The sequence below is a fragment of the Bacillus cereus group sp. BfR-BA-01330 genome (assembly GCF_022663885.1).
Taxonomy (GTDB): domain Bacteria; phylum Bacillota; class Bacilli; order Bacillales; family Bacillaceae_G; genus Bacillus_A; species Bacillus_A cereus.
In genome coordinates this window covers 229590-287260 of record NZ_JAKUGK010000002.1, presented here as the reverse complement: position 1 = coordinate 287260, position 57671 = coordinate 229590, and the positions used below count along the sequence as shown (strand labels likewise).

Sequence of the window (57671 nt, the reverse complement as noted above, 5' to 3'; positions counted from 1 at the left end):
TATGGACGATTGCAATAGGAACTGGTATTGCATGGCTATTTGGCCTTGTTGATACAAGTCAAATCGGAAATAGTTCATTCTCATTCGCTAATTACGGCGATGTGTTTGGAGCTATGTCATTTGGCAAACTTTCTTCCTTACCGTTTTGGATTGCAACATTCTCCTTAAGCATGGTGCTTATTTTTGAGAACATGGGACTTCTGCACGGTTTATTAGAAGATGACCGTAAATTCCCACGTGCTTACCAAGCCAATGCAATTTCAGCAATGACATGTGGTCTATTTGGCACAAGCCCTACCGTATCAACAGTAGAGAGTGCCGCAGGTATTACTGCAGGCGGAAAGACAGGTCTGACGTCTATCGTTACGGGGTTGTTATTCTTTGCATCATTGTTTGCACTTCCGTTTGTCAAACTAATTCCTGATAGTGCCATTGCACCAATCTTAATTATTATTGGCGGCCTGATGATTACAAGCATTCAGCAAATTCCTCTGAACGATTTTTCAGAAGGATTTCCAGCGTTCTTAATTATCGTCATGATCCCGCTCACATATAGTATCGCTGATGGCATTGCGTTCGGATTTATTGCTTACCCTATCTTAAAAGTTGCTCTTGGAAAGCGTAAAGAAGTCGCACCATCTATGTATATCATTACATGCTTATTCTTAGCTATGTTTGTATTACATGCTATTGGTTGAAAAAAAACACCGAGGAAATCCTCGGTGTTTTTTTACTTAAACCATCCTTTTTTATAAAACCAGGCCATCATTCCGCCGCCAATTAATGCCATTAGAAGAAGACAAATAAAATAACTATATTGTCCACCAAGCTCTGGCATATGCGTAAAGTTCATTCCATATACTCCCGCAATAAATGTTAATGGCATGAAAATAGTCGAGAATACAGTTAATGTTTTCATAATGTTATTCATATGATGTGAGTTTAATGAAAAATAACTATCCCGAATATCCGCCGTTAACTCTCGACTTGCCTCAATCATTTCCGTAAGTTTAAGTAAATGATCATGTATATCTTTAAAATAAATCTCATGATCACTTATACCGTAAAAACGAGTGGAATTCAAAATACGATACAATAAATCACGCATTGGAATAATTGTACGTCTTAACTTAGATAAATCTGCCCTAATATCAAATACTTCTTCTAGTACGGCTCCTGCTGTCTCACCTGTTAAATTATCATCAATCGCATTTAAATGATCTTCAATGTAATATACAGGTGCGAAATAATCATCTACAATTTGATCAGTGATCGTATGTGCTACATGTAAAGGTCCTTTCTTAATCCGCCTCTTCTCACCAAGTGTTTTCCATACTCTTTCAATTGCATTATTATGAGAAAAATGGAAAGAAACAATATAGCGATCACTAACAAACAAATCAATTTCATGTGGTTCTAGCCCATCTTCTCCAAACGCGTGAAGAACTAAAAAGTTATATCCATCATAAAAATCAACTTTTGGCCTCTGTACGTATTCTAGACAGTCTTCAATTGCAAGGGGATGGAACTTAAAATGGTCTTGCAGAATATATGTATACTCTTCTTTCGTTGGCTTATATAAATCTAGCCAATACCATACAATATGGTCTTTCTTTGTTTCTTCTAGAGAAACATCATATAATACTTCATCTGTTTTTGTTACTGCACAAATTCTAATCATAATTTCACCCATTATTATTATAAACAAAAAATAGTAAAAAAAGCCAAGGAGAAATCTCCTCAGCTTTTTTTATTACTTCGTTACGATACCGTGTACTAAAGTTGGTGCATCTACGTGTTCTTTAGAGATCTTCATGTTCTCATAAATTTTCGCTTTTACATCTTCAACATTTTCGCGGTTTGCGTAAATTGTAACGAGAGATTCACCTTGCTTCACGCTATCGCCTACTTTTTTGCGCAGCATTAGACCAACTGCTAAATCAATTTCAGACTCTTTCGTTGCACGTCCTGCTCCTAAAAGCATTGCTGCTGTTCCGATTTCGTCTGCAACGATTTCTGATACATATCCGTCTTCTTTCGCTTCCACTTCAATTTTAAATTGTGCTTGTGGCAATTTAGAAGGGTCATCAACAACAGATGCGTCACCGCCTTGCGCTGATAAGAACGTTTTAAATGATTCTAGCGCTTTTCCGTTGTTCATTACTTCAATTAGCTTTTCACGTGCATCTTCTAAAGATGAAGCTTGTCCAGCAAGGTACACCATTTGACTTCCAAGTGTTAAACATAGCTCTTCTAAATCTTTCGGCCCTTTACCTTGTAATGTATCAATTGCTTCTTGAACTTCTAATGCGTTACCGATAGCTTCACCGAGTGGTTGACTCATATCAGAAATAACTGCCATCGTATTACGACCAACGTTATTACCGATACGTACCATTGCTTCTGCTAAACGTTTTGCATCTTCATCCGTTTTCATAAATGCACCTGCTCCAGTTTTTACATCAAGAACAATTGCATCTGCACCAGCAGCAATTTTTTTACTCATAATCGAACTTGCAATAAGCGGAATTGAGTTTACTGTTGCTGTTACATCACGAAGTGCATATAGCTTTTTATCAGCAGGTGTTAAGTTACCACTTTGGCCGATAACAGCGATTTTGTTTTCATTTACAAGACGCATGAATTCATCGTTTTCAATTTCCACATGGAATCCTGGAACTGCTTCTAATTTATCAATTGTACCACCAGTATGTCCTAAACCGCGTCCAGACATTTTCGCTACTGGTACATCTAAAGCAGCTACTAATGGACCTAATACAAGTGTCGTTGTATCACCAACACCACCTGTTGAATGCTTATCTACTTTTACACCTTCAATAGCCGATAAGTCGATTGTATCACCGCTATTTACCATTGCCATCGTTAAATCAGCACGCTCTTGATCGTTCATATCTTGGAAGAAAATTGCCATTGCAAGTGAACTTACTTGATAATCAGGAATATCACCATTCGTATATCCTTCAACAATAAAGTTAATTTCTTCTGTCGTTAATGCATGTCCGTCACGTTTTTTTGCAATTAGGTCCACCATTCTCATTGTGAAGTCACCCCTTCATTTGTTTTACGATTGCTTTTACTAATGCTAAGAAGTTAGCTTTAACACGTTCTGTCGTTTCAATTACTTCATCATGGTGAAGTGGTTGATCTAAAATACCAGCTGCCATATTTGAAATACAAGAAATACCTAATACTTTCATACCAGCGTGACGCGCTACAATTACTTCAGGTACTGTTGACATACCAACTGCATCTCCGCCAAGTGTACGAAGCATACGAATTTCAGCAGGTGTTTCATATACAGGACCTGTCATTCCTACGTATACACCTTCTTGTACTTTAATATTTAAGTCTGCTGCAACTTGTTTCGCCATTTCGCGAAGTTCTACTGTATATGATGTAGACATATCAGGGAAACGTACGCCCATTTCAGAATCATTCGGTCCGATTAATGGATTCGTACCCATGAAGTTAATGTGGTCTGAAATTAACATAAGATCGCCTGGCTCAAATGATGTATTTACACCACCAGCTGCGTTTGTTACAACTACTGTTTCTACACCTAGTTCTTTCATAACACGAACTGGGAATGTTACTTTTTGCATGTCGTATCCTTCATAGAAGTGGAAACGTCCTTGCATTGCTACTACTGTTACACCTTGAAGTGTACCAAATACTAGTTGACCTGCATGGCCTTCTACAGTTGATACTGGGAATTCAGGGATTTCACTGTAAGGTACTGTTACTGCATTCTCAATTTCGTCTGCTAATACACCTAGTCCTGATCCAAGGATTAGTCCTACTTGTGGTGTCTCTTGAAATTTCTCTTTTAAGTATGAAGCTGATTTTGTAATAAGTTCACGATTCATTTGTTTATCCCCCTATTTCTTTAGCTCGTTTAAGAAGCTTGTTCCGTATTCTGGCATTTTCACACCGAAGTTTTCTGCTACTGTTGCACCAATATCAGCAAATGTTTGACGAAGTGGTAACTCTTGTCCGCCTTCTTTCATGCTTGGGCTATATGCTAATAATGGTACATATTCACGTGTATGGTCAGTACCAGGGTGAATTGGATCATTACCGTGGTCTGCTGTAATTAATAATAGATCATCTTCTTTTAGTTTTGCGAATACTTCTGGAAGACGTGCATCATATTCTTGCAGAGCTTCTCCGTATCCTTGTGGATCACGGCGGTGGCCGAATAATGCATCAAAGTCAACTAAGTTTAAGAAGCTAAGACCTGTAAAGTCCATATTTAATGTATCTACAAGCTTATCCATTCCATCCATGTTAGACTTCGTACGAAGTGATTCAGTTACCCCTTCACCATCATAAATATCAGAGATTTTACCAATAGCAATTACATCGTAGTCACTATCTTTTAATTCGTTCATTACTGTACGGCCGAATGGTTTTAATGCATAGTCATGACGATTTGGTGTACGTGTAAAGTTTCCAGGTTCACCAACGAATGGACGAGCAATAACACGACCTACCATGTATTTCTCATCTAATGTTAATTCACGTGCAATTTTACAGATTTTATATAACTCATCAAGTGGCACTACTTCTTCGTGTGCTGCAATTTGCAATACGCTATCAGCAGAAGTATAAACGATTAAAGAGCCTGTTTCCATTTGCTCTTGACCAAGTTCATCAAGAATCTCAGTTCCAGAAGCTGGCTTATTACCGATAATTTTACGGCCTGTTTTTTCTTCTAATTCATCAAGTAATTCTTTCGGAAATCCTTCTGGGAACACTTGGAATGGTGTATCAATGTAAAGGCCCATGATTTCCCAGTGACCTGTCATTGTATCTTTACCAGTAGATTTCTCTTGCATTTTTGTGTAATATCCAAGTGGTTTCTCTACTTTAGAGATACCTTTCATTTCTCGAATGTTACCAAGACCTAATTTCACCATGTTAGGCATTTGTAACCCATTCATATGTTCAGCAATGTGACCAATTGTGTCAGATCCTAGATCACCAAATTGCTCAGCATCTGGTGCTTCACCGATTCCCACAGAGTCCATTACGACTAGGAATATACGTTTATATTTATTCATAACTGCGACCTCCTATAAGTTCAGTTCTACTTCTTGTAGTATGTTCAAAACGCTATAAAGTGAAACTGTTATCCAAAAGAATTCTCATTGTCAAACAGTACTTCTTTAAATCATTTTCTAACCTATTTCGTTTACTTGAAACGATTCAAAAACATTTCTAGTTTTTTCTAAGTCAGATGTCAGACATCTGATACTGATATCATAACATGTTTACGCTTTCTTTTTAATACATTTTCGTAGAATTTCTCATTTTCTTCACACTTCTATTGTAATCCATTCTGCAACGAAGTGCTAATTTTTTTATGATTTATTTCTTCATATTAAAAATAAAAAGTAGCTCTAAAGAGCTACTTTTTATTTTACTTCTATTGTTTCTTCTTTATGTTCATGCAATTCGCCTTTTCTTACATGTACTTTCACTTTGTAAGCACCGTTCTCTTTGAAAGTATGTTTCGTTTCATACTCTCCTTTATTCCCTTCTTTCGCTGGAATAAATTCGTGTTTTTCAACACCATCTTTCCAAATCTCTAGTTGTACTTCAGCACCAGTTAATGCTTCTTCTCTTTGCTTTAAATGAACTTTCATTGTAGATTCAGCATTTGCCTTTATGTCTCCAGCCATAAGATGGATCATTGTGTCACTTTTATGATCTCCATGTCCTGCACTGTGATCACTATTTTCTTTTTTCGCATCTTCTACTTTCGCATTTCCTACAGCAACTTTCACTTCTGGCATAACGTGCATTTCACGTGCATTTGTGTGAGCAATAATATGGTATACTCCATCCGTTTCGAATGTTTTCTCTACTGCATAAACACCTTTTCCTTTATGCTTACCATCTAACATCTCGTGCTTTTCGTCGCCATCTTTCCAAATTTCAAACTTTACATCATCGGCATCCGTTACTTTTTCTTTCCCTTGTGTAACAAGTGCTTGTACTTCTGTTTTTTCACCTGGTTTAATTTCTTTCGGATTTGTTTGGACTGCTACTTTTACAGCTTCAAGTTTCTGTTCTTTTTTCGGTTCTTCTTTGTTTGTATTACAGCCAGCCAACGCTAGCATCGCGATAAATAAAGTTATAATCAGTTTTTTCATCATCATTTCCTCCTTTATACTTTATTTAGTATAGAGGAAATACATTGTAATATTCCAGTCTTCTGCTGAAAACAATATACGAAATGTTTGTGAAGTTTCTGTGAAACTGTCTTTCCCTCTTAATCTATGAAAAAAAGAGCATAGTAACTATGCTCTCGGATGAAACTGTTTATATACATCTTTTAATCTAGTTTTTGAAACGTGCGTATAGATTTGCGTCGTTGAAATATCTGCATGTCCAAGCATTTCTTGTACAGCACGTAAATCTGCTCCATTTTCTAATAAGTGCGTAGCAAACGAATGACGCAACGTATGAGGTGTAAGCTCTTTTTCAATGTTTGCTTCTTTCGCTAATCGTTTTAATATTTTCCAAAATCCTTGTCTTGATAATCGATTACCATGATGGTTTAAAAAGAGTGCATCTACTACTTTTTTCCCCATTAATTCTCTTCTTCCTTTTTCAATATACTTTTGAATCGCTTCCGTTGCTAAACTTCCTAGTGGAATAATTCTTTCTTTATTCCCTTTCCCTATGCAACGAACAAATCCCATCGTTAAATGTACATCTTCCAAATTGAGTGCAATCAATTCTGAAACACGAAGTCCTGTCGCATACAGTAACTCTAGCATCGCCTTATCACGAATACCAAAAGCACTTGTCATTTTTGGTGTTTGAAGTAACGCCTCTACTTCATCAACTGATAATACTTTTGGTAATTTCCGTTCCCCTTGTGGCGTTTCAATATGTACGGATGGGTCGTGTTCTACCGCTCGTTCACGAAGTAAAAATTGGTGGAACGAACGAATTGATGCGATATGACGCGCCAATGTTTTCGAAGATTTTCCGTTCTCTTTTAAATACTGCAAAAAGTTAACAATGTGTAAACGGGTCACTTCATGAAAAGTTTTCGTCTGTTCCACATTTTGCAAATACTTTACGTAGCTTTTTAAATCCCGTTCATACGATACTACTGTATTCTTTGCTAATCCTTTTTCGACAACCATATAATGAATAAAATCTTTTAATTGATCTTCCACTCTACACTACTCCCCATTTTCATAGAAAAACATCATTCTATTTACGAAAGCATCCTTTGCCGGTTCTTCATTCCCTGATACTTTTTCTACAGTCTCTTCTTTAGGTTTTTCATAACGATGATAGCTTTCATATTCTTCATTTATCCATAGTATAGCGAAATAAAACAAAATCGTACAACTTGTAAATAATAAAAATACTTTTATTCCATCAAAAGTTAATTTTAAAGCTCGGCGCATTGTAAATTCCTCCAAAATATAAGTTATTACAACATATGCCAAGCTTTCACCAATTTATACCTTATTCAAATAAAAAACCTCTTCCTAGATAAATAGGAAAAGGTTATTTTTCATCCGTTTCATTTTCTTGACAATTTTTACAAATCCCATGGAATGTTAAACGATGATCTTTCACCTTAAAGCTCCAGTCTCGTTCTACTTTCCTTTCCACTTCACCAAGTAAATCTTCTTGTATTTCTTGTACAGCACCACATTGTGTACAAATCAAATGATGGTGGAAACGCTGCGCACCTTCTTGGCGTAAGTCATAGCGTGAAACACCGTCTCCGAAGTTAATCTTATCGACAACTTTTAACTCAGATAATAGTTCTAAAGTTCGATAGACGGTTGCTAATCCGATCTCTGGCGACTTTTCTTTTACAAGGAGGTAAACATCTTCTGCGCTTAAATGATCTTCTTCATTTTCTAGCAGCACACGAACTGTTGCTTCACGTTGCGGTGTTAATTTGTAGCTCGCTGCATGTAATTGCTTCTTAATTCGTTCAATTCTTTCTTCCATTCGGTACTACTCCCTCCTCGCCACTCTTACACCATTATATCAGAAGAAGGGCTTCTGTCAAAAGAAAAAACAATAAAAACAAATTGATAATTATTCTCAAAAAGTATTTATTTTTTATTAATAGCCTCAACGACTTCTTTCATTAAAACTGGTGATGCGTAAGCCTCCACACTAGAAGCAAGTGCTAACACCACTCCAATTACGAGAAAGAAGCATGTATAACGGATTAATAATGGTAATAGTGGCTCGGTTATTTTTCTAATAAATTGATGCCTAATCATCCGTAAAGAAAAACTTGCAGCAATGGTTGTCATAACGAGAAAGACTGGAATGATAATTAAATTTTGTGGCAAAACAGATACAAATGCTAATAATAGTCCATTCCATCCATGCTGACTTACTAAAAAACCAACTGTAAATCCAACGACAACTCCTTTTACAAATAATAAAATAAAAATAAGTGGTAATCCAATAATTGAAATTCCTAAAATCCAAATAAATCCGATGTATTTTAATTGCGAAAAGTAACTTTCTCGAAACATTTCGCCCGCAATGGCAAATTCTCCTTTAGAGACTTGTCCAAAAAAACGTTGTAAATAAAATGATAAATCTTGTTTTTGATTGATTTGTAAACTATTCACGAGAATGGCTCCGAATATTACTCCCATCAATAATAAAACAGCGTTAAATATATATAATGAAGAGTTTTCCTGTATGTGAGACATTACACGGTCTTGCCAATTTTTTCGCCACATTTTTCTTCCCTCCGTTCACACTCTTATTAAAAATGTATGAAAGAAAGAAAAAAGTATGACGAATTAACATTGAAATTCCGCTCTACTTTGCTAAACTAAAAAGTAGAGAATAGGAGGGATTTCTCTTGAAACCATTATTATTAGATTTTCCAACATTATTTCAAACTGAACGCTTGCAAGTTCGTAAACCATTTCCAGGTGATGGTGCAGAAGTATATGAAGCAATCCAAGCTTCTCTAGAAGACTTAGTACCGTGGATACCAATTAACGCTGAAACAGAAGAGAGTGCTGAAGAAATTGTTCGCGAAGCTCACGGACAGTTTTTACTTCGTGAAACACTTGATTTTCACTTATACGATAAAGTATCTGGTACATTCATCGGAGCAATTACACTAAAGCCTGAAAACTGGGATATTCCAAAGTTTTCACTTCACTTCTGGCTACATAGTGCCTATACAAAACAAGGCTATATGACCGAAGCTGTTAAAGGTGCAATTCAGTTCGCCTTTGATAAACTAGGCGCTAGAAGAATTGAAATTCGTACTGATGCAACAAATATAAATGCATGTAGCTTAGCAGAACGTCTAGAATTCATTCTAGAAGGGACAATGGAAAATGACTTCCTAGCACCAGATGGTAGCTTACGTGATGCACGTGTATATGCAAAAATCAATTAAAAAACACTCGCCTTTGGCGAGTGTTTATTTTTGTAGTTGTAAATATTGTACTGCAAACATCGTCTTCGCATCATGAATACGAAGATCTTTCATAAGAGTAATCGCTTCTTCTAACGATACTTCCATTAATTCCACAAACTCATCTTCATCTAACTCAGCTTTATTTTCTTTTCTTGTCAAACCTGTCGCTTTATATACATATAAAATTTCATCTGCGAATCCTGGAGATGTATAGAAAGAAGTAATGAGCTCCATATTTTCACATACATATCCTGTTTCCTCTTCTAATTCACGAACTGCTGTTACCTCAGGTTTTTCACCAGGTTCTAACTTGCCAGCCGGAATTTCTATAATCGCCTTTTCAAGTGCTTTACGATACTGCTCAACAAGCACAATTTTCCCCTCATCAGTAATAGCAATAATAGCAACTGCACCAGGGTGATTTACAATTTCACGTTTACTCATTGCTCCATTTGGTAATACTACATCATCAACACGAACTTTTATAACTCTACCATCAAAAATTGGCTCAGTTTTTACTGTTCTCTCTGCAAGATTACTCATACTACTTCATCTCCCTGTTCTATTTCCTATTCTTTCCTCATACATTTTACCACATTGAAAGGAGCGTGATAGAAATGAAAGTTTATATTTTACCAAATCGCGTCACTTTAGTCGGAAAAGCATGGCAAATTCGCCATAAGCTAAAGCAATATAGCAAAGAGTATACAACTGTACAAGAGTGGATTACAGCAAATAAAGTGAAACATTAATCATGCTTTTACGGGCAGTTAATGCGAAGCGGAAAGTAAACGTTTGTCAACCTCTTTTCCCTCTCGTACAATAAAGGTAAGGAGGTTGACCTATGAAAAAACGTCAATTAGGAAACTCAGATTTGTTTGTTACAGAAATGGGCCTTGGCTGTATGTCTCTCGGTACATCTGAAACAGAAGCTATGCATATTATCGATGAAGCAATCGATTTAGGAATTAATTTTTTTGATACAGCAGATTTATATGATTACGGATTAAATGAAGAATTTGTTGGAAAAGCCTTGAAGGGAAGAAGAGACCAAATTGTACTTACAACGAAGGTTGGAAATCGTTGGACAGAAGAAAAAAATGGCTGGTCTTGGGATCCTTCTAAAGCTTACATAAAGACTGAAGTAAAGGAAAGTTTACGTAGACTTCAAACTGATTATATTGACCTTTACCAACTTCATGGCGGAACAATTGAAGATCCAATAGATGAAACAATTGAAGCTTTTGAAGAATTGAAAAAGGAAGGTATTATTCGCCATTACGGTATTTCTTCTATACGCCCAAATGTCGTTCGTGAATATGCAAAACGCTCAAACATCGTTAGTGTACTAATGGAATATAACCTTTTAAATCGTCGTCCAGAAGAATGGTTCCCCCTTCTAAATGAACACCAAATTAGCGTCATTGCCCGCGGGCCACTTGCAAAAGGAATTTTAACTGACAATAATGCAAGAAAGATAGAAAGAGTAAAGGAAAAGGATTATCTCTCTTATTCTTACGATGAATTACATGCAACTCTAGCAAGTGTAAAAGAAATGATTGGAGCACGCTCTTTAACAGGAACAGCTATTCAATATTGCTTACATAATAAGACTGTTGCAGCTGTTATACCTGGTGCAAGCTCTCTTCAACAATTACAGGAAAATATACGAGCTAGTCAACAGTTACCTTTAACGAAAGAAGAATATATACAACTTCAAAAGATTGTTAAATATGACACATATGCTTTGCATCGTTAAAAATATCGAATTACCGATAAAACAGAAGACTGTCTCCAGTATTAGGAGACAGTCTTTTTTATAACGTATCATATTTATCAGGATTCGTTCCTACATGTAAATCACGATTCAACGTGTTAATTTGACGTATCTCTTCTTCAGTTAGTGCAAAATCAGAAATAGTAAAGTTTTCTTTAATACGAGATGGTGTAACAGATTTAGGAATTGTAACAATCCCGCTTTGAATATCCCACCTTAATATAACTTGTGCAGGTGTTTTTTCATATTTGTTAGCAATAGCCTGAATGATTGGATGCTGGAATACTTCTCCGCCCCTCATTAACGGACTCCATGCTTCCATTTGAATTTGCTCATCTTGACAATAATTTCGCAACTCAAATTGCGTCAACATCGGATGAAGTTCCACTTGGTTTACCATCGGCTTCACTTTGCAATTTGGTAATAATAGTTCTAAATGATGTTTATGAAAATTAGAAACACCAATCGCACGCACTTTACCTTCTTCATACAATTTCTCTAAAGCTCGGTACGTATCAACATACTTCCCTCTTACCGGCCAATGTATTAAATATAAATCTACATAGTCCATTTGTAATTTTTTCAAACTCTTTTCAAACGCCTCGAGTGTCTCCTCATATCCTTGATCGTCGTTCCATACTTTTGTTGTAATAAATATATCTTCTCTTGGAATTCCTGATTCACGTATCGCCTCTCCGACACCGCTTTCATTTTCATATACAGTTGCTGTATCAATCGAACGGTATCCAACTTCTAACGCTGTTTTTACTGCTTGCTTTACTTCGTCTCCTTCTTTCGCTTTATATACGCCTAGACCAATCATCGGCATTTTCACGCCATTATGAAGTGTAGTTGTTGGAATATGCACAGTCGTCTCCCTTTCATTGTTACATTTTTTATAAGCCACAATTTTATTTCAACAAGATTCATCCCAAAAGTCAAAACATACGTACAGTTTACATAACACTTTTATATAGCTAAAAAATAGCGTGAACTCATTCATTCACGTTATTTTTTCTCCATTCTTTCGCTTTTTCATCCACATTGCGCACAAACTCATTTTTTCCTTCCGTATATAACGCGCCATCATATGTATACTTTTCGGCTAATTCTTTCTTTAAGGTTGCATATGCCTCTGCTTCTTCACAATGAGCCATCATATAATCACGAAATGCTAAATGCCTTACTATCTCTGGATTTCCTTTTTCAAACACGTGTAAATGATACGAGCGTTTTTCTTCAGTTCCATGAATAAAATATCGGCGTCTTGAAATACCATTTTCCCCTTTTACGATGTAACCAAGCTCTATAAATCGTTCATTCCACCCATCTACTCTTTCGATATTTTCTACTTCCATGATCATATCAATAATAGGTTTAGCTGCCAGTCCGGGAACTGACGTACTTCCAATATGATAAATTTTTACCGTTTCTGGCATCGCTGATTTTAATCTTTTAGCCTCCATTTGAAATTTTTCACTCCAATGGTTTTCATGTGGAACAACGACAATTTTTCTCATTCTAACTCCCCTTTTCTTACAAGCTCGTCAAAAAATGATCAGTGGTATTTCACTGATCATTTTTTTATTATTTAAAGTCTTTCCAAGTAAGGTTACTTTCACTTAGCAGTTCTTCAAATGATTTATTCTTTTCACGTTCTTTTTGTTCTTGGCGCTTTCTTTCCAGTTCAGCTGCCTCTTTTTCCTCTTCCCTCACTTGCAACTCTTTCTTCTTACTCTTTAATTGTTGCATGAGTGAATCATTTAATTGATCGCCTAATGTAAGTGTTTCTTTCTTTGGTTGATTCACTTGTGATTGTCTTTGCATTTGTCTTTGTTTCTTTTTCTTCATGCTACTCACCTTTTACTTTTTTCTCCATTATAGTAGATACACAATGAAATCGACAATAAAAAAGGGTCTTTACTCTATTATTCACTTTTTGTAAATATGTTAATTTTTCGAAAAGACTAAATTTTTATGTAGCTATAATCCTATGAATCTATTAAAATTATGTCGTATGATGTCAGATTATAAAAAAGGAGAATTATATTATGTGGAAAAAAATTATTCCTGCCGTTGCTGTTTTAAGCACCATTACTTTTTCAAGCGTATTTGCCGCTCCCCCATCTCAGAATCCAGCTGAACAAAACCGCTACATAGACGTACAAATGCTTGGTATTAATGATCTCCATGGACAACTAGATACTGTTAAAAAAATCAATAATAAAGAAGCTGGTGGCGCTGATTACTTAGCTACTTATTTAAAAGAACATAAAAAACAAAACCCTAATACACTTCTCGTACATGCTGGTGATATCGTCGGAGCTAGTCCACCAGTTTCAGCATTATTACAAGATGAACCGACGATTGAATTTTTAAATGACTTAAAATTTGATGTCGGTACAATCGGGAACCATGAATTTGATGAAGGCATTGATGAAATGAAACGCCTCATTTACGGTGGATATCATGAAAAAACAGGAAATTTCAAAGGGGCTAACTTCCCCTATGTAGCTGCTAATTTCTATAACAAATCAACTGGCCGCTTATTTTTACCACCATTTACCGTAAAAATGGTAGATGGTGTTCCTGTAGGATTCATTGGGGTTGTTACAACTGATACACCAAATGTCGTTATGCCTACGATGCTTAACAATGTACAAATTACTGATGAAGTAGAAGCAATTAATAAATCAACACAACAATTAAAACGCCTCGGCGTTAAATCTATCGTCGTTCTTGCTCATGTCGGTGGAACAACCGATGAGTCTGGGGTAACAAATGGCGATCTTACTCGAATTGCAAATGAAACAGACCCAGAAGTTGATGTTATTTTCGGTGGACATAGTCATACGTATGTAAATGGTACAGTAAATAATAAACTAATTGTCCAAGCAAATTCATACGGAATGGCTTTCTCAGACGTCGATGTAACAATTGATCGTAAAACAAAGGATATTGTAAAGAAAAAAGCTGAAGTTATTACAACGTATCATGAAGGTGTAGAACCTGATAAACAAGTAAAGAAAAAACTAGATCAATATAAAGAAAAAATCGCACCACTTGTAAATGAAGTGGTCGGAAAATCTACAGCACCTATCGACCGTAAACAAAATGATGCTGGTGAGTCCACTCTTGGAAATTTAGTTGCCGATGCTCAGCGTCAAACGATGCAAACTCAAATCTCCCTCATGAATCCTGGTGGCATTCGTAATGACTTAGATGCTGGTGATATTACGTGGGGTGAGTTATACGGCATTCAACCTTTTGGAAATCAATTGATTAAAGTAGATTTAACAGGTCAAGACATTCGCGATATTTTAAATCAGCAATGGCAAAAAGGAACAACAAGAATGCTTCAAATTTCAGGTATTCAATATACGTGGGATGCAAATAAACCAAACGGTGAAAAAGTTACAAATATACGTTTAACAAACGGAGAAGAATTATCTCCATCTACAACGTATAGCGTAGTTGCAAATGCCTTCTTAGCTTCTGGCGGTGATGGATTCGTATCATTTAAAAATGGTAAAAATGCAGAAACTGGGCCAAACGACTTTGAAGCGTTAGTCAATTACGTAAAACAATTAAAAGAACCAATTCAGCCAGTTATTGATGGAAGAATTCAAAAAGTAAATTAAGTGTTTCTCTAATAATAAATTTCATTTTTCACGTATAAAGGATTTGTACTGATCCTCTATTTTATACGTAATATACATCATAAAAAGGATACTCGTTCTTCTAATGAACACAGTATCCTTTTCTTTAGTTATCAAAATGTGATGTTTTGTCAACTTCATATTGCTGTAAAAATTGTTGCAACGCCTCTTCTACAAGTTTAGATTTTTGAATTCCTTTCGATTCTGATATAAGGTCCAATCTTGCTAATATTTCTGTATTAATAGAAAAGGTCCGTCTCTTTTTCTCTGTACTTTTACTCACAATTGGTGCAATTACTTCTTCTCTTTTTCTTAATAACTCATAAATGCTTTGTAATTGCTCATAAATTAATAATTGATAATCTGTTTTCTCATATTGAAGGGCGGTCGCTTCTTGGAGTTGTAAGTGACGTGGTTCTTCTCCATCTCCTACAAAAATACGTTTCTTCTGCTCTCCATCATATTCGTATCCAATCAATCTTAATTTCTTCGATAATGTATACGGGCTTATTTCAAGACGTTTTGCTATAATAGCGATGGATTCACGTCTATTTAAACCATCTATAATTTCTCCAATCGTCACAATTTCCCTCCTCCCGTGTTGAAATGACACTAGTATGGTATGTTACAATGATTTTCTAACAGTATATGCAAAATGAATAGCCTGTGCGATTCATACGATTTCACAAAAGGAGGTTTTCAATATGCTTTTTCGTAGCTACACCCCTCAGTTCTATAACGAAAACAAACAACTCATTCCTAATAGTATCGCTACGATAGAAAGCGTTATGATTAATAATCGAAAACAAACTCTCCTTATGCGTGGACAAAACGTAGAGCAACCTATTTTATTATGCTGTCACGGCGGACCTGGGATGGCACAAATCGGATTTATTCGCCATTTTCAAAAAGAATTAGAGAAGCAATTTATTGTTATTAATTGGGATCAGCGCGGAGCTGGTAAATCCTTTTCAATGAAAGATTTCGGAGCAAATTTCACAATCGAACAATTCGTTTCCGATGCAAAAGAAGTGATTCAATATGTACTTAAAAAGTTCAACAAACAAAAACTATTTCTCGCTGGTCATTCTTGGGGAAGTATTATTGGGCTTAACATAGCACATCAATATCCAAAGTATATCGAGGCTTACATCGGTATTGGGCAAATTGTACATATGAAACAAAATGAAGAATTGCTATATCAACATTTAATTCATTCTGCAAAAAAACATGATCATAAAAAAGCATTAGCTTCCCTTTTAAAATTAGGCAAACCACCATTTTTAGATACGAGACGTCTCATTATTCAAAGAAAGTGGCTTGGCACATTTGGAGGCGCAATCCAAAACGGATCTTCCTTTTCTTTCATACGAAAAGGTTTCTTTTCTCCCGAATATACGCTATTAGATTGGTTCAAGTTTCTCGCAGGAAATTTAAAATCTGGCATTTTATGGGAAGAAATGCTGACAATCGATTTCTTTTCTTCTATCTCAAGTTTATCTATTCCAGTTTATTTTTGTTCTGGTCGCTATGATTATCAAACTCCTTATGCACTCGTTCAGGAATATTGCGATATTATTGAAGCGCCTATAAAAAAGATGATTTGGTTCCCAAATTCAGCACATTCTCCTGATTTAGAAGAACCAGAATTATTCGCTAATTCTTTACAATCAATTAAACAAGAGCTAGCTTTTCAGCATTAGTAACAAAAGGCTCTTTTACATTTCATAGAAAACATTTTATAATAATATGTCGCAAGTATGTATAAACATAGCAAAATGTTTCATATTTACTTGTCTTAACAGAATAAAAATTTAGGGAGATTACATTTATTATGAACGCTGTACTCGTCGCAGTAGCAATTATGCTATTGCTTAGTTTGTTACGTGTCCAGGTCATTGTCGCCATCATTGTTGGAGCTTTAACAGGCGGACTTATCGGCGGACTCGGTATTTCAGAAACGATTAACACTTTTACAACTGGTCTTGGAAACAGTGCTCCAATCGCTTTAAGTTATGCAATGCTTGGTGGTTTCGCTATTTCCCTTTCCAAAACAGGACTTCCAGATGCTATGATTCAAACTGCATTAAAATGGATTGGCAATGAACAAGACACGAAAAAACAAGTTTATTCTAAAATACTTATTTTATTCATTATTTTAACGATGGCTTGTTTCTCACAAAATGTGATTCCTGTTCACATTGCTTTCATCCCCATCTTAATTCCAGCACTTTTAAAAGTATTAAATGAGCTGAGAGTGGATCGCAGACTTGTCACATGTATTATTACATTTGGATTGATTACTCCTTATATGTGGATCCCTGCAGGGTTCGGAAAAATTTATCATGACGTATTGCAAACCAACGCTGCGCAAAGCGGCCTTACATTTGATGTCACACTTATTCCAAAAGCAATGACTATTCCAGCAATTGGTATGATTATTGGATTATGTGTAGCGGTATTCATTACGTACCGAAAACCTCGTACGTATGAAACAGAACAAATTCATACTACCGAAAATGAAATCGTTCCCTATACAAAACGTAGCATTACTTTCGGGTTATTATCTATCATTGCTACATTAACTGTTCAATTAACAACAGAATCAATGATTTTCGGTGCTTTAGCAGGTATTATCGTCTTATCAGTTAGTGGCAGTCTACCACTTAAAGAAGCAGATGCGATATTAACAAGCGGAATGCGTATGATGTCCTTTATTGGCTTTGTTATGATTGCTGCCGCTGGATTCGGCGCTGTTCTTCGAAAAACAGGACATGTTGAATCTCTGGTGCAAACGAGTGCACATATAATTGGAAATAACAAACCACTCGCTGCATTTCTTATGCTCGTTATTGGACTTCTCGTTACGATGGGAATTGGTTCATCCTTTTCAACCATCCCTATCTTAACAACCATTTTTGTACCTCTTTGCATTCAGCTTGGATTTAGTCCAATGGCCACAATTGCAATTATCGGTACAGCCGGAGCACTAGGTGACGCAGGATCTCCAGCATCGGATAGTACCCTTGGACCAACATCCGGTTTAAATGCTGATGGTCAGCACCATCATATATGGGATACATGTGTACCCACTTTTCTACATTACAATATACCGTTACTTATATTTGGCTTTATTGCCGCAATTACATTATAAAAAGGTGCGTATAAAACGCACCTTTTACTTTTTTATTTTTCCTTTTAATTGTTGAAAAGCTACTTTTCCGTTATCTTTGACATAGCTTTCAATTGTCGGTAGTGATGGACCTATCCATTCACACTCTATACTCCCATTCGGTCCAACAATTTTTAATTTATCTGGTATATGTATATTTAGAAATCTCGCTGACCGAATTAACTCAATAGCAATCTGATCACTTGAGGCTACAATTCCATCTATATACGGATTGTTTTGCAATAATGTAATAAATTGTTTATTTGTATACCCTTGTACACATTCTTCTCGATAAGAGATTCCTTCATCCCAAACAGCGTCTAAAAACCCTGCTATATGATCTTCCATTTCTTCACTTTCTTCTCCCTCACCGAAATATGCAAGAAAGTGACACCCTTTCTCTTTTAATAAAGAAACAGCTCTCTGTCCACTTTCATAATAATTTCCATGTGATTGTTGCTCATCGATCACAACAAACGGAAATGGAATTTCTCCTACACTTTTAAAAACTGCTCTCGTCAAAATAACACCTGCAATGTTATTTTGCTTCAGCATATGTATGTATCTATCTTTATTCTCTATATTACAAATAATGATTTGATAGCCTTCTTTATATGCTATTTCCTCAATACAATGTAGCAAAGTGATGTTTGATTGGTTACATAAATTATCTACAAGTAATGCAATTATCGTTGAACTCTCTTTAAATAGTGGCTTCGCTGCACTGTTTGGCCTATAACGTAATTCTTCAATTGCTTCCTTTACTTGTTTTACTGTGTCCTCATGAACGTATCCTTTTTCATTAATAACTCGTGAAACGGTTGCGACTGAAACACCTGCCAATTTTGCAACATCACGTATAGTTGCCACATCGTCACCCCTTAATATGGTAATAGATTACAATTTTACGGTAACCTAAATTACACTATCCGTCAAGATTAATAACTCACATTTCTGAAAATTGTTACATCATTTCACTAAACGATACTCCAACTGAATTTCATGTAAAATTGGGATATTATCATATCCCATACGTGGAATTTCTTTCTTTATTTTTCGTGCCTCCTCTACCGCATTCACATATAAATTAGTCATTACAAAATTACGTTTTTGGTAAAATCGTAACGCATTCATATTATCATTTGTTGTAATAAGCCAAACCTGTCTGCACCGTTCTTCTTCTGCAACTTGTAATACACAATCCACAAGTTTCGTCCCTATTCCTTTTCTTTCTTCAAAGCTATCTAGCGATACAATTTCGCATATATTTCCGGTCACTTCATACGTTATAATTCCGATTATTCTGTCATCTGAGAGCGCAACAAATCCTGGCAACTCTTCTAACTGATGTCCCTTACCACGTGAAACCATCAATGAACTTCCCCAGTTCTCACACATGAACATTCGGATTGTTTCTTTCATCGCTGGCGTAATTTTTTGTATATGCAGCATTTCCTATTTCTCCCCTTTTATATCATTGTGATACAATATAAGTGTATCACATGTAACGGTATTTGGAGGATGAGGTAAAGTATGAAACGTTTTTTTGCAGCATTGTTTACTATACTAGGTGCAATAACTGCCCTTGGGATTTTCTTTACAAATAAAGTGATGTACTTAAAGAAAAAAACAGAGGAAGAAGTACTCGAAAGAGAAACGAAAAAACATTTTCGTATAGAGGATTTTGATGCTCTTCATAAAGAAGAAATTCATATCCCTTCACAATTCGGATACGACCTTCACGGATATTACATTCCTGCTGGTCATTCCACCAATAAGTTTATGGTTTTTTGCCACGGTGTAACTGTAAATAAAATAAACTCTGTAAAATATGCAAACTTATTCTTAAAAAGGGGATATAACGTCCTCATTTACGATCATCGTCGTCATGGTAAAACTGGTGGAAAAACAACAAGCTATGGATACTATGAAAAACATGATTTAAAATCCGTAGTTGACTGGCTAAAAAACCGTTTTGGCACCAATATTACACTTGGTATTCATGGTGAATCTATGGGAGCTGCAACACTTCTTCAATACGCAGGACTTGTAGAAGATGGTGCTGATTTCTATATTGCAGATTGTCCTTTCTCTGATTTTCACGGACAATTACAGCACCGTTTAAAGGTTGAATTCCATTTACCAAAATGGCCTTTATTACCTTTAGCAAACGCATTTTTGAAAGTTCGTGACGGTTATACAATTCGTGAAGTTTCACCAATCGACTGTATAAAAAACATTAACAATCCCGTTCTCTTTATTCATAGTAAAGATGACGACTATATTTTAGCTGATATGACAAAAGCGTTATATGAAGCGAAAGAAAATAATAAGCAGCTTTATATTGCAGAACACGGTGCACACGCTTGCTCTTATAACGAAAATAAAGAAGAGTACGAAGCAGCCGTCGATCAATTTTTAAACACATATGTGAAAGAAACAAAAAACAGGCTTGCATAAGCCTGTTTTTTATTGCGCTAAAACGTCTGTAACTTGTTCCATATTTTCAGAAATCCATTGCATTGCATCATCTAACGTTGGGAATTCTGTCGTTTGAAATGTTACTTCATCTTGAAGTAACCAAACATCCTTTGCCTCTTGCCCTACACCTGCAATGGACCAATGTAACAAACTATATGGATGATTATCATTCAAAAATGATGCCCACGTGCGCTCATTTGCAATGTTTCGTAATGTATGTAATTGTTTATCCATCTCTCGTCACCTTACTCTAGTCAGTTATGAAAACTATTATAACACTCTCTTCTTTCTCAAACAAAGTGCTCTTTTTATATTGTCAAGCACTTCCCTTGATTATATGATGAAATTAAGCGTTTGGGAAGGAGGGATAACGTTGGCAAAAGTACAAATTAAAGTAAATGATAATGGCTCTTTTCGCGTTACAGGGGACGTGGAATTAGTCGACTCACAAGGGAATGTATTCCCAGCAAAACCGGCATTTTCTTTATGCCGTTGTGGTTTATCAAAAAATATGCCTTATTGCGACGCTTCGCATAAAGGTAAATTCGAATCTGTTGTTAGAGCACCAGAGGCAGAATAATTTTACATGTGACATGCACATTTTTTTGTGCATGTTTTTTCTTTTTAGCAACTCTGTTATATCCCTTCTCCTTACAACATTTCTAATACTTTTATTTCCATTCCAGCCTGCATATATTTTCACACAATTCTTCACATTCGAATATTTTTTACTAGCCTTTTATTTTTTTTGTGCTATAATTTGAGCAAACAGCATCCTTCGGGGTCGGGTGAAATTCCCAACCGGCGGTGATGAAGTGAAAACTTCTAAGTCCGTGACCCGTTTTCAACTCGAAAACGGTGGATCTAGTGAAACTCTAGGGCCGACAGTATAGTCTGGATGGGAGAAGGATATGTTTCTAGTTTTTTATATAGTGAATACACTTTTATTTCAGTATGCATATTTTTAAAGATTCATTTTGATTCTTTATATATGTTTAATTTTCTATACTTATTTTTTATACTGAAATAAAAAGAGACAACTAGCGTTTAAAAATTCGATATTTTGCTAGGTTTTTTCCTTATGCAGAAATATCAATTATCGTTAGGTTTCTTTCCTATGCTTTCGTATTCAAACTATATTTCTAGAAATCACGTCTCCCAAACCCCAAGGATATTAAATCCTTGGGGTTTTTTGATTTTTTTAGGAGAGGTGAAGAAAATGACAGATCAAGAATATATGAGGATTGCCCTGCAGTTAGCAGAAGGGACATCAGGACAAACAAGTCCAAATCCTATGGTTGGTGCTGTTGTTGTAAAAGATGGAAACATCGTTGGTATGGGGGCTCATTTACGAGCTGGTGAAGAACACGCAGAAGTTCATGCCCTTCAAATGGCTGGTCAGAACGCCAAAGACGCTACCGTTTATGTAACACTGGAACCGTGTAGCCACTTTGGAAAAACACCACCTTGTTGTGAATTGCTCATCGAAAAAGGAGTTAAGCGTGTTGTAATTGCTACTCTCGATTGTAATCCGCTCGTTTCTGGTAACGGAAAAAGAAGATTAGAGGAAGCTAGAATTGAAGTAACGACCGGTGTTCTTGAAGCAGAAGCAGTTTTATTAAATCGCTACTTTTTTCACTACATGAAAACGAAGCGCCCTTTTGTAACAATCAAAACAGCGATGAGCTTAGATGGAAAAACAGCAACTGTAACTGGTGAAAGTAAGTGGATTACAGGTGAAGAAGCACGTGCTGATGTTCACCAATATCGCCATACACATGATGCAATTCTTGTTGGAGTGAATACAGTTATAGCTGATAATCCTCATTTAACAACAAGAATTCCAAATGGTGGGAAACATCCTATTCGCGTTGTTTTAGATACCCATTTACGAACGCCACCATCTTCTCATGTTATAACAGATGGTTTAGCACCGACATGGATTATTGTCGGTAAGGATGTAAAGGAAGAGAAGATATCTTCTTATGAATCTAAAAATATAGCTATATTCCAAATGGAAACGAAACATATAGAAATCGAGGACCTTCTTTCCTTTCTTGGAGAGAAACAAATTCTTTCTCTATTCGTTGAAGGTGGCCAATCGATTCATGCAAGTTTCTTAAAAACAAACAATTTTAATGAAATTGTAACCTATATAAGCCCGAAATTAATTGGTGGGAAAGATGCTCCTACTTTATTTGGAGGAAATGGTTTTTCAAAATTACAAAATGCGCTTTCCTTGAAAATTCAAGAGATGAAACAAATTGGTGATGATATAAAAATCGTTGCGAATGCCCGAAACGAGGTGACGAAATGTTTACAGGAATTGTAGAAGAATTAGGAACGATAGCAAACATGCAACAAAGCGGAGAAGCGATGAAATTAACGATTCATGCAAAGAAAATTTTATCAGATGTTCACTTAGGTGATAGTATCGCGGTTAACGGTATTTGCTTAACTGTAACAAGCTTTACAACTACTTCATTTACAGTTGATGCAATGCCTGAAACGATGCAGTCGACATCACTTCGCATGCTTAAACCGCACTCTAAAGTAAATTTAGAGCGAGCAATGGCTGCAAACGGACGATTCGGTGGACATTTCGTTTCAGGACATATTGATGGAATCGGAACGATTTTAAATAAAAAACAACATTACAATGCCGTCTATTACAAAATAGCAATTTCTGATGAACTACTGCGCTATTGTTTGCAGAAAGGGTCCATTGCTGTTGATGGAACGAGTTTAACGATATTTGATATAGACGAATCTTCCATAACGATTTCACTCATCCCGCACACAGTAAGCGAATCTGTCATTGGAGCAAAAAATGCCGGAGATATCGTAAACATTGAGTGTGACATGATTGGTAAATATATTGAACGCTTTATTACTAAACCTACAAAACGAGTAGGTTCAATGACCGAAAGCTTTTTACAAGAAAACGGATTTCTATAAGGGGGAAGCACAATGTTTCATCGTATTGAAGAAGCTCTAGAAGATTTAAAAAAAGGTAAAGTCGTTATCGTATGTGATGATGAAAACCGAGAAAATGAAGGCGATTTTATTGCTTTAGCAGAGTACATTACACCAGAAACAATAAATTTTATGATTACACATGGCCGTGGTCTCGTTTGTGTACCGATTACGGAAGGATACGCAGAACGTCTACAATTAGAACCAATGGTATCTCATAATACAGATTCACATCATACTGCGTTTACAGTGAGCATTGACCATGTCTCTACAACAACAGGGATTAGCGCTCACGAACGTGCAACTACGATACAAGAATTGTTAAACCCCGCATCAAAAGGTGCTGATTTCAATCGACCTGGACATATCTTTCCATTAATTGCGAAAGAAGGCGGTGTCCTGCGTCGTGCAGGTCATACAGAAGCTGCTGTTGATTTAGCAAAGCTATGCGGTGCCGAACCAGCTGGAGTTATTTGCGAGATTATAAATGAGGACGGCACGATGGCACGTGTACCTGATTTAATAGAATGCGCAAAACAATTTGATATAAAAATGATTACAATAGAAGATTTAATTGCTTACCGCCGCCATCATGAAACACTTGTGACGAGAGAAGTGGAAATTACATTACCTACAGATTTCGGTACTTTCCACGCAATTGGCTATTCTAACTCATTAGATACGAAAGAACATATCGCACTTGTAAAAGGTGATATTTCAACAGGTGAACCGGTACTTGTACGTGTTCATTCTGAATGCTTAACAGGAGATGTATTCGGTTCACATCGCTGCGATTGCGGACCACAACTCCATGCAGCACTTGCTCAAATTGAGCGTGAAGGAAAAGGTGTTCTTCTTTATATGAGGCAAGAAGGAAGAGGCATTGGGCTTCTTAATAAGCTTCGTGCTTATAAATTACAAGAAGAAGGATTCGATACTGTAGAAGCAAATGAAAAACTCGGCTTCCCTGCTGATCTTCGTGATTACGGTATCGGTGCTCAAATATTAAAAGATTTAGGTTTACAGAGTTTACGATTATTAACGAATAACCCAAGAAAAATTGCTGGCTTACAAGGTTACGATTTAGAAGTAGTCGAGCGTGTACCGTTGCAAATGCCAGCAAAAGAAGAGAATAAATCGTATTTACAAACGAAAGTAAACAAATTAGGACACTTACTAAACTTATAATTAAAGGAGAGATTTATTATGGTATTCGAAGGTCATTTAGTTGGTACAGGATTAAAAGTTGGAGTTGTTGTTGGACGTTTTAACGAATTTATTACAAGTAAGTTACTTGGCGGCGCTTTAGACGGATTAAAGCGTCACGGTGTAGAAGAAAATGATATTGATGTTGCTTGGGTTCCTGGTGCATTTGAAATTCCTTTAATCGCTAAAAAGATGGCTAGTAGCGGAAAGTATGATGCTGTTATTACATTAGGTACTGTAATCCGAGGTGCTACAACTCACTACGATTACGTTTGTAATGAAGTAGCAAAAGGTGTTGCGTCTTTATCACTACAAATGGACATCCCAGTTATTTTCGGCGTATTAACGACAGAAACAATTGAACAAGCGATTGAACGCGCAGGTACGAAAGCTGGTAATAAAGGATATGAATCAGCTGTTGCTGCAATTGAAATGGCTCACTTATCAAAACAATGGGCATAAAAAAAGAGGCTACGGCCTCTTTTTATTTTTTCACCTTTTTTTGTACATCTTTTATTAATTCATTCATCGTTTTTCCTTCTGTTTTTATATGAAGAGCTTGTGCTGTTCTCCATACATTCTCTCTTTTTTTCGCTTCTTCTATAATAGTAATTTCTTTTCTAACTTCCTTTAAATCTTTTCCTTCCGTTTTCAATCCAAAATGTTCAGCTTTCGTTCGAAAGTGTTGTTCGATTCTTTGTTGCATCTCTTTTTGTTCAGGATTTTCAGCAGCCTTAACTGGATCAGAACTTATTGCTTTTATTAAAATTAAACAAGTCATAATCGCTAATATGTATTTGTACATGTAAAATCCTCCAACCCAATATAAATTACATATTTACTATGTACAACTAGGGCTTGGAAAATTCGTTCACAAAAATTCTTTTTTTCGTTCAAAAACCAATAGTAACAGGCGTTCACAACTATTTATTACATTTTATTTACAAAAAAAGCAAACCCTTTTACAAGTTTGCTTTTTCATCTATCTTATAATGCACACTCTTCAATCTCAAATCCTAAATCTGCAATCATACCCCAGTCTGCAGTCGGCTCTTGTCCAGCTGTCGTTAAGTAGTCCCCGACAAAAATAGAATTTGCTGCAAATAAACCGATTGGCTGTACAGAACGTAAATTGATTTCACGTCCTCCTGAAATACGAATTTCTTTTGTCGGGTTTACAAAACGCATCATTGCCAGTACTTTTAAACATTCTACTGGCGTTAACTCTTTTTGCCCTTCAAGAGGTGTCCCCTTTACAGCAACAAGGAAATTACAAGGGATAGAATCTGCATCTATACGTTGTAATTCAAATGCAATTTCAGCACGCTCTTCAATTGTTTCTCCCATGCCAAAAATCGCTCCAGAGCATGGGGAAATGCCCGCTTGTTTTGCTTTTTGAACTGTATCAACACGATCATCATACGTATGAGTTGAACAAATACTATCGTAATTATTTGCATGTGTATTTAAGTTGTGGTTATAACGGTGCACGCCTGCTTCCGCTAAACGTCCTGCTTGATCTTCATTTAAGAAACCTAAACAACAACAAATCTTCAAGTCTGTCGTTTCACGAATTTCCTTAACTGCTCCAATTACGTGATTTACCTCTTTATCCGTCGGACGACGACCAGACGCTACAATACAATATGTACCTGCTTTACGGCGTATTGCTTCATGTGCCCCTTCTACAATCTTCTCCTGCGTTAACCATGCATATTTATCAATCGGTGCTTCTGAAATAATAGACTGTGAGCAATATCCACAATCTTCAGGACATAATCCAGATTTCGTATTAATAATCATATTCAATTTTACTTTCTTACCAAAGTGATGATGGCGAATAATGTAAGCCGCATTCATAATTTCTAAAACTTCTGTATCATCAGCTTCTAATATCGCTATTGCATCTTCTTTTGTAATCATCTTCTCTTCCACTACGTCGTATGCAAGTTTTTTCCAATCCCTTTTTGTTTGTACTTGTTTCATTTCATCTCTTCCCCTCTTTTGTTATATGTATAAATAAAGCATGATACGTTGCCATTATCCCTTCATTTCCCGTGAAGTCTCTTTCGTATATGCGTAGCATCGCACGAAAGAGTGAGGGACTTTGACAATATGATCCTTCATTGCTATTAGTTGCTCCTACTTTTCGAATAGAATGCAGAAACTCCTTAACTTCTGTAAAACTCTCTATGTAACATGTTTCAGAAACATGCACATCCCCTGTTTCTATCTTACATATATGAAGCAACTGATCTTTTGAATAAAAACGTTGACCAATCGATGTTTCATTTTTTATATTTCTTTCTTCTTTCGCACGTTGGAACGAAGCATGCAATTCTTTAAATGTTTCATGTCCAAACGTTGAAAAGAGTAATATCCCATCTATAGACAAATGTTGAAATAAATTTCTTAACACTTGTTGTAAATTATTTAACCATTGAAATGTAGCATTTGAAATAATGACATCATATGATTCTTCTAATCGTAATCGCTCAATATCTTCACAGTGAAACGTTACATTTTTTACATTTTGTCTAGTTTGCGCAATCGCAATCATACTTTCAGCAAAATCAACTGCTGTAATATGTGATTTCGGAAATAACTTTGATAATTGCTCTGTTACATACCCCGTCCCGCATCCTAGTTCTAAAATACGTATTGATGCCGTTTCACTATATCGTTCCTTTAAGATTGAAAGTAATGAATGTGCCATCTTTTTTTGTACATTTGCATATCGATCGTAAGATACGGCTGCCCCATTAAACCGTTTTTGTAGTAACGTTTTGTTGATCATGTCGTATCCCCTCTACAAATTGAATTATCTCATTTGCGCAATATTCAAAATTCGTCACACATAATGCATGCCCTGCTTCAATTACTACTTTCAGCTCGCTGCTGCTATTCTCCGTCATACTACGTGCCGCAGACAATGGGCATATTACATCCTGTTCTCCGTGAATAAGTAGTATAGGTACTTTAATTTCTTTTAGTTCTTCTCTCATATCTGTTTCTATTAAATAATCTAAACCTAGTTGTAAAGACTGAATAGAATCACCTTTAAAACGGTCTACAATGTCTTCAAAGTTTTTATTCTCTTTTAGCTCATCTTTCGTAAACATATTTTCATAAAACCGCTTGAGCGTATCTTCTTTCCTTCTCGCCAAATTCCTTTTCAGCCGTTCTACATGCAAAGCATTCCATCCGTTACTGTAATCGCTCGTATTTGTAAATTTAGCAGTACCACCAATTAATACGATGCCTTTTGCCTGAATCTTTTTATAAGCTTCAACTGCTGCTAACGCTCCTAGTGACCATCCAACCAATATTACGTTGTCATTATGCGCTACATCTATAATTCGTTCCGCAAATTCACTTCGTTCTTTCACATTACGCCAATCTATGCATTGAACAGAATATCCTTTAAAATACGGAAGTACTAAATCCCAAATATTCTCTTCCATTCCCCATCCGGGGATAAAAATAATCTTTAGCTCATTCATACGAAAAGCTCCTCTTCTTTCGCAATGTGGATAATTCGGTCAATAGCCCATTTTAAATCAGCTATTGTATGTTGCGATGTAACTGCAAAGCGAATTCGAGAACTATGAACCGGCACAGTTGGCGGACGAATTGCAATAGCCGCAATCCCTGCCTCTTGCAACCTTTTACTAAACCGTAAAGCATGTTCATTTGAACCGACTACAATCGGTACAATATGAGTTGAACTATTTCCAATATCAAAACCAGCATCCCTTAATTTAGTTCTGAAGTATTCTCCGTTTGCTATAAGGTTCTCTCTTCTTTCGTTATCTTCTTTTACAATTTCAATTGCTTTTTGCACTGCTCCTAACGTACTTGGTGGTAAGGCTGTAGTAAAAATAAAGCTTCTCATCATATTTTGTAAATACTCTATATAAATTTCATCACCTGTCAAATACGCACCATAACACCCTAAAGCCTTGCTAAACGTCCCCATATGTATATCAATTTTTTGAGAAAGATTTTTTTCTATATGAGATAACCCAGCTCCGCCGATTCCATATATTCCACTCGCATGTGCTTCATCGACTATAATGATTGCCCCGTATTTCTCTTTCAGCTGTACTAAATCTCTCAAATACGCAGTATCACCGTCCATACTAAAAACGGTATCTGTTACGATTAATTTCCTTTTTTCAGGCGAAGCCATTTTCAACAACTTCTCTAAATGATCCAAATCATTATGACGATACCTTTTATGCTCTGCCCCGCTTAATATGATTCCATCAACAATACTTGCGTGATTTAACTTATCACTAAAAACAATATCGTGCCGAGAGGCTAAAGAAGATATGGCACCTATATTTGCCGTATACCCACTATTTACAATTAAAGCTCTTTCAGTACCTTTCCAGTCACATATGCTTCTCTCAACCTCTTCATATAATAGATGATTTCCTACAACGAGACGAGAGGCAGTCGCTCCAGTTCCATATCTTTTTGTACAGGCAATAGCAGCTTCTTTTAACCTTTCATCTCCAGCTAACCCTAAATAATTATTTGACGCTAAATTTAACATCCTTTTTTTATCTCGAATAAGCCAAGTCTCTTCTGCCTTCTCTGTTACATGCAAATCACGATACTGCCCTTGCTCATGTAATTGTTGTAATTTAGATTGAAGGTGCGCCCGCCACGTTTGATTCATTTTGGATAAACTCCTCTAATTTTGAAATCATAATATGTTCTTTTGCAGATTCTAATACTTCTTCTTTCGTAAACTCACCTGCAAAGAATGGCAATAATCCTAAAACTGGTACCCCGCTCAGCTCTTCAATCATCTCTTTATTTTCTTGCACTCTTTCCATTTCACATTCTTTGCAACCTGATAAAATGACACCCGCTACGGTTAAACCATGCGCCTTTGCGTAAGCAATCGTTAACACTGTATGATTTACTGTTCCTAATGTAGGACGAGCTACTACAATAAGAGGCAACTGTAATTCTTTTGCAAAATCAATTACTAAAGCATCTTCTGTATATGGGACAGCAAGCCCACCTGCTCCTTCTACAAATAAGCTATTAAACTCTTTTAATAGTTCATTATAGTAATCAGTAATTTCTTTTAACTTTACTACTCTTCCAGCTCTTTTCATGGCAAGTCTCGGAGCAAGTGGTTCTTCAATAGAATAAGGGCAAATTTCATTTTCTGGTGTCGGTACACCTGATAATGATTTTAACCTTGCCGCATCTCCCTCAGGGTTTGATGCAACATGCCCACTTTGTAACGGTTTATATACCCCTACGTTATATCCTAATTCTCTAAATACACCTGCTATAGCACCTGCAACTACTGTTTTTCCAACTTCAGTATCAGTTGCTGTTATGAAAAAACCACTCATTATTCTCCCTCCGTAACATCTGAGATTGCCTTATATAAAATGCGTAACATATCATCAATCTCTTCAAAAGTAGAAGCAAGTGGTGGCATAAATACAATCGTGTTACCTAGCGGTCGTAAAATCATACCCAGCTCTCTTGAGCGTTTACATACTTGAACACCGACTCTTTCTGTCCAGTCAAACGCTTCTTTCGTTTTCTTATTCTTCACAAGCTCAATACCAACCATTAATCCGCACTGACGAATATCACCTACATGTTTATACGCAAAGAGCTTTTCTAATTGCGCTGTCACATAATCCGTTTTACGTGCCACTTCTTCTATTAAATTTGTTTTTTCATATAGTTCTAGATTCGCGATTGCTACGGCACACCCTAACGGATTACCTGTGTAGCTATGTCCATGGAAAAATGTTTTTTGTTCTTCATATTCTCCTAAGAAGGCATTATATATTTCATCTGTCGTTACCGTAACTGCAATTGGTAAATATCCACCTGTTAAACCTTTCCCAGCAGTTAAAATGTCTGGCGTCACATTTTCATGTTCACACGCAAACATTTTCCCTGTACGCCCAAATCCAGTCGCTACCTCATCTGTAATAAATAATACATTGTACTTTGTACATAAATCGCGCAGTCCTTTTAAATATCCTTTTGGCATTGTAATCATTCCGCCAGCACCTTGCATTAATGGCTCTACAATGATGGCAGCTACTTCTTCATGCTTTTCTTTCAACAATTCTTCCATTTCTTCTAAATGGATTTTTACAATTTCCTCCTTATTATTTCCGTAAGGAGAACGATATGTATATGGATACGGCATTTTAATCGCATCAAATAAGAGCGAACTATACACTTGGTGAAACAAGTCTATTGCTCCTACTGAAACAGCTCCAATTGTATCACCGTGATATGCTTCTTTTAATGTAACGAATCTTTGTTTCTTTGGTTTCCCTTTATGCTGCCAATATTGGAAAGCCATCTTAATTGCAATTTCAACAGCGGTAGAGCCTGAATCAGAATAGAATACCTTCTTCAATCCATCTGGTACAACCTCAATAATTTTTTCTGCTAATAAAATAGATGGAACGTTAGCAAGTCCTAGCATAGTAGAATGAGCAATTTTATTTAATTGCTCACGAATTGCTTCATCTAATTCCGGTACTTGATGTCCGTGAACATTTAACCATATAGATGAAACACCATCCCAATATTCATTACCATTTACATCGTATAGTTTTCTTCCCTCTCCACGTTCAATAATGACAGGATCTTCTTCTAAATAATCTTTCATTTGTGTAAATGGGTGCCATACGTAAGCTTTATTTTTCTCTGCTAATTCTTCATATGTATAAGATGATTTTTCAATCGTTCTACTATTTATTGTCACAATTGTCACCCCTAATGTTAACTTGTTTATAAATATAGTTAACATTAAATCCGAATGACTGTCAATTATTTTAAAATCAAATAGTTCTTAAAAAAGAACAACTTATCATACGATAAGTTGTTCTACTTTCCATGCTGTATCTTTCCAATTTCTAAAATAATTTCTTCATCTTTTTTTCCCTCTGTATTAATTCCAAGCTGCTTCGCATGCTCAATTAATAAATCATGACGCTGCTCAAATCTAGCCTTATTTACTTCTTTCGTAATTTCTTCTTTTGTTTTTCCATCACTAGAAACCCCTAGTTTCGTAGCTGCTTTCTCCATCGACTTCTTCTCTTCCGCTTCTTTCGCTTTCTTCACTTCTGACTGCTGTACTTGCTTTTGCTTCGCTTGCTCTGATTCAGCTGCAAAAGCTGTGTAAATGCCAGCACTTCCGCCAATGACTAGTAAGGTGGTAAAAAGAATTATTTTTTTCTTCACTCTTTCCTCCCCTTTCAAATTCATTATAACGCACATTTTTTAGTGTTAAAACCTATCTCCTTTATTTCCCTAAAAAAATATCACATATTTTTATTGACATGTATGATGAATATATGATAAAAATTTAACTAACATCATATGAATCGGCGTTGATAGGATTTAGTAGTATTTCGATTTCTGATTTCAGAGAGCTGGTGGTCGGTGCGAACCAGTACAGAGCGAATTATGAATTACCCCCTGGAGCTTCTTTTACGAAACGTGAGGAGTAGTGAAAGACGGTTATAGACCGTTATGTCTAAAGAGTGGTGAAACGACACTGTTTCACAATTTAGGGTGGTACCGCGAATTTTTCGTCCCTGCATATATTGCAGGGGCGTTTTTTATTTTATAAGCGCATATCATATGACCCTTTATTTTGTGACGCATTCATTTCACAAGCTAGGGTGGTACCGCGATTTCTTCGTCCCTGCATAATTATATGCAGGGACGTTTTTTTATCCAATCATTTCCGTATCATATAGAAGGACTAACAATTACCGATAATTTGTCACAAAATTCTAAATTTTAGAAGGAAATATACAATATTGGCGAATTTTATATAAAAAAGAGCTATTTTACATTACTTAGGAGGGGAAAACAATGGTTTCAAAAATTGAGTCTGTTCTTTTAACAATTTTTATCTTTTTCTGTATTGGTTTTAGTGTTATTCAATTAGAAGTTTCACCACACATTCCAATTTTATTTGGTATCGTTCTTTTATTAGCATTTGGATTCCTAAAGAGAATCTCTTGGTCTACTATGGAGAAAGGGATGATTAGTAGTATTTCAGCTGGTATTCCATCTATATTTATTTTCTTACTTGTAGGCGTATTAATTAGCGTTTGGATCGCAGCTGGAACTATTCCGACTTTAATGGTATACGGCTTCCAGCTTGTATCTCCAAAAATTTTCGTTCCAACTGTTTTTGTTGTTTGTGCAATTGTTGGAACGAGTATCGGTAGTGCTTTTACAACTGCTGCAACTGTAGGACTTGCTTTTATGGGAATGGGTACTGCCCTTGGATACGATCCAGCTCTTATTGCTGGTGCAATTATTTCTGGTGCATTCTTCGGAGATAAAATGTCTCCTTTATCTGATACAACAAACTTAGCGCCTGCTGTAACGGGTGTAGATTTATTTGAACATATTCGTAACATGCTTTGGACAACAGTTCCAGCTTTCATTATTGCTTTTATCGCATTTTTCATTTTAGGAAGCGGATCTGGTGGAAACGTTGATTTCTCAGCATTTATTAACACACTAGAAAAAAATGCAACGATTTCTATCGTTACACTGATTCCTATTTTATTACTGTTCCTATTCGCATTTAAAAAGGTACCCGCAGTTCCAACATTACTTGCAGGAATTGTGGTAGGAATTATTATTCTCTTTATTTTTAAACCTAGCACTTCTTTAGCTGATTTAATTAAAATTATGCAAGACGGTTACGTTTCTAAAACTGGTATCAAAGATATTGATAGCTTATTATCTCGCGGTGGCCTGCAAAGTATGATGATGTCAATTGCTCTTATTTTCCTAGCTCTTTGTATGGGAGGATTATTACAAGGAATGGGTATTATAGCGCAGCTGATGAATATTATCTCTAGCTTCGTAAAAACTAGTACACGCTTAATTATTTCTACTGCTTCAACTGCAATTGGTGTAAACTTCTTACTTGGTGAGCAGTACTTATCCATCGTTTTAACAGGACAAGCATTTGCTAATAAATACGATGAAGTCGGTTTAGAACGTCGTAATTTATCACGAGTATTAGAAGATGCTGGTACAGTAATTAATCCACTCGTACCATGGGGTGTAAGTGGCGTATTCTTAACAAACGTTCTTAGCGTTCCAACATTCGATTACCTGCCATACGCAATCTTCTGTTTAGCATGTCCAGTCGTAACCATTATTGTCGGTTTTACTGGATTCGGTCTTTCATGGAAAAAAGAAAAAGCAGTACCAGTTTCATAATATAACAAAAAGGATTACCAAATCGGTAATCCTTTTTATATTTCTTGACTATCTATTCGCTTTCTTTCTTCTAAATAACAGAAGTAATCCCGCTCCAACAAACGCAAGACCAGCTCCAATTGTAGAAGCAATACTTGCACCTGTTTTCGGTAAATCACGTTCATCTTTTTCAGCTTCTTTATTTTCACTTACAGTTGTTGTTTCTTTTGTATTTTGATCATCTGTTGTAGTTTGTCCAGATCCAGTATTGTTTCCATCTTGCTTTGGTTCATTACCATTATTACCTTCTTCTGTTGGCGGTGTTGTTGGGTTTTCTCCATCACCTTTTGGTGGTGTCGTCGGATTTTCTCCACCACCTGTTGGCGGTGTTGTTGGGTTTCCTTCACCAGTTTCTTTATCATCATTTTTCTTCGTTATATCAATTGCATATTTCGCAAATTCATTTTCAGATGGTCCAACATATGAAATCTTTCCATCTTTCTTTATATACTTTTGTGCATTTGGTGAAGAATCAAATGTTGTATTTAATTTATCTGCAACAATCGGTTTAAATGTCCAATTTTGATCAGCTGCTGGATCAATATCTTTTATTTTTTGCATATACTTCACAATGATTTGACGTGTTTCATCTTGTGATTGGTATACAACTTCCCCTTTACTTACACCTGGGAACGTTTGGCTACTTCCACGATAGTTATTTGTAGCGACGATGAACTCTTGCTTGTCAGCTACTGGCTTACCTTCATATGTCATATTTACAATACGATTCGTATTTGCATTTACAACTTTTCCATCTTTATCGTATTTCGCCGGTTGTGTTACATCAATTTCGTATTTTAAGCCATCTAAAATATCAAAGTTATATGTAGGATACCCTATATTTACTAACGGCTGTTCTTCTGTTTTCTTTGGATCAATTTGATTAAACTGACCTGCAGACATTTCAAGCCATTCTTTCACTTGTGCCCCATTTACTTTTACAGCATATAACGTATTTGGATATACATATAAATCTGCAACGTTTTTAATCGCTAACGTTCCAGCTGGAATATCCGTATAATATGTAGCACCGTTTCGGCCACCTGCTTTAAATGGTGCGCCTGCAGATAAAACCGGAATATTTTTAATCTTTTCGTACTCTGGTTTTTTAAGTTCTTGTTCTACATACCATTTTTGCGCATTTGTCACAATTTGTACGGAAGGATCATCTTGTACTAATGAAAAATAACTATTAATTGGTGCTTTCGTTTTACCTACAGGTGTATTTACATAGTCGATTGTCGCTTGATGCTCATCTTTAATTTCATTAACTAATTTTTGATCAGATTCTACTAATGGGGTACCTTTACTATTAGCAATCGGGCGAAGTTGTGGCTTAGATTGATCTTTTTGTACTTCCCATTTTCCGTTTACCTTTTTCAATTGCATATCAATAATACCTAAGTTACTTCCAAAGACACCAGGCATTACAACTGGAACACCATTAAATACATCCTTCACTTCAGTATGTGAATGTCCCATTAATACTGCATCTACGCCAGGAACTTCTGTCGCTAAATAAAACGATGAATTTTCCATTCCTTCGTTGTATCCACTCTTATCAACACCTGAATGCGCTAGTGCAACTATAATATCCGCACCTTGCGCCTTCATTTCCGGAACTAATTTTTTCGCTGTTTGCACAATATCTTTTGCCTTTACTTTTCCTTCTAAATTCGCTTTATCCCAATTCATAATTTGTGGTGGAACAAATCCCATTACACCAATCTTCACTATTTGTTTTTGGCCTGCTTCATCCACTACTTCTTTCTCTAAAATATGATATGGTTTATCAAAGTAATGCTCGTCATTCTCATCATTACCATCATGGTCATCTATATAGACATTCGAGTTAATAACCGGGAAATCCGTTTTTTCAATCACTTTATTTAAATAATCTAAACCGTAGTTAAATTCATGATTCCCAAGAGAGATGACGTCATACTTCATTAAATTCATTACACGATATAATGGATGTGTATAACTAGGATCCACAGGATTCTTCGGATCTTTTATTTTATTTGCTACATAATCTCCAAGCGGTGTCCCTTGTAATGCATCTCCATCATCAAATAGGACAGAGTTTTTCGCTTCTTCACGTGCTTTATTAACGAGTGTTGCCGTTTGTACGAGACCTACTTTATTATCTGTTTTCGTTTGATAATAATCGTAATTCATTAAGTTAACGTGAATATCTGATGTTTCTAGAATTCGTAAGTTAACTGTACTCTCCCCAGCGTTCTCATCTGCATGAGCTGTTGTTGGCATTACTTGCGGTGCTATAACACCAATCGCAAGAGTTGCTCCAGCTAGCATTTTTTTTGACTTTTTCACAAAAAATCCCCCTTATACAATTACCAGAAATAATGAAATGAATCCCTATCTGTCTCTAACCACATACCTTTTTTCTTCTATTAGAGACACAATTTTCATTTCACCCTGCGCTAACGAGTAGTCCCCTTAAACGCTCGATTGATGAAGACTAACAATTAATAGGAAATAAAGCTCCCACTAATTAAAATTTCACCTTATCTGACATTATCATATATAAAGTTCTTTCCTATCGTCAATATTTTTTGACAAACTTCAACAAATTTTCTGTAAAGTTATTATAAACTTTTCATAAACATATAATATGCCCTTACATTGCTAATACTGCTGAATATGATACAATTACCAATTACAAGGAGGATGAATTTATGAAAAAAGTCATCTTAACAATTGTTTGTCTCCTCCTTCTGATCATTTCTTATTCTTATTTTGAAAAGAACGACGAGACAAAACAAAATGAACCCGAAGAAAAAACAGAAAAAACATCTACTCCAAGTTGGATTGATAAGCAAACAAACGATTCCTTTTATCATCTCGTACTAGGTGATTCGCTCGCCAAAGGATATGGATCAACACAAGGTGGATTTGCTGAATTAGCCTCTAAACAAATAGAAGCACAAATTCATAAACCAATTACTGTAGAAAACCTTGGGATAAACGGTCTTACAACAGATCGTCTCGCTAAAAAAGTTCAATCAGAAGATGTAAAGCAAAAAATTAGAGCAGCAAATATCATTACCATTAATATTGGAGGAAATAATTTATTTCGCTTAAATCGTGATGTCGGTGTTATAGACGGTATTAAAATGTTAAATAAAGAAAAAGCTCATTTTGAAGCGGATGTAAAAAATATTGTAAAGACAGTCCGAGATCAAAATCCGGATGCTTTACTCATTCTTTCTGAACTCTATAACCCATTACAACTCGATGACTCCATCGCAAGTTATGCAGATATGTTTTTAGACGGCTGGAATGAATCCGTTTATTCCATTGCAAAAGTGAATCAACCATCTATCGTTTTGCCAATTCGTAAATTAATATCGAATGATAAAAAAGAATTGCTCTTTGACCAAGTACACCCAAATGATAAAGGCTATACGATTATTGCCGATTCATTTACAAAAAAAGTGTTGGCCTACAAATATTAAAATTCCCATGAAACAATTCTATTTTTATAACATGTCTTTTTTGTTACAATGAGAGTGGAAGGGGGCCTTTATATGGAATCACGCGAGTGGGAACGTATTGTTGATCATCTTCTTTCGCTAGTGCCTCTTTTTTATCGCAAATTTATGCTTCCTGGAGAATTTTCTTCTCAAAGACATATGCCGCCATCACATACACAAGTATTACTGCTTTTGCATGAAAACGGCACATTAGCAGTTTCCGAAATCGGCAAGCGGCTAGCGATTTCACGGCCTAACATGACACCTCTATTAAACAAACTTATTCAAGAAGAACTAATAGAGCGTCATTATAGCGAAAAAGATCGACGGGTCATTTTAATTTCCCTAACAGCTGAAGGGAAATTATTAGTAAATCAGTATCAGCAATTCATTTTAGACAAACTAAAAGAAAATTTCCAAACATTATCTGAGGAAGAGCGCGAAAAGCTCATTCATTCTCTTCAAACCATTCAAAATTTAATTTTGAAAACAAACGTATAAAGCTGCTTCTAAATAGAAGCAGCTTTATGATTCGTAATAATTACCATAGTACACATTGGAATATGGCCATGTTGTTAAATATGGTTTTTTTTCCTGTGTAGGCTGTTGTTGTGGTATTTGTGGTATTTGTGATAATTGCTGTAATTGTTGTTGCCGATATAATTCGTATTGTCTACTCGTATCATAAACCGGATAATAATTTACATATGGATATACTTGAGGTACGTAATAATAATACATTATCCTCTCCTCCTTTTTCTTAAACATATTCAAAGGAGAAAATGGATGTGACATTGTTTATAATTGTACAAGTGGTTCTCTCACTCGTTTCTTCCTTTTCTTCAAGCGTAACTTACGGTTCTTTTCGTATAAATAATGCACAACGAAATACGAAATGAGACCAAACACAACTCCTAAAATCGTCATTCCAATTAATACATACACTTCACTTTGTAATAAGCTCTTTAATATCGTAAAAATGTGACTTGAAAACAAGTCCGATATCGTAAATGGTTCATGATGAATTTTCTGTACATGAAATGGATAAATCATTTTTCCTAGCGCATACGCAAGCGGAAATAAAAATACTGGGAGAAACGATATTTTCCCAATAATATTGCCAATAACTGCCGCAGGAAAAGATCCCTTTGCTAACCTGACGATTGGATAAAATATTACATATACGAGCGATGCCGTATAAATGACTAACATTTCTAAGCCGAATCCTATAGCAAACCCTAACGATACTTTCTTTGCGCCTTCTGGCGATCGAAGTAACTTATAATATTGAAACTTTAATATTCTCCACATCCGCTGAAAAAACGAATATGTTTTCTTAGTTGTTTTCACCCTCATCATCTCTTTAACTATATTTTTATATGTAGTATGTCCTTACACACTCTGAAAAACAAATTTAGTTTTCTCTTTTATTATAAATGATATCGAAATGGTTAACTAAATATACATATGACATTTTAATATAAAAAAACCTCCCTTTTAGGAAGGCTCTTCTACATTTTTAAATAAACTCACTAATAACGCTTTTTGAGCATGCAATCGATTACCAGCTTGCTCAAAGACGATAGACTGCGGTCCATCTATAATTTTTCCTGTTACTTCTTCTTCACGATGGGCAGGTAAACAGTGTAAGAAACGATATGTTTGCTTCGCATGCTTAACAAGTTCGTTATTGATTTGGTAAGGTTGAAATAAAGAATATTTCTCTTCTTCGCCCTCTTGCCCCATGCTCATCCAAACGTCAGTATAAATGAAATCTGCTTCATTCACCGCTAATTCAGGATTATGCAAAACTTCAATCTCAGCTCCTGTTTCCTTGGCAATCGCTAACGCTTTTTTTACAATCTCTTCATTCGGTTCATATCCTACAGGCGTTGCAACAGTCATATGCATTCCGACTTTTGCACTCGCTAACAACAATGAATGACATACATTATTTCCGTCACCTACGTAAGCCAATTTTATTCCTTTAAATGTATTTGTTTCTTCATATATCGTCATGAGGTCTGCCAATGCTTGACAAGGATGATGATCATCCGTTAAACCGTTAATAACAGGAATACTTGATTCTTTTGCAAGCTCTTCTACATCCGCGTGCGAGAATGTACGTATCATAATCCCGTCAATATACTGCGATAATACTTTCGCAGTATCTGAAACAGTTTCTCCTCTTCCCATTTGCATCTCTTTTCCACTTAAAAACATACCATGTCCCCCGAGTTGTACCATTCCCGCTTCAAAAGATACACGAGTACGAGTTGAATGCTTATCAAAAATAAGCCCTAATATTTTGCCTTGTAATAAAGGCTCTTGCTTATTCTTTTTTAAATATATAGCGAACTCAATTAAAGAAATAATTTCTTCTTTCGTTAATTCTTCTAGTGTTAAAAGATCTTTCGTATTTAATTTCGGTACTTGTACAGTTGACATGAAACTTCCCCCTTATATGATTGATACGTTTTTTGTACAAACTACTTTTTTTATTATATATACTGCCTGTTCTAACTCTTCATTCGTGACAATGAGTGGCGGTAATAGTCTTATAACATTAGGGCCTGCTTGTAATACGAGAAGCCCTTCGTTTTCTAGTTGTTCTATAAAACTTGCAACTTCATGCTTACACTCAATCCCAATCATAAGCCCCTTACCACGTATATTTTGAATACATTCGACATGCTGTAATTCCTCTTGCAACTTCTCTAATACGTACTCGCCCTTTTCTTGTACTTCTTTTAAAAACGATGGTTTTTTACTCACTTGCAATACTTCTTTCGCTGCAGCCATCGCGATGTAATTCCCGCCAAAAGTTGAACCGTGTGATCCTGCAGTAAACGACGTTCCGAGCTCTTTCCGGCCAATCATCGCTCCGACAGGAACCCCATTCCCAAGTGCCTTTGCAACGGTAACGATATCAGGCTCTATTCGCACTTGTTCATAAGCGAATAGTGTTCCAGTTCTTCCTATCCCCGTTTGTACTTCGTCTATAATAAATAAGGAACCGAACTTATTACATAATGTTTCAATCTCTTTCAAAAAAGATAGATCGGCAGGTATTACTCCTCCCTCTCCTTGAACAACTTCTACCATTACCGCCGCAACTTCTTCATTCATTACTTCCTCTAATGCTTTAATATCATTAAAAGGGATATGTAAAAAAGATGGAAGTAATGGACCAAATCCTTCTTTTACCTTATCTTGGCCTGTTGCACTCATCGTTCCAAATGTTCTACCGTGAAAAGACTGCTGGCATGTTACGACGAGAGATTTTCCAGTATGCTTACGTGCTAACTTTAAAGCCGCTTCATTTGCCTCTGCCCCACTATTACAGAAAAACACATAATCTAATGCTCTATTTTCTGTTAATAATGACGCAACTTCTTCTTGTAAGCTGTTTGTAAACAGGTTAGATATATGCCATATATCATCAAGTTGATCTTGTACACCTTTGAGAACAGTAGGGTGACAATGTCCTAAATTACATACGCCAATTCCTGATGTGAAATCTAAATATTCCTTACCGTTATTATCAATAACTTTCGTTCCAGTTCCCTTTACAAACTTAATAGTTCTTCTGCCATACGTTTGAAAAAGATGACTCGTCATGCAATACTCACGCCTTTCGTTACCGTCGTTCCAATACACTCTCCCGTAACCTCAGTAAAATCTTTTGTACCATTCACAATACTTATCTTTTGCACTCCCATTTTTAATGATGCTAGTGCCGCCTGTACTTTCGGAATCATCCCACCTGTAATAACACCTGTTTCTATAAAAGTTGCAATTTCAGATTCATCCGTTTCCTTTACCAAATTCCCTTCATGTAATATTCCATCTACATCCGTAATAAAAATCAGCTCTTTTGCCCCTAACGCGGCCGCAATCCCAGCTGCAGCATTGTCCGCATTTATGTTATAAATTTCATTACCATTTACCCCGATTGGAGCAATAACAGGAATATACCCCATATTTATTAATCCTTTTAATAAGGCTGTTTCTACATAATTTACTTCTCCCACATATCCTATCTCCTCGCTGACAGGTTGAACTTGAAGTAAATTGCCGTCACACCCTGAACAACCTACAGCAAGTAAATTATGCTTTTGTAAATTCATTACGAATTTTTTATTCGTACTTCCGCATAGCACCATTTGAACAACATCCATAACTTCTTTTGGTGTTATCCGTAATCCATCTCTTTTTTCTACGTTGATGTTACAATCTTTTAATTTGGCATCAATTTCTGGTCCACCACCATGAACAATCACTACTTTATACTTCTGTTGCAATTTCTTTATACATTCAAAAAACACATCATTTAATTGATTCAACATACTACCGCCGCATTTCACTACAATATAATCGCTCATCTTCTCTCTCCTTATGTACGATAACAAGCATTTATTTTCACATATTCATAGCTTAAGTCACAGCCCCAAGCTGATCCTGTCTCTTCACCTAAGTGTAAGTACACATTAATGACTATTTCATCTTCTTGTAATCTCTCTTTCATTTCTTCTTCAGAAAATATTTGAGGCTCACTATTTTTTAATACCGATATAGATTGAAGAGTAATGTCAATTGTGTTCGGATTAATAACTACTTCACTTTGTCCAATACTGCTAATAATTCGCCCCCAGTTTGGGTCTTCACCATGTATTGCTGTTTTCACAAGACTCGAACCGACTATTTGCTTTGCAATTTTTTTTGCCTCTTCATTCGTTTGAGCTCCTAGCACATTGACTTCTATTAACTTCGTAGCGCCTTCACCATCTTGCGCAATTTTTTTTGCTAAATCTTCACATACCTTCTGTAAAGTACATACGAAAGTTTCCCAATCTGTATGTTCCATATTTATCGGGCTTGTTTCTGATAATCCACTTGCCATAACGATGACCATATCATTCGTAGAAGTATCTCCATCTACCGTAATTTGATTAAATGTATGATTCGTAATTTGGGATAATGCTGTTTGCAATACGTCATGCTCTATATGAGCATCTGTCGTAATAAAACTAAGCATCGTTGCCATATTCGGATGAATCATCCCTGAACCCTTTGCAACACCCGCAATCGCCACTTTCTTCCCATCAATAATCATTTCATAGCAAGTTTCTTTCGTGATAAGATCTGTCGTTAAAATTGCTTCAGAAAAAGAATACGCTCCACTTTCTTCCTTCGTCGGTATAAGAGTTGCAATCCCCTTTCGGATTATATCCATCGGCAGTGGAACACCAATTACACCTGTTGAAGCTACTGCAACGTAATTTTCTTTCACTCCAAAATGTTCCGCCCCTAACGCGCGCATCTCGTATGCGTCTTGTAATCCTTGCATTCCAGTACAAGCATTTGCATTTCCACTATTAACGATAATTGCTTGTAACTTCCCTTCTGCCGTTATACTATCCTTCGTTACTTGCAAAGGGGCTGCTTGTATTTGATTCGTTGTATACACAGCGGCACATGATGCTGGTACGTCACAAACGATTGCCCCTAAATCCTTTTTCTCCTTTTTCAGACCATTTACAGTACCAATTGCCGAAAAGCCTTTAGGCGTTACAATTGAACCATTTTCTAATTTTGTAATAGACGCTACTTTAATCATCATGTCCCCCTTATAGATAAAGCGGCATATGTTGTAAACCTGTTGTCTCTTCTAGTCCCGCTATTATGTTTGCATTTTGAATCGCTTGCCCAGCCGCGCCTTTCATCATATTGTCTATAACAGAAACGACCGTAACTCTTTCAGTTCTTTCATCGTAAGCTATGCCAATATCACAATAATTTGAGCCTCTCACTTCTTTTGGACTTGGAAATTTCCCTTGCGTACAAATTCGGATGAAAGGCGATTGTTCATACGTTTCTTCATACAATTTTTGAAGTTGCTTTATTTCCATCTTTTGTTTTACTTTTGCATAAAGTGTAATCATAATTCCTCGTGATATCGGTATTAAATGTGTGCTAAATGTAATTGGCTGTGATCCATTATTCCATTCTGTAAGCATTTGCTCAATCTCTGGAACGTGCTGATGCTCATTCACTTTATAAATGTGCAAGTTATCATATAGCTCAGGAAAGTGAGCCATTGTTGTTGGTGTTTTACCTGCTCCTGATACCCCTGATTTCGCATCAATAATAATCGAATCTTCTTCAATCATGCCGCTACGTACTAACGGCGCTATCGCTAGCAATGTGGCTGTAGCAAAACATCCTGGGTTTGCAATTAAATTTGCCTTTTGAATCCCAGTCCTTTTCCATTCACTTAACCCATACACTGCTTTTCTAAGAATTTCTTCTTTCGCTGCTGGCCTTTTATACCACAGTTCATATGACGAAGGATCTATCATACGAAAGTCTCCAGATAGGTCAATTACTTTTAAACCTTCTGCTACTAACTTGGGAGTTAACTCCGCCGATACTCCTGCTGGTGTTGCTAGAAATACGATTTCTGCTTCTTTCCCTATTGTCTTCACATCAATTTCTTGTAACGTATGAACGAGAACATTTCGAAGATGCGGATATACATTTGTTATACACTCACCAACTTGCGAAAAAGAATGAAGAGATGCTATCGAAAAATATGGATGTTGTTCTAATAAACGAATTAATTCAATGCCCCCATATCCAGTGGCTCCAATAATTGCGACTTTCATAAGTTCCTCCTCAAATCGATTCTTTAAATTAAGTATGATTATAATATTGTATATTTATAGAGTCAATTAAATATTTATAAATTTTCAAATCTAAAAAAACTTAATTTTATTAGAAAAATAATATACTCAACCGAATTTTTATACAAAAATAGTGCATAGTAGTTTTTTTATTTCACTTCAAGTACAATAAAACAATACATACGTACATACAGGCGGGAAAAAATATGAACGAAAAATTAATTGAGAAAATGATTATAAAAAGTTTTCAGCAATATCAATGCAGTCCAATATCAAAAGAAGATCAGGAAATGCTAGTGAAACATATTCAAACGGTGACTCATTCAAATATTGAAATTGATTTATACGAGGAGATTGAGGATATTGTTTATGATTATGTGACTGGAAAACAATAAAAAATAGGAGATTTCCATGTGGAAATCTCCTATTTTTTACTTAATGATTTACCTGCTACACGTTCAAATAAACCTGGGAATAAAGCATAAAGTTTTGGACCAATTCCCATCCACTTCGGTAAGTTTACTTCACGTTTTTTCGTGTGCATCGACTTTACGATTTGTTCTGCTACGTATGTTGGTTTTAACATGTAACGTCCCATATTCTTTACATATGTACCAGATTGATCCGCTATTTCAAAAAAGTTTGTATCTATCGGACCTGGATTAATTGCTGTAACATAAATATCTGTATTCGCTAATTCCATGCGTAAACTATTCGTAAATCCTAATACAGCATGTTTCGTTGCTGCATACGCACTTGATTTCGGAGTTGCAATTTTTCCGGCAAGTGAAGCAATATTAATAATATGTCCTTCGTTCTTGTTTACCATATAAGGTAGTACCGCTTTCGTACATGCTACTAATCCAAATACATTTACTTGGAACATATCTTTTACTTCACCCATTGACGCATCTTCAAACGTTTTAAAAATACCAAATCCCGCATTGTTTACTAATATATCAATACGTCCCACTTCTTGTAATACCTTTGAAAAAACAGACTGTACTTCCATCTCTTCACTTACATCTAATACATAATAATAGCAAGGCGTATTATAAGTTTCTTTAATTTTGTCTACTAACGCTTGTAGTTTCTCTTCTGTTCGAGCCATTAATACTGGAGTCGCTCCCTGTGCTGCAACTTGCATTGCAACTTGCTCACCAATCCCACTAGAAGCACCTGTAATGACGATTACTTTATTTTGTAAACGTCCTGTCATTGCTGTCACCTACTTTGCATAATAAATCACTTGTTGCGATGACTCATCAATCATCACTTGTTGATTATATGCTAAATAGTCCAATTGTCCAACCGTTTCTGAAATAGTAAGTGGTAATTGTTCTTTATATAATACCGGAAATAGTTTTACACATACTTCAAATGCTGTCATTGGTTTTTCCTTTAATAACTCAAGCACTTTAAAAGCACGTGTTTCTTGCTTTTGTAATCTCGTTTCAATAAGTTGTTTCACATTTAGAACATCTTCCCCATGCCCTGATAAAATGCGTGAAATATTCATTTCGCTTAAACGCTGTAATGTTTGATTATATTGTAGTAATGGGCGTGCCCGCTCTGTTTGCCCTTCATATGGCGGTTCTAGTATTGGATTCGAAGAAATATGACTAATGAGAGCATCTCCACCAATTAATATTCCATCAGATTCTCTATATAAAGAAATATGAGTAGAAGCATGACCTGGTGTTTCAAGTACTGTAAATCCAGGCAAAGAATCAATACGATCTCCTTCTCTCACAGTATGCGTTAACGATCTATTACAAGAATATTTAAGTGTCCTCGTCGTCAATAACGACTCGTCTTTCAAAAATGCTGCTGGCACACCAAACTGTAAGGCCGTCTCTCTAAAAAATTCATGATACCGCTTTAAAAATTCTGGATTTTGTGTAATCCAAGGCTCATTCCAAGGATGTCCAATAATATTCGTCTTCTCAGAAAATATATTTAAAAGTCCACAATGATCTGCATGATGATGCGTAATGACTACTGTTTCAATATCTTCTATCGTATGTCCTAATGCACCTAATTGACTTTCTAACGCATTCCTTGCCTCTTCTGTATTCGTCCCTGTATCAATTAATGTTAATGTCTCCCCCTCAACTAAAAACACATTCACAGTTTCCACTGCAAATGGTACAGGAATCTCCATTCGGTGAATCGCCGTCATGCTTAGCCCCCCTGTCTCTTTCCGGTTCAAAAATGAATACTTCTTCAGTTTACAACTTCTATATATATTTGTCATTATTTTCAGATAAAAAGAGGTGTTTCCTATAAAAAAACGAATGTATGTACATTTATAAGAATTTCTAACCAAAATTAAAGGAGGAACATCATGTCTATTCAAAACATTTCCTTTCTCGGTGCAGGCTCTATTGCCGAAGCTATTATTGGTGGCTTGTTACATGCAAATGTCGTTAAAGGTGAACAAATTACTGTAAGTAATCGTTCTAACGAGACAAGATTACAAGAGCTACATAAAAAATACGGTGTCAAAGGTACTCATAATAAAAAAGAATTACTTACTGATGCAAATATTCTTTTTCTAGCAATGAAACCAAAGGATGTTGCAGAGGCGCTTACCCCTTTTAAAGAATACATAAATAATAACGTGCTTATTATTTCATTACTAGCAGGTGTTTCTACTGACTCAATTAGAAAACTACTTCAAAAAGACGTTCCAATTATTCGTGCAATGCCAAATACATCCGCAGCCATTTTAAAATCAGCTACCGCTATCTCCCCTTCAAAACATGCAACAGCGGAGCATATTCGCACTGCAACATCTTTATTTGAAACGATTGGTCTCGTCTCTGTTGTAGAGGAAGAAGATATGCATGCTGTCACTGCATTATCCGGAAGTGGACCTGCTTATATTTATTACGTAGTGGAAGCTATGGAAAAAGCTGCAAAAAAAATCGGTTTAAAAGAAGATGTTGCAAAATCACTTATTCTTCAAACGATGATTGGTGCTGCTGAAATGCTAAAAGCAAGTGACAAACACCCTTCTATTTTGAGAAAGGAAATTACTTCTCCTGGTGGAACTACCGAAGCAGGTATTGAAGTATTACAAGAACATAAATTTCAACAAGCACTTATTTCTTGTATTACACAGGCAACGAAACGATCACATAATCTTGGAAAAACATTAGAACAACTAACAAAAGAAAAATAGAAAAAGGAGCTCAAGTTTATTTGAGCTCCTTTTTCTATAATTACACTTAGTTATTGTTCTTCCCAAAAATCTCTTCTTGCAGGCGACGACCAGTCGGCGTTGCTGCAAGTCCACCTTCTGCTGTTTCACGAAGTGCTACTGGCATCGTTTGTCCGATTCTAAACATTGCCTCAATTACTTCATCACATGGAATTGTACTCGTTACACCAGCTAATGCTAAATCTGCTGAAATCATCGCATTCGCAGCTCCTGCTGCATTACGTTTTACACAAGGTACTTCTACAAGTCCTGCAACAGGATCACACACTAAACCAAGCATGTTCTTTAATGAAATTGCCATCGCTGTAGCTGCTTGATCTTGTGTTCCACCAGCCATCTCAACTGCGGCTGCAGCCGCCATTCCACTTGCTGAACCAACTTCAGCTTGGCATCCTCCCGCTGCACCAGAAATACAAGCGTTATTCGCAACAACCATACCGAAAGCTCCTGCTGTAAATAAGAATTCAATCATTTCTTCACGTGTAGGCTGCAATTTTTCTCTTAGTGCAAATAGTACACCTGGCACTGTTCCAGCAGACCCTGCTGTTGGTGTTGCACAAATAATTCCCATCGCCGCGTTTACTTCATTTGTTGCAACAGCTTTGCTTACTGCGTCCAAAATCGTATCTCCTGATAAGCCTTTTCCACTCTTCATATACGCTTGAACTTTTACAGCATCTCCACCAGTTAAACCAGTTGGTGATTTCACGCCGCGAATACCACGTTCTACTGCTTGCTCCATCACTACTAAGTTCTTTTCCATACCAGCAATTACTTCTTCACGTGAAATACTTCTTGTTTCCATTTCACATTGAATCATAATTTCTGCGATTTTTACATTTTGTTCTTTAGCTTGCGCCACTAGTTCCGCTGCGTTCCGAAACATGGTGTGTCCCCCCTGCAATTATTCCATAATAGTTACTTGACAAATATTTTGTTGCGCTTTTATTTCTTCAATCACTTCATCTGCTAATAATTCATCTGTTTCAATGACCATAAGCGCTCTTCTTCCTTTTTCTTTACGAGAAACACTCATTGTACTAATGTTAATCTCATGTTTCGCAAGGATTGAAGCTACCGCTGCAATAGCACCGAAGCGATCGTTATTTACAATAAGTAGTGCTGGGCTCGTGCCTGATAATTGAAGATCGAATCCGTTTAATTCTACAACTTCAATTTTACCGCCACCAATTGAGCAAGCAACAACTTCAATTTCATCTTCACCTTTATACAAACGAATTCTCGCTGTATTTGGGTGAGGTGCATTGGCATCTTCTTCAATGAATTCCACTTCAATTTCGCGCTCTTTTGCTATTTCTAGCGCCTCTGGAATACGTAAGTCATCTGTTTCAAATCCTAATATTCCACCGATTAGTGCTACATCCGTACCATGCCCTCGATACGTCTTTGCAAATGATCCATATAACGAAATGCTTACTCTTTCTGGTTCATGACGAAACAGCTGGCGAGCAACTTGCCCCATTCTTGCTGCGCCTGCTGTATGTGAACTTGATGGTCCAATCATAACTGGACCGATAATATCAAATACTGAGCGATACTTCATCATAACTCCCCCTAAACCTCTATGAAAAAATTTATTCTACTATTCTATTAAGCTGCTACATCTGTCGCTTTTCCAGTTGTACCACGAATTTGTTCTGCTGTACGAATTGGATAGTTTTTGAATAAAAGTAATCCAATATAACCTGAAATAATACCAGTTATCATACTACATAAGAATCTTAGCATTATTTTCATTTAAAAATGATACAAGATAATCCAGAATAAAGTCTGGTAGCAATCCAAAGTTTAACACAGAAGCCATTGCAAGCATAGCATAAACAAGTGATATAACCATTGCTAATGCAACTAAATTTGCACCCGCTATTCCGCCTAGACTACCTGCTGATGTTCTGAACTCTTTTAAAGAGTGGTGTACCAATTAAATCTCCACCACCTTATTAATAAAAAGCTTCTACTAAGGAACTCGCAATAGCTACACTTGCTAATCATATCGTTTAGCTAAAAAGTGAAAAAGACTTATGACAAATAATAGTAATATCTTTCCTATTATAATTCTCGTGTTACTCTCTCATGATTTAGTCAACTTCACTTGTTACGATAATGACTAAAATACATGCGACTTATCATAAATTATAATCTGCCCTCATTATAGCTTGTTTTTTATAAAACGCTTACTTTTGTTGAATTTTAAAAGTTCTGAATAAAATTCCATTTCTGCTATTTGTATCACTTGTATGTCATCTGACTTATATAACAGTTTTTCTAAATAATCATTATTTCGTATTTTTATCCTATATATTCAAAGCATCCTAATTTTCTGTATCATCCAAGTATATGTATAAAATAATAACAGTTTTATTTTTAAATTTTTTTAGACATAAAAAAATGGTAACCCGCCGTTACCATTTTTTACAAAATTATTATTTTTCTACTGGGAATGATTTCAAATCTGTCGCTATTTCTGTATTAGAAAACAACTCTCTAGCCTCTTTCAATAATTCCTTATATGTATCTCCTTGATAGCGAGAACTAATGTGAGTTAATATTAGTCGCTTCGCATTTGCCTGAAGTGCAATGCTCGCAGCTTGCTTAGATGTAGAATGAAAATAATCATACGCTTGTTGCTCATCTTCTGCTGCGAAAGTCGCTTCATGGACAAGTACATCTGCATCTTGCGCAAGCTCCCTACTCGCTTCGCAATATCGCGTATCACCTAAGATAGTAATAATTCTTCCTTTTTGAGGTGGGCCGATAAACTCATTTCCATTTAATATCGTGCCATCCTCTAATTCAACTACTTCACCATCTTTTAAACGTTTAAAGATTGGACCTGGTTTCACACCCATCTCAAGCAACTTATCAACTAAAAGAGCACCTTGTATATCTTTCTCTACAATACGATATCCAAAGCATTCTATACCGTGTGACAATCTTTTCGTTTCTACATAAAATTCATTATCTTCAAATACGGTACCTTCTTCTGTTATCTCCACAACTTCAAGTGGATATTTCACATGTGTCGTACTTACCGATAATGCCACTTCAATAAATTGTTTAATTCCTTTCGGTCCATACACCGTTAAAGGCGTAGTTCCTCCTTGAAATGAACGGCTACCTAATAAACCAGGCAATCCAAAAATATGATCGCCATGTAAATGCGTAATAAATATTTTTTCAATGCGGCGCGGACGTACAGATGTATGTAATATTTGATGTTGCGTGGCCTCACCACAATCAAATAACCAAGTTTGTCCTCGTTCTTCTAACAATTGTAAAGCAATTGCTGAAACGTTCCTTCCTTTTGAAGGAACACCTGCACCAGTTCCTAAAAATACAAATTCCACTTTCTTTCCTCCAGCTCTAAATATACTCTATCTCTCATCTTACGGAATGTTATTTCAAATGGCAAATTGAATTTACATAACCAAACATCTAGACAACTATATAACACGAACGTTATACTCAAAAAATTTAGCTATCGTTCGTGTTTTGTGTTAAAATAATTATACTACATTTTAAGGGAGCGTTTTATTATGAAAGAAGTATTTCGTTTACAAACTGATTTTTCATCTTCATTTGATCGCTGGGTAAGTTCTTTCGTGTCTGATCACCCAGCACAATTAGAATGGACAACTTTAAAGGAATTAATCCATGAATATACAACATCACATACAAATGATACGTTACCAGCATATATTTCTTCAGCTTTAACATATTACGCCCAACGTGTTTCAACTACAAACAGTTCAGAGATTGTTATATTTGAAAACCCTACAATCTCGTAATCTATAATAAAAAAGCACTGGTTACAGTGCTTTTTTATTTATACTTATTTAGTAAATGATTATATTCCGTCCAAAAGTCTGTATACATACTTTGATCAAACTCATCTAAAATTATCTTTTCACTTGATTTATTGAATAATTCTTTTGCCTGTAGCGCAAAAGAAACAATTTGTTTTCTATATTCATTTTCATTTACTTCTATATGAAGCCCTTCATAGTATATAGCCTTTTGATCAGTAGAAATAACTTTGACAAAATCCTTTAAAACCACATTTTCACCTATATGGTTTATAGTCCAATGAATTGAAATTGGGCATCCTAACATGAGCATAGTGCCACATCCGTGCAAAATAAGTCCCTCTTCATTTTCAATATCACAAATATATTCTTTATCTAAAGTTCGTAACAGAGCTAAAGCTGATTCACTTATTCCCCATTCCTCATCCATACCTGTTTGTGTAATAATCGTTCCATCCACATTTAAATAAATTTCCCCGTGAGAACATAAATCTTCCTGCTCATTAAACAACCACTTTTGATTCTCAATATTTATAATAAAATTTTGTGGTACCATTACAAATTCCCCTTTTATAAAAATATTTATTTTCCATATTATTCATAATCAATATCATACATTTCATCCCATATATCTATTATAAATCCATTTAATATTTTAAAAACACAGATAAAAAGATATTGACACTACGATTTTACAGTGCTAACATTCAACATGTAATTGAATATGGTCTCTGTTAGGTGAGGCTCCTGTATAGAGAAACGCTGCTGCCCAAAAATGTCGAGAGACGCCAATGGGTCAACAGGAAAGGTCGGAATGAAGGCCTTTTTTAATGTAGCTGGTTTCAGTACCTATGCTATACAGTGCTAAAACTCAACGAGGGAGAGGTGCATGTATTTTGTCATACACAAAAACTGTTTTTATTTATGTCTACTAACAGTCTTTGTTGTGGACTCTTTTAGCTGCGAATTCAGACCTTTACTCGTTTTGAGTAAAGGTCTTTTTACGTCTATATGCACCTTACTATGAAACAAACATAGCATATTCAGAAACTACTAAATTGTACGGAGGTGAGGAACAGTTGGCAATTGATGATTCGGCCCAGATACCCATACGTTTTACATTCATATTTCATCATGTAGGTAGGAAAGAAACTGTTCCTCACCATTTCAAATAGTTAGGTAACAGATTGTTTCCTCCTTCATGACAGAGGAGGAACTACCGATGTTTAATTTACAAAGACAAGAAACAAAGCATGCTTATGAGCAAGATAGCATGAAAACAAATAACGAATTATTAGTGGAGGTTGCAACACAAGATGTAAGCTCTGCGTTAAAACTTTTAGAAACAACACAAGATGGATTATCTAAACAAGAAGCGTCTCGTAGACTTTCTTTATATGGTCCGAACGAAATAGCTCATAATAAAATGGCGCCGTGGTACATTCAATTTCTGTTGGCATTTAAAAATCCATTTATTTTCGTTTTATTAGCTCTTGGAGCACTCTCCTTTTTCACGGATGATATGCAAGGAACAATTGTCGTATCTGCAATGGTACTACTTAGTGCAACAATTCGGTTTTCCCAAGAATTTCGTTCTCAAAAAGCTGCCGATAAGTTAAAAGCTATGGTTCGAACAACTGCAAGCGTATTTAGAATAAATGGATTTGTACATGAAACAAAAAATGTAACGAATTTAAATCGAAATTACACAACAGAAATTCCAATTGAGGAACTTGTACCTGGCGATATCATTTCCCTTTCAGCCGGTGATATCATTCCAGCTGATGTACGTATTGTATCCGCTAAAGATTTATTTGTTAATCAATCTTCTTTAACAGGGGAAGCACTTCCTGTAGAAAAATACGAACACTGCTACCATACAGAAAATAAGCATATCTTACCGACAAACATGAAAAAAAATTACAATCCACTCGATATGGAAAACCTTTGTTTCATGGGAACAAATATTGTAAGTGGTAGCGCAAAAGCTGTTGTCATCTCAACAAGTACCGATACGTATTTCGGCTCTTTAGCCAATAAGGTAATTGGAAAGCGTGTAGAAACAAGCTTTGATAAAGGTGTAAACAAAGTAAGCTGGCTCTTAATTACATTCATGCTTATTATGGCACCTATTGTCCTTCTCATTAATGGATTCACAAAAGGTGATTGGCAAGAAGCTTTCTTCTTCGCTATTGCCGTCGCTGTTGGCCTTACACCTGAAATGTTACCAATGATTGTAACTGCTAATTTAGCTAAAGGTGCCGTTAAAATGTCTAAACAAAAAGTAATTGTAAAACAGCTAAATTCTATTCAAAACTTAGGTGCTATGAACATTCTTTGTACAGATAAAACCGGAACTTTAACAGAAGATAAAGTTGTCCTTGTTCGTCACTTAGATCCCAAGGGAAATGAATGCAATCGCGTCTTGCAATTTGCCTATTTAAATAGTTTCTATCAAACTGGATTGAAAAATTTAATAGATAAAGCTGTTATTAAGCATACAGAGGAAAACAATACATTTAATCCATCAGCTTTTCAAAAGCTAGATGAAATTCCATTCGATTTCGCCCGCCGGCGTATGTCAGTCATCGTAAAGGATATTTCAGGTGAACATACAATGGTTTGTAAAGGTGCCGTAGAAGAAATTTTATCAATTTGTAACTACACTGAAGTGGATGAAAAAATCGTTCCACTCACCGAGGAAATACGTTCAAATGTCAAAAAAATAAGTGAGACACTAAATAGTGAAGGTATGCGGGTTATTGCTGTGGCTTATAAAAAAGATAGAAGAATAAATGATACAGAGTACGCAGTAAAAGACGAAACTGATATGATTCTCGCTGGATATATCGGCTTTTTAGATCCACCGAAACCATCTGCAGCAGCTGCAATTCAAGCATTACAAAAACATGGTGTACAAGTGAAAATTTTAACTGGCGATAACGAAATTGTTACAAGAAAGGTTTGTAAAGAAGTTGGATTAGATATCTGCGAACCAATCCTCGGTTACGAGATTGATTCTTTACGAGATAAAGCATTAGCAAAACTTGCCGAAGAAACGACTGTATTTGCGAAGCTTAATCCCATGCAAAAATCTCGTATTATACACGCATTACAAGGAAATGGATACACTGTAGGTTACATGGGAGACGGCATTAACGATGCTGTAGCATTACGTGAAGCTGATGTCGGAATATCTGTTGATACTGCTACTGATATTGCGAAAGAAGCTTCCGATATTATTCTACTCGAAAAAAGTTTAACTATATTAGAAGCAGGGATTTTAGAAGGACGTACTACATTCGGAAATATTTTAAAATATATTAAGATGACAGCTAGCTCTAACTTCGGTAATGTGTTTAGCGTGTTAGTAGCAAGTGCTTTCATTCCTTTTTTACCGATGCTTGCCATTCATCTTTTAATTCAAAACTTACTTTATGATATTTCACAACTTTCTATTCCATGGGACAAAATGGATAAAGAGTTTCTAGAAAAACCACGAAAATGGGATACTGCAAACTTACGAAACTTCATTATTTGTATCGGCCCAATTAGTTCTATATTTGATATTATCACATACGTAGTCATGTGGAATGTATTTAGTGCAAATACACCGAGCGAGCAATCATTATTCCAGTCCGGTTGGTTTGTCGTTGGGTTGTTAACACAAACTTTAATTGTTCACATGATAAGAACACCAAAGATTCCATTTATTCAAAGCACTGCATCAACACCAGTCGTTTTATTAACCGCTCTTATTATGGCAATCGGGATTTATATTCCATTCTCACCACTTGGTGCAGCCGTTGGTTTACAAGCATTGCCACTTAACTATTTCCCTTGGTTAGTAGGAATACTATTAGGCTACGCTTTTTTAACACAATTCCTGAAAAAGCTTTATATTAAAAAGTTTCATAGCTGGTTGTAAAAATAAGAATGAGTGGGTATCCCCCGCTCATTCTAAAAAACATAACACATATTATATATGGAGGTGACCATGATGGTATGGTACGACATTGTATTCAGGTTAGTTATAGCAATTATTGTAGGAGCTTGCATTGGAATGGAAAGACAATGGAGACACCGAATGGCTGGGTTACGGACAAATGCTCTCGTATCACTTGGTGCCTGTATATTTGTTTTATTATCCGTCATGCTTGATCATGATGCTAGCCCATCCCGCATTGCTGCTCAAGTCGTTAGTGGTATTGGATTTTTAGGGGGTGGCGTTATTATCCGCGATGGTTTTAGTATTAGAGGGCTAAATACAGCAGCTACTTTATGGTGTGCAGCTGCTGTCGGTACTCTTACAGGCGCCGGTTTCCTCGTTGCAGCTATATTAGGTGCAGCCGGCGTGTTACTAGCAAATATACTTCTTCGCCCAATTGCTCTTTTTATGAATAAAAAATCAAAAGAAGAATCACCAGAACAAACGAACTACTTACTTTCCCTTACTTGTTCAGAAGAAAATGAAGCACATATTCGTTTTTTACTTATGCATATGGTAAGTACAGAAGGAATCGGTTTAAAAGAGTTGTATAGTGAAGACGTAGATTCTAATCAAAAGGTGTGTATACAGGCTACATTACATTGCAAGACAAATGCGGCTATCTTAATTGAAAAAATAGTAAGTAGAATGCTATTAGAATCTGGCGTTACTGGAGCTGGATGGAAGACTTCTTTAAATTTAGAAGCGAGTTAACTAGGAAAGGTGTCATGATTTTACTACTTCATGACACCTTCTACATAAACTTATTTTCTAACTTTTGTTGAAACGACTTCTCTTGCTTACGTAGTAGTTGACTACCTCGTTGTAAAATCGGTGTTCCATACTTATCGTTAATTTGATCAATGACAGCAAGTAGTGGTTCTTTTTTCGCATCCTCTTCAAATGAAAATAAATCTAATTGTTTCACCGATTCTGTCTTCCACTCTATTTCAGTAGCTGTAACACCTAGTAAACGAACGGAATCACCATCCCAATGTTGCTTCCATAAACGGGATGCTGCTTGAAAAATATCACGTTCTTCCCAAATTGCATTTTTCAATTGCTTACTCCGTGTTACTGTTCGCCTATCATGGTATTTAATCATAATTTGAATATTATAGCTGACAAGGGTTCGCTTTTGTAATCTTTTACTCACTGATTTTGATAACCGTTCTAACATATCAAGTAATTCTTTCTCTTCATCCATATCCTTTGAAAAAGTCATCGAGTTACCGACACTTTTATGTTGGCCCATTTGACTCGGATCCACTTCCCTATCATCCGTACCTTTTGCACGCTTTTGTAAATCAATACCGTGCTTGCCAATTTTAGCGCGAATGATATGCTCGTCTCCCTTCGCTAACTGTTCAATTGTATGTATATGAATTTCATTTAATTTTTCAGCTGTTTTTTCTCCAATCCCATGCATTGCTTCAACTGAAAGTGGCCAAATCATTTCTGGAATATCACGTTTTCGAAGTACGGTAATACCGAGAGGTTTTTTCATATCAGAAGCTGTTTTTGCTAGGAAAAGATTTGGAGCGATTCCGATACTACACGGAAGCTGCAACTCTGTTAATAGTGCTTGTTGAATCATCTTTGCTATTTCAAGAGGCGAACCAAGTGCGTAGCAATCTGTAATATCTAAATATCCTTCATCTATTGAGACTGGTTGTATCTTTTCTGTAAAACGAGAAAGGACTTGAAACATTTGAAATGAAGCTTCGCGATATAATGTGAAATTAGGACGCCTTACAACTAATTGCGGGCATAACCTTTTCGCTTCCCAAAGGGGCATCGTCGTACGTATTCCGTATTCTCTCGCCTCATAACTACATGTTATAATAATTCCTTTTCTCTCTTTTTCATTTCCAGCAACCGCTAATGGCTTTCCTTGTAATGATGGATCATGAGCAATTTCAACAGATGCGAAAAAGCAATTCATATCTACATGTAAAATAACACGACCATTTTTCGGATACATTTCTCGCATAGTACTCACTCCCTAATCAGAACGTTCGTTCTTTTATTATATCAAATTTTGCACAATAGTTATAATAATTACTTGTTCTTTTTTATAATCGATATAAATCGAAACTTTAATCAACTCTCACTAATCGGACTTTTATGGGCAGCAGGGCCCCCACCTAACTTCTTTACTTTCGCTGAATTTTGAGGTAGGGGTCTTACTGTCCGGCAAATAGCGGGATAAACTCAACTATACATTCCTTGTAGTTATATTAATCATTGCAATTAATTATTTACTACTTCCGATTTTCAATATGAATACGTTAAGGTTATTCCCTCGTCTAGTACATGTAGCAACAACGTATATACTTCCATAGTTTTTCTTATATTCGCTTATACGTCTTGTCAAAGCAATCGAATCAAAATAAAAAGCGTGTAAATC

The 57671-nt window shown here is 36.0% G+C and carries 62 protein-coding genes, 2 riboswitches and 1 other annotated feature (1 of these 65 only partly in view); of the genes, 21 read left to right on the top strand and 41 right to left on the bottom strand.

Annotation, left to right across the window (positions count from 1 at the left end):
- Nucleotides 1-698, top strand: the 3' portion of a protein-coding gene (locus tag MR112_RS07315; RefSeq protein ID WP_000676248.1) for an NCS2 family permease. 592 nt of this gene lie to the left of the window's left edge; only the last 698 of its 1290 coding nucleotides appear in the window; the start codon falls outside the window, past its left edge; the stop codon is at nucleotides 696-698.
- Between the two features lie 32 nt (nucleotides 699-730).
- Here the strand turns inward: MR112_RS07315 and corA are convergent, their stop codons facing one another.
- From corA to spoIIM, 9 genes are all read right to left on the bottom strand, one after another.
- A complete protein-coding gene (gene corA, locus MR112_RS07310; protein ID WP_002026281.1) occupies nucleotides 731-1693 on the bottom strand; it encodes a magnesium/cobalt transporter CorA in 963 nt (320 codons plus the stop codon).
- Nucleotides 1694-1753: 60 nt separating this feature from the next.
- Complete coding sequence (locus tag MR112_RS07305) at nucleotides 1754-3058, bottom strand: pyrimidine-nucleoside phosphorylase (RefSeq protein WP_001243069.1); 1305 nt, start codon at nucleotides 3056-3058, stop codon at nucleotides 1754-1756.
- 7 nt (nucleotides 3059-3065) lie between these two features.
- Nucleotides 3066-3887, bottom strand: coding sequence for a purine-nucleoside phosphorylase (locus tag MR112_RS07300; RefSeq protein WP_001078446.1), 822 nt, complete (start codon nucleotides 3885-3887; stop codon nucleotides 3066-3068).
- 12 nt (nucleotides 3888-3899) lie between these two features.
- Nucleotides 3900-5084 carry a phosphopentomutase gene (deoB, locus tag MR112_RS07295; RefSeq protein WP_001046079.1) on the bottom strand — a complete coding sequence of 395 codons (1185 nt, stop codon included), beginning with the start codon at nucleotides 5082-5084 and terminating at the stop codon, nucleotides 3900-3902.
- A gap of 354 nt (nucleotides 5085-5438) precedes the next feature.
- The gene (locus MR112_RS07290; RefSeq protein ID WP_000733457.1) at nucleotides 5439-6179 is read right to left on the bottom strand and encodes a FixH family protein; all 741 of its coding nucleotides are present in this window, start codon (nucleotides 6177-6179) and stop codon (nucleotides 5439-5441) included.
- A gap of 147 nt (nucleotides 6180-6326) precedes the next feature.
- Entirely contained in the window at nucleotides 6327-7217 is an 891-nt protein-coding gene (xerD, locus tag MR112_RS07285; RefSeq protein WP_000390088.1) for a site-specific tyrosine recombinase XerD, read from the bottom strand.
- A 6-nt stretch (nucleotides 7218-7223) separates the two neighbouring features.
- Nucleotides 7224-7454 (bottom strand): YqzK family protein, encoded by a 231-nt coding sequence (locus MR112_RS07280; RefSeq protein WP_001250432.1) that lies wholly within the window; start codon nucleotides 7452-7454, stop codon nucleotides 7224-7226.
- Nucleotides 7455-7557: 103 nt separating this feature from the next.
- Nucleotides 7558-8013, bottom strand: coding sequence for a ferric iron uptake transcriptional regulator (gene fur / locus MR112_RS07275; RefSeq protein ID WP_000392657.1), 456 nt, complete (start codon nucleotides 8011-8013; stop codon nucleotides 7558-7560).
- A gap of 107 nt (nucleotides 8014-8120) precedes the next feature.
- Nucleotides 8121-8738, bottom strand: a complete 618-nt coding sequence (gene spoIIM, locus MR112_RS07270) for a stage II sporulation protein M (protein ID WP_013142149.1) — start codon at nucleotides 8736-8738, stop codon at nucleotides 8121-8123.
- Between the two features lie 155 nt (nucleotides 8739-8893).
- Here spoIIM and MR112_RS07265 point away from each other — a divergent pair, with 155 nt between their 5' ends.
- Entirely contained in the window at nucleotides 8894-9445 is a 552-nt protein-coding gene (locus tag MR112_RS07265) for a GNAT family N-acetyltransferase (RefSeq protein ID WP_000803479.1), read from the top strand.
- A gap of 24 nt (nucleotides 9446-9469) precedes the next feature.
- Here MR112_RS07265 and MR112_RS07260 read toward each other — a convergent pair whose 3' ends face one another.
- Nucleotides 9470-10009: an NUDIX hydrolase gene (locus tag MR112_RS07260; RefSeq protein ID WP_000067042.1), complete on the bottom strand. Its 540-nt coding sequence runs from the start codon at nucleotides 10007-10009 to the stop codon at nucleotides 9470-9472.
- Between the two features lie 74 nt (nucleotides 10010-10083).
- Between MR112_RS07260 and mciZ the strand changes: the two genes are divergently transcribed.
- A complete protein-coding gene (gene mciZ, locus MR112_RS07255; protein WP_000870302.1) occupies nucleotides 10084-10218 on the top strand; it encodes a Z-ring formation inhibitor MciZ in 135 nt (44 codons plus the stop codon).
- Nucleotides 10219-10310: 92 nt separating this feature from the next.
- Complete coding sequence (locus tag MR112_RS07250; RefSeq protein WP_000747209.1) at nucleotides 10311-11225, top strand: aldo/keto reductase; 915 nt, start codon at nucleotides 10311-10313, stop codon at nucleotides 11223-11225.
- A gap of 58 nt (nucleotides 11226-11283) precedes the next feature.
- Here the strand turns inward: MR112_RS07250 and MR112_RS07245 are convergent, their stop codons facing one another.
- The 3 genes from MR112_RS07245 to MR112_RS07235 form a co-directional block, all read right to left on the bottom strand.
- Complete coding sequence (locus MR112_RS07245) at nucleotides 11284-12111, bottom strand: aldo/keto reductase (RefSeq protein WP_000547993.1); 828 nt, start codon at nucleotides 12109-12111, stop codon at nucleotides 11284-11286.
- Between the two features lie 127 nt (nucleotides 12112-12238).
- Nucleotides 12239-12763, bottom strand: coding sequence for a GrpB family protein (locus tag MR112_RS07240; RefSeq protein WP_001227190.1), 525 nt, complete (start codon nucleotides 12761-12763; stop codon nucleotides 12239-12241).
- Nucleotides 12764-12830: 67 nt separating this feature from the next.
- Nucleotides 12831-13094: a YqkE family protein gene (locus tag MR112_RS07235; protein WP_000727561.1), complete on the bottom strand. Its 264-nt coding sequence runs from the start codon at nucleotides 13092-13094 to the stop codon at nucleotides 12831-12833.
- Nucleotides 13095-13294: 200 nt separating this feature from the next.
- Between MR112_RS07235 and MR112_RS07230 the strand changes: the two genes are divergently transcribed.
- On the top strand, nucleotides 13295-14884 hold the full coding sequence (locus MR112_RS07230) for a bifunctional metallophosphatase/5'-nucleotidase (protein ID WP_000265550.1): 1590 nt from the start codon (nucleotides 13295-13297) through the stop codon (nucleotides 14882-14884).
- A gap of 124 nt (nucleotides 14885-15008) precedes the next feature.
- On the opposite strand, the gene MR112_RS07225 is transcribed toward MR112_RS07230, so the two are convergent.
- Nucleotides 15009-15485: a ribbon-helix-helix domain-containing protein gene (locus tag MR112_RS07225; RefSeq protein WP_000151931.1), complete on the bottom strand. Its 477-nt coding sequence runs from the start codon at nucleotides 15483-15485 to the stop codon at nucleotides 15009-15011.
- Nucleotides 15486-15606: 121 nt separating this feature from the next.
- Between MR112_RS07225 and MR112_RS07220 the strand changes: the two genes are divergently transcribed.
- Together MR112_RS07220 and MR112_RS07215 are read left to right on the top strand one after the other, a co-directional pair.
- Complete coding sequence (locus MR112_RS07220) at nucleotides 15607-16605, top strand: alpha/beta fold hydrolase (protein WP_000898969.1); 999 nt, start codon at nucleotides 15607-15609, stop codon at nucleotides 16603-16605.
- A 131-nt stretch (nucleotides 16606-16736) separates the two neighbouring features.
- Entirely contained in the window at nucleotides 16737-18056 is a 1320-nt protein-coding gene (locus tag MR112_RS07215; RefSeq protein WP_000994817.1) for a Na+/H+ antiporter family protein, read from the top strand.
- 24 nt (nucleotides 18057-18080) lie between these two features.
- On the opposite strand, the gene MR112_RS07210 is transcribed toward MR112_RS07215, so the two are convergent.
- On the bottom strand, nucleotides 18081-18944 hold the full coding sequence (locus tag MR112_RS07210) for a LacI family DNA-binding transcriptional regulator (RefSeq protein WP_078186896.1): 864 nt from the start codon (nucleotides 18942-18944) through the stop codon (nucleotides 18081-18083).
- A 99-nt stretch (nucleotides 18945-19043) separates the two neighbouring features.
- Nucleotides 19044-19526, bottom strand: a complete 483-nt coding sequence (locus tag MR112_RS07205; RefSeq protein ID WP_000902435.1) for a GNAT family N-acetyltransferase — start codon at nucleotides 19524-19526, stop codon at nucleotides 19044-19046.
- 81 nt (nucleotides 19527-19607) lie between these two features.
- Here MR112_RS07205 and MR112_RS07200 point away from each other — a divergent pair, with 81 nt between their 5' ends.
- Nucleotides 19608-20534 carry an alpha/beta hydrolase gene (locus MR112_RS07200; RefSeq protein ID WP_000819234.1) on the top strand — a complete coding sequence of 309 codons (927 nt, stop codon included), beginning with the start codon at nucleotides 19608-19610 and terminating at the stop codon, nucleotides 20532-20534.
- Between the two features lie 9 nt (nucleotides 20535-20543).
- Here MR112_RS07200 and MR112_RS07195 read toward each other — a convergent pair whose 3' ends face one another.
- Nucleotides 20544-20789, bottom strand: a complete 246-nt coding sequence (locus MR112_RS07195) for a DUF2552 family protein (protein ID WP_000360793.1) — start codon at nucleotides 20787-20789, stop codon at nucleotides 20544-20546.
- 139 nt (nucleotides 20790-20928) lie between these two features.
- On the opposite strand from MR112_RS07195, the gene MR112_RS07190 reads away from it, so the two are divergent.
- From MR112_RS07190 to ribH, 5 genes are all read left to right on the top strand, one after another.
- Nucleotides 20929-21135, top strand: coding sequence for a CDGSH iron-sulfur domain-containing protein (locus tag MR112_RS07190; RefSeq protein ID WP_001151582.1), 207 nt, complete (start codon nucleotides 20929-20931; stop codon nucleotides 21133-21135).
- A gap of 190 nt (nucleotides 21136-21325) precedes the next feature.
- A riboswitch (FMN riboswitch) is annotated at nucleotides 21326-21469 on the top strand.
- Between the two features lie 305 nt (nucleotides 21470-21774).
- Nucleotides 21775-22887, top strand: coding sequence for a bifunctional diaminohydroxyphosphoribosylaminopyrimidine deaminase/5-amino-6-(5-phosphoribosylamino)uracil reductase RibD (gene ribD, locus MR112_RS07185; RefSeq protein WP_000131986.1), 1113 nt, complete (start codon nucleotides 21775-21777; stop codon nucleotides 22885-22887).
- Nucleotides 22869-23513 carry a riboflavin synthase subunit alpha gene (gene ribE, locus MR112_RS07180; protein ID WP_000493908.1) on the top strand — a complete coding sequence of 215 codons (645 nt, stop codon included), beginning with the start codon at nucleotides 22869-22871 and terminating at the stop codon, nucleotides 23511-23513. The genes ribD and ribE overlap by 19 nt, the downstream gene beginning before the upstream one ends.
- A 12-nt stretch (nucleotides 23514-23525) precedes the next feature.
- Entirely contained in the window at nucleotides 23526-24719 is a 1194-nt protein-coding gene (ribBA, locus tag MR112_RS07175) for a bifunctional 3,4-dihydroxy-2-butanone 4-phosphate synthase/GTP cyclohydrolase II (RefSeq protein WP_000468976.1), read from the top strand.
- Between the two features lie 18 nt (nucleotides 24720-24737).
- The gene (ribH, locus tag MR112_RS07170) at nucleotides 24738-25199 is read left to right on the top strand and encodes a 6,7-dimethyl-8-ribityllumazine synthase (protein WP_000230895.1); all 462 of its coding nucleotides are present in this window, start codon (nucleotides 24738-24740) and stop codon (nucleotides 25197-25199) included.
- 22 nt (nucleotides 25200-25221) lie between these two features.
- Here the strand turns inward: ribH and MR112_RS07165 are convergent, their stop codons facing one another.
- The 8 genes from MR112_RS07165 to MR112_RS07130 all read right to left on the bottom strand — a co-directional run bounded on the left by MR112_RS07165 (nucleotide 25222) and on the right by MR112_RS07130 (nucleotide 31985).
- Nucleotides 25222-25542 (bottom strand): hypothetical protein, encoded by a 321-nt coding sequence (locus MR112_RS07165; protein ID WP_000280032.1) that lies wholly within the window; start codon nucleotides 25540-25542, stop codon nucleotides 25222-25224.
- 182 nt (nucleotides 25543-25724) lie between these two features.
- Nucleotides 25725-26723 (bottom strand): biotin synthase, encoded by a 999-nt coding sequence (gene bioB / locus MR112_RS07160; RefSeq protein WP_000815856.1) that lies wholly within the window; start codon nucleotides 26721-26723, stop codon nucleotides 25725-25727.
- Between the two features lies 1 nt (nucleotide 26724).
- Entirely contained in the window at nucleotides 26725-27534 is an 810-nt protein-coding gene (gene bioC, locus MR112_RS07155) for a malonyl-ACP O-methyltransferase BioC (RefSeq protein WP_000608913.1), read from the bottom strand.
- Nucleotides 27500-28240 (bottom strand): alpha/beta fold hydrolase, encoded by a 741-nt coding sequence (locus MR112_RS07150; protein ID WP_242244872.1) that lies wholly within the window; start codon nucleotides 28238-28240, stop codon nucleotides 27500-27502. Before MR112_RS07150 ends, bioC begins: the two co-directional genes overlap by 35 nt.
- Nucleotides 28237-29424 (bottom strand): 8-amino-7-oxononanoate synthase, encoded by a 1188-nt coding sequence (gene bioF, locus MR112_RS07145; protein ID WP_001077293.1) that lies wholly within the window; start codon nucleotides 29422-29424, stop codon nucleotides 28237-28239. Before bioF ends, MR112_RS07150 begins: the two co-directional genes overlap by 4 nt.
- Nucleotides 29390-30118, bottom strand: a complete 729-nt coding sequence (gene bioD, locus MR112_RS07140) for a dethiobiotin synthase (RefSeq protein ID WP_000012473.1) — start codon at nucleotides 30116-30118, stop codon at nucleotides 29390-29392. The genes bioF and bioD overlap by 35 nt, the downstream gene beginning before the upstream one ends.
- Complete coding sequence (bioA, locus tag MR112_RS07135) at nucleotides 30118-31551, bottom strand: adenosylmethionine--8-amino-7-oxononanoate transaminase (protein ID WP_002041775.1); 1434 nt, start codon at nucleotides 31549-31551, stop codon at nucleotides 30118-30120. The genes bioD and bioA overlap by 1 nt, the downstream gene beginning before the upstream one ends.
- A 77-nt stretch (nucleotides 31552-31628) precedes the next feature.
- A complete protein-coding gene (locus MR112_RS07130) occupies nucleotides 31629-31985 on the bottom strand; it encodes a hypothetical protein (protein WP_000726896.1) in 357 nt (118 codons plus the stop codon).
- Between the two features lie 140 nt (nucleotides 31986-32125).
- Nucleotides 32126-32346 (top strand) — a binding site (T-box leader).
- Nucleotides 32347-32624: 278 nt separating this feature from the next.
- On the opposite strand from MR112_RS07130, the gene nhaC reads away from it, so the two are divergent.
- Entirely contained in the window at nucleotides 32625-33998 is a 1374-nt protein-coding gene (gene nhaC, locus MR112_RS07125; protein WP_000253736.1) for a Na+/H+ antiporter NhaC, read from the top strand.
- A gap of 48 nt (nucleotides 33999-34046) precedes the next feature.
- Here the strand turns inward: nhaC and cpdB are convergent, their stop codons facing one another.
- Complete coding sequence (gene cpdB / locus MR112_RS07120; protein WP_000748649.1) at nucleotides 34047-36371, bottom strand: bifunctional 2',3'-cyclic-nucleotide 2'-phosphodiesterase/3'-nucleotidase; 2325 nt, start codon at nucleotides 36369-36371, stop codon at nucleotides 34047-34049.
- A gap of 365 nt (nucleotides 36372-36736) precedes the next feature.
- Between cpdB and MR112_RS07115 the strand changes: the two genes are divergently transcribed.
- Both MR112_RS07115 and MR112_RS07110 read left to right on the top strand, forming a co-directional pair.
- Nucleotides 36737-37516, top strand: coding sequence for a GDSL-type esterase/lipase family protein (locus tag MR112_RS07115; RefSeq protein ID WP_000755838.1), 780 nt, complete (start codon nucleotides 36737-36739; stop codon nucleotides 37514-37516).
- Between the two features lie 72 nt (nucleotides 37517-37588).
- Nucleotides 37589-38035 (top strand): MarR family winged helix-turn-helix transcriptional regulator, encoded by a 447-nt coding sequence (locus MR112_RS07110; RefSeq protein WP_000445819.1) that lies wholly within the window; start codon nucleotides 37589-37591, stop codon nucleotides 38033-38035.
- 24 nt (nucleotides 38036-38059) lie between these two features.
- Here the strand turns inward: MR112_RS07110 and MR112_RS07105 are convergent, their stop codons facing one another.
- From MR112_RS07105 to argC, 7 genes are all read right to left on the bottom strand, one after another.
- A complete protein-coding gene (locus MR112_RS07105; protein WP_000291955.1) occupies nucleotides 38060-38275 on the bottom strand; it encodes a hypothetical protein in 216 nt (71 codons plus the stop codon).
- Nucleotides 38276-38332: 57 nt separating this feature from the next.
- Complete coding sequence (locus tag MR112_RS07100; RefSeq protein WP_002005691.1) at nucleotides 38333-38893, bottom strand: DUF2062 domain-containing protein; 561 nt, start codon at nucleotides 38891-38893, stop codon at nucleotides 38333-38335.
- A gap of 138 nt (nucleotides 38894-39031) precedes the next feature.
- Complete coding sequence (argF, locus tag MR112_RS07095) at nucleotides 39032-39982, bottom strand: ornithine carbamoyltransferase (protein ID WP_000108865.1); 951 nt, start codon at nucleotides 39980-39982, stop codon at nucleotides 39032-39034.
- Between the two features lie 12 nt (nucleotides 39983-39994).
- Nucleotides 39995-41155, bottom strand: a complete 1161-nt coding sequence (locus MR112_RS07090) for an acetylornithine transaminase (RefSeq protein ID WP_134208386.1) — start codon at nucleotides 41153-41155, stop codon at nucleotides 39995-39997.
- Nucleotides 41152-41919, bottom strand: coding sequence for an acetylglutamate kinase (argB, locus tag MR112_RS07085; RefSeq protein WP_078187051.1), 768 nt, complete (start codon nucleotides 41917-41919; stop codon nucleotides 41152-41154). The genes MR112_RS07090 and argB overlap by 4 nt, the downstream gene beginning before the upstream one ends.
- 11 nt (nucleotides 41920-41930) lie before the next feature.
- Nucleotides 41931-43154, bottom strand: a complete 1224-nt coding sequence (gene argJ / locus MR112_RS07080) for a bifunctional glutamate N-acetyltransferase/amino-acid acetyltransferase ArgJ (protein ID WP_000598398.1) — start codon at nucleotides 43152-43154, stop codon at nucleotides 41931-41933.
- A gap of 10 nt (nucleotides 43155-43164) precedes the next feature.
- Nucleotides 43165-44202 carry an N-acetyl-gamma-glutamyl-phosphate reductase gene (gene argC, locus MR112_RS07075; RefSeq protein ID WP_078187050.1) on the bottom strand — a complete coding sequence of 346 codons (1038 nt, stop codon included), beginning with the start codon at nucleotides 44200-44202 and terminating at the stop codon, nucleotides 43165-43167.
- 224 nt (nucleotides 44203-44426) lie between these two features.
- On the opposite strand from argC, the gene MR112_RS07070 reads away from it, so the two are divergent.
- Nucleotides 44427-44615: a YqzH family protein gene (locus MR112_RS07070; RefSeq protein ID WP_001003222.1), complete on the top strand. Its 189-nt coding sequence runs from the start codon at nucleotides 44427-44429 to the stop codon at nucleotides 44613-44615.
- 29 nt (nucleotides 44616-44644) lie between these two features.
- Here MR112_RS07070 and MR112_RS07065 read toward each other — a convergent pair whose 3' ends face one another.
- Entirely contained in the window at nucleotides 44645-45439 is a 795-nt protein-coding gene (locus MR112_RS07065) for an SDR family NAD(P)-dependent oxidoreductase (RefSeq protein ID WP_000147794.1), read from the bottom strand.
- 9 nt (nucleotides 45440-45448) lie between these two features.
- Nucleotides 45449-46402, bottom strand: a complete 954-nt coding sequence (locus MR112_RS07060; RefSeq protein ID WP_078187049.1) for an MBL fold metallo-hydrolase — start codon at nucleotides 46400-46402, stop codon at nucleotides 45449-45451.
- 165 nt (nucleotides 46403-46567) lie between these two features.
- On the opposite strand from MR112_RS07060, the gene proI reads away from it, so the two are divergent.
- Complete coding sequence (gene proI / locus MR112_RS07055) at nucleotides 46568-47407, top strand: pyrroline-5-carboxylate reductase ProI (RefSeq protein WP_134208384.1); 840 nt, start codon at nucleotides 46568-46570, stop codon at nucleotides 47405-47407.
- A gap of 46 nt (nucleotides 47408-47453) precedes the next feature.
- On the opposite strand, the gene sdaAA is transcribed toward proI, so the two are convergent.
- From sdaAA to rnz, 4 genes are all read right to left on the bottom strand, one after another.
- Nucleotides 47454-48332: an L-serine ammonia-lyase, iron-sulfur-dependent, subunit alpha gene (gene sdaAA / locus MR112_RS07050; RefSeq protein WP_000489461.1), complete on the bottom strand. Its 879-nt coding sequence runs from the start codon at nucleotides 48330-48332 to the stop codon at nucleotides 47454-47456.
- Nucleotides 48333-48350: 18 nt separating this feature from the next.
- Entirely contained in the window at nucleotides 48351-49010 is a 660-nt protein-coding gene (gene sdaAB, locus MR112_RS07045) for an L-serine ammonia-lyase, iron-sulfur-dependent subunit beta (RefSeq protein ID WP_000877445.1), read from the bottom strand.
- A gap of 165 nt (nucleotides 49011-49175) precedes the next feature.
- Nucleotides 49176-49388 carry a hypothetical protein gene (locus MR112_RS07040; RefSeq protein WP_134208382.1) on the bottom strand — a complete coding sequence of 71 codons (213 nt, stop codon included), beginning with the start codon at nucleotides 49386-49388 and terminating at the stop codon, nucleotides 49176-49178.
- A 502-nt stretch (nucleotides 49389-49890) separates the two neighbouring features.
- A complete protein-coding gene (gene rnz / locus MR112_RS07035) occupies nucleotides 49891-50814 on the bottom strand; it encodes a ribonuclease Z (RefSeq protein WP_000397455.1) in 924 nt (307 codons plus the stop codon).
- A gap of 189 nt (nucleotides 50815-51003) precedes the next feature.
- Between rnz and MR112_RS07030 the strand changes: the two genes are divergently transcribed.
- Complete coding sequence (locus MR112_RS07030; protein ID WP_000665709.1) at nucleotides 51004-51255, top strand: DUF3932 family protein; 252 nt, start codon at nucleotides 51004-51006, stop codon at nucleotides 51253-51255.
- Between the two features lie 34 nt (nucleotides 51256-51289).
- Here the strand turns inward: MR112_RS07030 and MR112_RS07025 are convergent, their stop codons facing one another.
- Entirely contained in the window at nucleotides 51290-51829 is a 540-nt protein-coding gene (locus MR112_RS07025; protein ID WP_065485158.1) for a hypothetical protein, read from the bottom strand.
- Nucleotides 51830-51996: 167 nt separating this feature from the next.
- Nucleotides 51997-52164: riboswitch (M-box (ykoK) riboswitch) on the top strand.
- A gap of 331 nt (nucleotides 52165-52495) precedes the next feature.
- On the opposite strand from MR112_RS07025, the gene mgtA reads away from it, so the two are divergent.
- Together mgtA and MR112_RS07015 are read left to right on the top strand one after the other, a co-directional pair.
- Nucleotides 52496-55201 carry a magnesium-translocating P-type ATPase gene (mgtA, locus tag MR112_RS07020; protein ID WP_134208380.1) on the top strand — a complete coding sequence of 902 codons (2706 nt, stop codon included), beginning with the start codon at nucleotides 52496-52498 and terminating at the stop codon, nucleotides 55199-55201.
- Between the two features lie 72 nt (nucleotides 55202-55273).
- Nucleotides 55274-55975: an MgtC/SapB family protein gene (locus tag MR112_RS07015; protein WP_000262342.1), complete on the top strand. Its 702-nt coding sequence runs from the start codon at nucleotides 55274-55276 to the stop codon at nucleotides 55973-55975.
- A 40-nt stretch (nucleotides 55976-56015) separates the two neighbouring features.
- On the opposite strand, the gene MR112_RS07010 is transcribed toward MR112_RS07015, so the two are convergent.
- A complete protein-coding gene (locus MR112_RS07010; RefSeq protein ID WP_001208858.1) occupies nucleotides 56016-57254 on the bottom strand; it encodes a DNA polymerase IV in 1239 nt (412 codons plus the stop codon).
- Nucleotides 57255-57671 lie beyond the last annotated feature (417 nt).

Bases quoted from the DNA above. Each gene is read 5' to 3' on its own strand.
- bioD (WP_000012473.1), bottom strand. From the start codon at position 30,118: ATGAGTGGTTTTTTCATAACAGCAACTGATACTGAAGTTGGAAAAACA.
- deoB (WP_001046079.1), bottom strand. From the start codon at position 5,084: ATGAATAAATATAAACGTATATTCCTAGTCGTAATGGACTCTGTGGGA.
- nhaC (WP_000253736.1), top strand. From the start codon at position 32,625: ATGGTTTCAAAAATTGAGTCTGTTCTTTTAACAATTTTTATCTTTTTC.
- bioA (WP_002041775.1), bottom strand. From the start codon at position 31,551: ATGTTAACTATATTTATAAACAAGTTAACATTAGGGGTGACAATTGTG.
- MR112_RS07100 (WP_002005691.1), bottom strand. From the start codon at position 38,893: ATGATGAGGGTGAAAACAACTAAGAAAACATATTCGTTTTTTCAGCGG.
- ribBA (WP_000468976.1), top strand. From the start codon at position 23,526: ATGTTTCATCGTATTGAAGAAGCTCTAGAAGATTTAAAAAAAGGTAAA.
- MR112_RS07300 (WP_001078446.1), bottom strand. From the start codon at position 3,887: ATGAATCGTGAACTTATTACAAAATCAGCTTCATACTTAAAAGAGAAA.
- MR112_RS07070 (WP_001003222.1), top strand. From the start codon at position 44,427: ATGAACGAAAAATTAATTGAGAAAATGATTATAAAAAGTTTTCAGCAA.
- MR112_RS07110 (WP_000445819.1), top strand. From the start codon at position 37,589: ATGGAATCACGCGAGTGGGAACGTATTGTTGATCATCTTCTTTCGCTA.
- MR112_RS07215 (WP_000994817.1), top strand. From the start codon at position 16,737: ATGAACGCTGTACTCGTCGCAGTAGCAATTATGCTATTGCTTAGTTTG.
- spoIIM (WP_013142149.1), bottom strand. From the start codon at position 8,738: ATGTCTCACATACAGGAAAACTCTTCATTATATATATTTAACGCTGTT.
- argF (WP_000108865.1), bottom strand. From the start codon at position 39,982: ATGTCAACTGTACAAGTACCGAAATTAAATACGAAAGATCTTTTAACA.
- ribH (WP_000230895.1), top strand. From the start codon at position 24,738: ATGGTATTCGAAGGTCATTTAGTTGGTACAGGATTAAAAGTTGGAGTT.
- MR112_RS07115 (WP_000755838.1), top strand. From the start codon at position 36,737: ATGAAAAAAGTCATCTTAACAATTGTTTGTCTCCTCCTTCTGATCATT.
- MR112_RS07305 (WP_001243069.1), bottom strand. From the start codon at position 3,058: ATGAGAATGGTGGACCTAATTGCAAAAAAACGTGACGGACATGCATTA.
- MR112_RS07260 (WP_000067042.1), bottom strand. From the start codon at position 10,009: ATGAGTAATCTTGCAGAGAGAACAGTAAAAACTGAGCCAATTTTTGAT.
- argC (WP_078187050.1), bottom strand. From the start codon at position 44,202: ATGAAAGTCGCAATTATTGGAGCCACTGGATATGGGGGCATTGAATTA.
- MR112_RS07230 (WP_000265550.1), top strand. From the start codon at position 13,295: ATGTGGAAAAAAATTATTCCTGCCGTTGCTGTTTTAAGCACCATTACT.
- corA (WP_002026281.1), bottom strand. From the start codon at position 1,693: ATGGGTGAAATTATGATTAGAATTTGTGCAGTAACAAAAACAGATGAA.
- MR112_RS07200 (WP_000819234.1), top strand. From the start codon at position 19,608: ATGAAACGTTTTTTTGCAGCATTGTTTACTATACTAGGTGCAATAACT.
- sdaAA (WP_000489461.1), bottom strand. From the start codon at position 48,332: ATGTTTCGGAACGCAGCGGAACTAGTGGCGCAAGCTAAAGAACAAAAT.
- ribD (WP_000131986.1), top strand. From the start codon at position 21,775: ATGACAGATCAAGAATATATGAGGATTGCCCTGCAGTTAGCAGAAGGG.
- bioC (WP_000608913.1), bottom strand. From the start codon at position 27,534: ATGATCAACAAAACGTTACTACAAAAACGGTTTAATGGGGCAGCCGTA.
- MR112_RS07105 (WP_000291955.1), bottom strand. From the start codon at position 38,275: ATGTATTATTATTACGTACCTCAAGTATATCCATATGTAAATTATTAT.
- MR112_RS07015 (WP_000262342.1), top strand. From the start codon at position 55,274: ATGGTATGGTACGACATTGTATTCAGGTTAGTTATAGCAATTATTGTA.
- MR112_RS07235 (WP_000727561.1), bottom strand. From the start codon at position 13,094: ATGAAGAAAAAGAAACAAAGACAAATGCAAAGACAATCACAAGTGAAT.
- ribE (WP_000493908.1), top strand. From the start codon at position 22,869: ATGTTTACAGGAATTGTAGAAGAATTAGGAACGATAGCAAACATGCAA.
- argB (WP_078187051.1), bottom strand. From the start codon at position 41,919: ATGAGCGATTATATTGTAGTGAAATGCGGCGGTAGTATGTTGAATCAA.
- mgtA (WP_134208380.1), top strand. From the start codon at position 52,496: ATGTTTAATTTACAAAGACAAGAAACAAAGCATGCTTATGAGCAAGAT.
- MR112_RS07025 (WP_065485158.1), bottom strand. From the start codon at position 51,829: ATGGTACCACAAAATTTTATTATAAATATTGAGAATCAAAAGTGGTTG.
- MR112_RS07165 (WP_000280032.1), bottom strand. From the start codon at position 25,542: ATGTACAAATACATATTAGCGATTATGACTTGTTTAATTTTAATAAAA.
- proI (WP_134208384.1), top strand. From the start codon at position 46,568: ATGTCTATTCAAAACATTTCCTTTCTCGGTGCAGGCTCTATTGCCGAA.
- fur (WP_000392657.1), bottom strand. From the start codon at position 8,013: ATGGAAGAAAGAATTGAACGAATTAAGAAGCAATTACATGCAGCGAGC.
- bioF (WP_001077293.1), bottom strand. From the start codon at position 29,424: ATGAATCAAACGTGGCGGGCGCACCTTCAATCTAAATTACAACAATTA.
- MR112_RS07250 (WP_000747209.1), top strand. From the start codon at position 10,311: ATGAAAAAACGTCAATTAGGAAACTCAGATTTGTTTGTTACAGAAATG.
- sdaAB (WP_000877445.1), bottom strand. From the start codon at position 49,010: ATGAAGTATCGCTCAGTATTTGATATTATCGGTCCAGTTATGATTGGA.
- MR112_RS07290 (WP_000733457.1), bottom strand. From the start codon at position 6,179: ATGAAAAAACTGATTATAACTTTATTTATCGCGATGCTAGCGTTGGCT.
- argJ (WP_000598398.1), bottom strand. From the start codon at position 43,154: ATGATTAAAGTAGCGTCTATTACAAAATTAGAAAATGGTTCAATTGTA.
- MR112_RS07220 (WP_000898969.1), top strand. From the start codon at position 15,607: ATGCTTTTTCGTAGCTACACCCCTCAGTTCTATAACGAAAACAAACAA.
- bioB (WP_000815856.1), bottom strand. From the start codon at position 26,723: ATGAAACAAGTACAAACAAAAAGGGATTGGAAAAAACTTGCATACGAC.
- MR112_RS07060 (WP_078187049.1), bottom strand. From the start codon at position 46,402: ATGACGGCGATTCACCGAATGGAGATTCCTGTACCATTTGCAGTGGAA.
- MR112_RS07010 (WP_001208858.1), bottom strand. From the start codon at position 57,254: ATGCGAGAAATGTATCCGAAAAATGGTCGTGTTATTTTACATGTAGAT.
- MR112_RS07280 (WP_001250432.1), bottom strand. From the start codon at position 7,454: ATGCGCCGAGCTTTAAAATTAACTTTTGATGGAATAAAAGTATTTTTA.
- MR112_RS07090 (WP_134208386.1), bottom strand. From the start codon at position 41,155: ATGACGAGTCATCTTTTTCAAACGTATGGCAGAAGAACTATTAAGTTT.
- MR112_RS07205 (WP_000902435.1), bottom strand. From the start codon at position 19,526: ATGCTGCATATACAAAAAATTACGCCAGCGATGAAAGAAACAATCCGA.
- MR112_RS07065 (WP_000147794.1), bottom strand. From the start codon at position 45,439: ATGACAGGACGTTTACAAAATAAAGTAATCGTCATTACAGGTGCTTCT.
- mciZ (WP_000870302.1), top strand. From the start codon at position 10,084: ATGAAAGTTTATATTTTACCAAATCGCGTCACTTTAGTCGGAAAAGCA.
- MR112_RS07150 (WP_242244872.1), bottom strand. From the start codon at position 28,240: ATGAATGAGCTAAAGATTATTTTTATCCCCGGATGGGGAATGGAAGAG.
- MR112_RS07195 (WP_000360793.1), bottom strand. From the start codon at position 20,789: ATGGATAAACAATTACATACATTACGAAACATTGCAAATGAGCGCACG.
- MR112_RS07030 (WP_000665709.1), top strand. From the start codon at position 51,004: ATGAAAGAAGTATTTCGTTTACAAACTGATTTTTCATCTTCATTTGAT.
- MR112_RS07240 (WP_001227190.1), bottom strand. From the start codon at position 12,763: ATGAGAAAAATTGTCGTTGTTCCACATGAAAACCATTGGAGTGAAAAA.